The 55,734-nt window shown below is 71.1% G+C and carries 51 protein-coding genes, 1 tRNA gene and 1 pseudogene (1 of these 53 only partly in view); 31 read left to right on the top strand and 22 right to left on the bottom strand.

Annotated features, from left to right (window positions below; genetic code table 11):
• Window positions 1-40 precede the first annotated feature (40 nt).
• The 3 genes from QWI33_RS01015 to QWI33_RS01005 all read right to left on the bottom strand — a co-directional run bounded on the left by QWI33_RS01015 (window position 41) and on the right by QWI33_RS01005 (window position 3,389).
• The gene (locus QWI33_RS01015; protein ID WP_289954003.1) at window positions 41-640 is read right to left on the bottom strand and encodes a hypothetical protein; all 600 of its coding nucleotides are present in this window, start codon (window positions 638-640) and stop codon (window positions 41-43) included.
• Window positions 641-814: 174 nt separating this feature from the next.
• Window positions 815-1,612: a metallophosphoesterase family protein gene (locus tag QWI33_RS01010; RefSeq protein ID WP_289954000.1), complete on the bottom strand. Its 798-nt coding sequence runs from the start codon at window positions 1,610-1,612 to the stop codon at window positions 815-817.
• 148 nt (window positions 1,613-1,760) lie between these two features.
• Window positions 1,761-3,389 carry a helix-turn-helix transcriptional regulator gene (locus tag QWI33_RS01005; RefSeq protein ID WP_289953998.1) on the bottom strand — a complete coding sequence of 543 codons (1,629 nt, stop codon included), beginning with the start codon at window positions 3,387-3,389 and terminating at the stop codon, window positions 1,761-1,763.
• 130 nt (window positions 3,390-3,519) lie between these two features.
• Between QWI33_RS01005 and aceA the strand changes: the two genes are divergently transcribed.
• Entirely contained in the window at window positions 3,520-4,836 is a 1,317-nt protein-coding gene (aceA, locus tag QWI33_RS01000) for an isocitrate lyase (RefSeq protein ID WP_289953996.1), read from the top strand.
• Between the two features lie 108 nt (window positions 4,837-4,944).
• Complete coding sequence (aceB, locus tag QWI33_RS00995) at window positions 4,945-6,534, top strand: malate synthase A (RefSeq protein ID WP_435367552.1); 1,590 nt, start codon at window positions 4,945-4,947, stop codon at window positions 6,532-6,534.
• Between the two features lie 175 nt (window positions 6,535-6,709).
• Here the strand turns inward: aceB and QWI33_RS00990 are convergent, their stop codons facing one another.
• From QWI33_RS00990 to QWI33_RS00975, 4 genes and pseudogenes are all read right to left on the bottom strand, one after another.
• Entirely contained in the window at window positions 6,710-8,344 is a 1,635-nt protein-coding gene (locus QWI33_RS00990; RefSeq protein ID WP_289953993.1) for a LuxR family transcriptional regulator, read from the bottom strand.
• Window positions 8,345-8,486: 142 nt separating this feature from the next.
• Window positions 8,487-9,377: a poly(ethylene terephthalate) hydrolase family protein gene (locus QWI33_RS00985; protein ID WP_289953991.1), complete on the bottom strand. Its 891-nt coding sequence runs from the start codon at window positions 9,375-9,377 to the stop codon at window positions 8,487-8,489.
• Window positions 9,378-9,455: 78 nt separating this feature from the next.
• Entirely contained in the window at window positions 9,456-10,529 is a 1,074-nt protein-coding gene (locus tag QWI33_RS00980; RefSeq protein ID WP_289953989.1) for a hypothetical protein, read from the bottom strand.
• A 406-nt stretch (window positions 10,530-10,935) separates the two neighbouring features.
• Window positions 10,936-11,637: pseudogene (locus tag QWI33_RS00975) on the bottom strand (FadR/GntR family transcriptional regulator); the annotation flags it as partial.
• 142 nt (window positions 11,638-11,779) lie between these two features.
• On the opposite strand from QWI33_RS00975, the gene QWI33_RS00970 reads away from it, so the two are divergent.
• Together QWI33_RS00970 and QWI33_RS00965 are read left to right on the top strand one after the other, a co-directional pair.
• Entirely contained in the window at window positions 11,780-12,283 is a 504-nt protein-coding gene (locus QWI33_RS00970) for a gluconokinase (protein ID WP_289953984.1), read from the top strand.
• Window positions 12,284-12,399: 116 nt separating this feature from the next.
• Window positions 12,400-13,254, top strand: a complete 855-nt coding sequence (locus QWI33_RS00965) for a Vgb family protein (RefSeq protein WP_289953982.1) — start codon at window positions 12,400-12,402, stop codon at window positions 13,252-13,254.
• 53 nt (window positions 13,255-13,307) lie between these two features.
• Here the strand turns inward: QWI33_RS00965 and QWI33_RS00960 are convergent, their stop codons facing one another.
• Together QWI33_RS00960 and QWI33_RS00955 are read right to left on the bottom strand one after the other, a co-directional pair.
• Window positions 13,308-14,498 (bottom strand): M20 metallopeptidase family protein, encoded by a 1,191-nt coding sequence (locus QWI33_RS00960; RefSeq protein WP_289953980.1) that lies wholly within the window; start codon window positions 14,496-14,498, stop codon window positions 13,308-13,310.
• A gap of 163 nt (window positions 14,499-14,661) precedes the next feature.
• Window positions 14,662-16,458 carry a bifunctional metallophosphatase/5'-nucleotidase gene (locus QWI33_RS00955; RefSeq protein WP_289953978.1) on the bottom strand — a complete coding sequence of 599 codons (1,797 nt, stop codon included), beginning with the start codon at window positions 16,456-16,458 and terminating at the stop codon, window positions 14,662-14,664.
• A gap of 184 nt (window positions 16,459-16,642) precedes the next feature.
• Here QWI33_RS00955 and QWI33_RS00950 point away from each other — a divergent pair, with 184 nt between their 5' ends.
• From QWI33_RS00950 to QWI33_RS00935, 4 genes are all read left to right on the top strand, one after another.
• Window positions 16,643-17,641 carry a 2-dehydropantoate 2-reductase gene (locus QWI33_RS00950; RefSeq protein WP_289953976.1) on the top strand — a complete coding sequence of 333 codons (999 nt, stop codon included), beginning with the start codon at window positions 16,643-16,645 and terminating at the stop codon, window positions 17,639-17,641.
• A gap of 98 nt (window positions 17,642-17,739) precedes the next feature.
• Window positions 17,740-18,093, top strand: a complete 354-nt coding sequence (locus tag QWI33_RS00945) for a YbaB/EbfC family nucleoid-associated protein (protein ID WP_289953974.1) — start codon at window positions 17,740-17,742, stop codon at window positions 18,091-18,093.
• Window positions 18,094-18,414, top strand: coding sequence for a type VII secretion target (locus tag QWI33_RS00940; protein ID WP_289953973.1), 321 nt, complete (start codon window positions 18,094-18,096; stop codon window positions 18,412-18,414).
• Window positions 18,411-19,433, top strand: coding sequence for a WXG100-like domain-containing protein (locus QWI33_RS00935; RefSeq protein WP_289953972.1), 1,023 nt, complete (start codon window positions 18,411-18,413; stop codon window positions 19,431-19,433). Before QWI33_RS00940 ends, QWI33_RS00935 begins: the two co-directional genes overlap by 4 nt.
• 53 nt (window positions 19,434-19,486) lie before the next feature.
• Here the strand turns inward: QWI33_RS00935 and QWI33_RS00930 are convergent, their stop codons facing one another.
• The 3 genes from QWI33_RS00930 to QWI33_RS00920 are packed head-to-tail and all read right to left on the bottom strand — an operon-like array spanning window position 19,487 to window position 22,889.
• On the bottom strand, window positions 19,487-20,545 hold the full coding sequence (locus tag QWI33_RS00930; RefSeq protein WP_289953969.1) for a HAMP domain-containing sensor histidine kinase: 1,059 nt from the start codon (window positions 20,543-20,545) through the stop codon (window positions 19,487-19,489).
• Entirely contained in the window at window positions 20,542-21,213 is a 672-nt protein-coding gene (locus QWI33_RS00925) for a winged helix-turn-helix domain-containing protein (protein ID WP_289953968.1), read from the bottom strand. Before QWI33_RS00925 ends, QWI33_RS00930 begins: the two co-directional genes overlap by 4 nt.
• A 14-nt stretch (window positions 21,214-21,227) precedes the next feature.
• Window positions 21,228-22,889: a serine hydrolase domain-containing protein gene (locus tag QWI33_RS00920; RefSeq protein ID WP_289953967.1), complete on the bottom strand. Its 1,662-nt coding sequence runs from the start codon at window positions 22,887-22,889 to the stop codon at window positions 21,228-21,230.
• A 105-nt stretch (window positions 22,890-22,994) separates the two neighbouring features.
• Here QWI33_RS00920 and QWI33_RS00915 point away from each other — a divergent pair, with 105 nt between their 5' ends.
• Together QWI33_RS00915 and QWI33_RS00910 are read left to right on the top strand one after the other, a co-directional pair.
• On the top strand, window positions 22,995-23,858 hold the full coding sequence (locus tag QWI33_RS00915; protein WP_353895362.1) for an alpha/beta fold hydrolase: 864 nt from the start codon (window positions 22,995-22,997) through the stop codon (window positions 23,856-23,858).
• A 157-nt stretch (window positions 23,859-24,015) separates the two neighbouring features.
• Complete coding sequence (locus tag QWI33_RS00910; RefSeq protein ID WP_289953962.1) at window positions 24,016-24,768, top strand: GAP family protein; 753 nt, start codon at window positions 24,016-24,018, stop codon at window positions 24,766-24,768.
• 39 nt (window positions 24,769-24,807) lie between these two features.
• Here the strand turns inward: QWI33_RS00910 and QWI33_RS00905 are convergent, their stop codons facing one another.
• Window positions 24,808-25,977 carry a cellulose binding domain-containing protein gene (locus QWI33_RS00905; protein WP_289953959.1) on the bottom strand — a complete coding sequence of 390 codons (1,170 nt, stop codon included), beginning with the start codon at window positions 25,975-25,977 and terminating at the stop codon, window positions 24,808-24,810.
• A gap of 206 nt (window positions 25,978-26,183) precedes the next feature.
• Between QWI33_RS00905 and QWI33_RS00900 the strand changes: the two genes are divergently transcribed.
• The 4 genes from QWI33_RS00900 (at window position 26,184) to argG (ending at window position 29,526) form a co-directional block, all read left to right on the top strand.
• Complete coding sequence (locus QWI33_RS00900; RefSeq protein WP_353895361.1) at window positions 26,184-26,798, top strand: glyoxalase; 615 nt, start codon at window positions 26,184-26,186, stop codon at window positions 26,796-26,798.
• A gap of 150 nt (window positions 26,799-26,948) precedes the next feature.
• Window positions 26,949-27,311 (top strand): hypothetical protein, encoded by a 363-nt coding sequence (locus QWI33_RS00895; RefSeq protein ID WP_289953955.1) that lies wholly within the window; start codon window positions 26,949-26,951, stop codon window positions 27,309-27,311.
• Window positions 27,312-27,456: 145 nt separating this feature from the next.
• Complete coding sequence (locus QWI33_RS00890; protein WP_289953953.1) at window positions 27,457-27,912, top strand: hypothetical protein; 456 nt, start codon at window positions 27,457-27,459, stop codon at window positions 27,910-27,912.
• Window positions 27,913-28,080: 168 nt separating this feature from the next.
• Complete coding sequence (gene argG, locus QWI33_RS00885) at window positions 28,081-29,526, top strand: argininosuccinate synthase (RefSeq protein ID WP_289953951.1); 1,446 nt, start codon at window positions 28,081-28,083, stop codon at window positions 29,524-29,526.
• A gap of 147 nt (window positions 29,527-29,673) precedes the next feature.
• Here the strand turns inward: argG and QWI33_RS00880 are convergent, their stop codons facing one another.
• Window positions 29,674-30,528: an alpha/beta fold hydrolase gene (locus QWI33_RS00880; RefSeq protein WP_289953949.1), complete on the bottom strand. Its 855-nt coding sequence runs from the start codon at window positions 30,526-30,528 to the stop codon at window positions 29,674-29,676.
• A 135-nt stretch (window positions 30,529-30,663) separates the two neighbouring features.
• Here QWI33_RS00880 and QWI33_RS00875 point away from each other — a divergent pair, with 135 nt between their 5' ends.
• The 4 genes from QWI33_RS00875 (at window position 30,664) to QWI33_RS00860 (ending at window position 34,841) form a co-directional block, all read left to right on the top strand.
• On the top strand, window positions 30,664-31,725 hold the full coding sequence (locus QWI33_RS00875) for a LacI family DNA-binding transcriptional regulator (RefSeq protein ID WP_289953947.1): 1,062 nt from the start codon (window positions 30,664-30,666) through the stop codon (window positions 31,723-31,725).
• A 68-nt stretch (window positions 31,726-31,793) separates the two neighbouring features.
• Window positions 31,794-32,564, top strand: coding sequence for a ThuA domain-containing protein (locus QWI33_RS00870; RefSeq protein ID WP_289953945.1), 771 nt, complete (start codon window positions 31,794-31,796; stop codon window positions 32,562-32,564).
• Window positions 32,561-33,682 (top strand): Gfo/Idh/MocA family protein, encoded by a 1,122-nt coding sequence (locus QWI33_RS00865; protein WP_289953943.1) that lies wholly within the window; start codon window positions 32,561-32,563, stop codon window positions 33,680-33,682. Before QWI33_RS00870 ends, QWI33_RS00865 begins: the two co-directional genes overlap by 4 nt.
• 16 nt (window positions 33,683-33,698) lie before the next feature.
• Window positions 33,699-34,841 (top strand): Gfo/Idh/MocA family protein, encoded by a 1,143-nt coding sequence (locus QWI33_RS00860; RefSeq protein ID WP_353895360.1) that lies wholly within the window; start codon window positions 33,699-33,701, stop codon window positions 34,839-34,841.
• Between the two features lie 58 nt (window positions 34,842-34,899).
• Here the strand turns inward: QWI33_RS00860 and QWI33_RS00855 are convergent, their stop codons facing one another.
• Window positions 34,900-36,174 carry a M20 metallopeptidase family protein gene (locus QWI33_RS00855; protein WP_289953939.1) on the bottom strand — a complete coding sequence of 425 codons (1,275 nt, stop codon included), beginning with the start codon at window positions 36,172-36,174 and terminating at the stop codon, window positions 34,900-34,902.
• A gap of 213 nt (window positions 36,175-36,387) precedes the next feature.
• Here QWI33_RS00855 and QWI33_RS00850 point away from each other — a divergent pair, with 213 nt between their 5' ends.
• Both QWI33_RS00850 and QWI33_RS00845 read left to right on the top strand, forming a co-directional pair.
• Entirely contained in the window at window positions 36,388-36,801 is a 414-nt protein-coding gene (locus QWI33_RS00850; RefSeq protein WP_289953937.1) for a YciI family protein, read from the top strand.
• Window positions 36,802-36,814: 13 nt separating this feature from the next.
• Window positions 36,815-37,981 (top strand): RNA polymerase sigma factor, encoded by a 1,167-nt coding sequence (locus QWI33_RS00845; RefSeq protein WP_353895359.1) that lies wholly within the window; start codon window positions 36,815-36,817, stop codon window positions 37,979-37,981.
• Window positions 37,982-38,031: 50 nt separating this feature from the next.
• On the opposite strand, the gene QWI33_RS00840 is transcribed toward QWI33_RS00845, so the two are convergent.
• Complete coding sequence (locus QWI33_RS00840; protein WP_289953934.1) at window positions 38,032-38,754, bottom strand: SDR family NAD(P)-dependent oxidoreductase; 723 nt, start codon at window positions 38,752-38,754, stop codon at window positions 38,032-38,034.
• Window positions 38,755-38,852: 98 nt separating this feature from the next.
• Here QWI33_RS00840 and QWI33_RS00835 point away from each other — a divergent pair, with 98 nt between their 5' ends.
• The 5 genes from QWI33_RS00835 (at window position 38,853) to QWI33_RS00815 (ending at window position 44,524) form a co-directional block, all read left to right on the top strand.
• Window positions 38,853-39,719 carry a GNAT family N-acetyltransferase gene (locus QWI33_RS00835; RefSeq protein WP_289953931.1) on the top strand — a complete coding sequence of 289 codons (867 nt, stop codon included), beginning with the start codon at window positions 38,853-38,855 and terminating at the stop codon, window positions 39,717-39,719.
• A gap of 365 nt (window positions 39,720-40,084) precedes the next feature.
• Window positions 40,085-41,407 carry an NAD(P)/FAD-dependent oxidoreductase gene (locus tag QWI33_RS00830; protein WP_289953930.1) on the top strand — a complete coding sequence of 441 codons (1,323 nt, stop codon included), beginning with the start codon at window positions 40,085-40,087 and terminating at the stop codon, window positions 41,405-41,407.
• On the top strand, window positions 41,404-42,315 hold the full coding sequence (locus tag QWI33_RS00825) for a hypothetical protein (protein ID WP_289953927.1): 912 nt from the start codon (window positions 41,404-41,406) through the stop codon (window positions 42,313-42,315). Before QWI33_RS00830 ends, QWI33_RS00825 begins: the two co-directional genes overlap by 4 nt.
• 56 nt (window positions 42,316-42,371) lie before the next feature.
• Complete coding sequence (locus tag QWI33_RS00820) at window positions 42,372-42,926, top strand: GNAT family N-acetyltransferase (protein WP_353895339.1); 555 nt, start codon at window positions 42,372-42,374, stop codon at window positions 42,924-42,926.
• Window positions 42,927-43,060: 134 nt separating this feature from the next.
• The gene (locus tag QWI33_RS00815) at window positions 43,061-44,524 is read left to right on the top strand and encodes a family 43 glycosylhydrolase (RefSeq protein ID WP_289953924.1); all 1,464 of its coding nucleotides are present in this window, start codon (window positions 43,061-43,063) and stop codon (window positions 44,522-44,524) included.
• A 63-nt stretch (window positions 44,525-44,587) separates the two neighbouring features.
• Here QWI33_RS00815 and QWI33_RS00810 read toward each other — a convergent pair whose 3' ends face one another.
• Entirely contained in the window at window positions 44,588-45,859 is a 1,272-nt protein-coding gene (locus QWI33_RS00810) for a glycoside hydrolase family 27 protein (protein ID WP_289953923.1), read from the bottom strand.
• Between the two features lie 90 nt (window positions 45,860-45,949).
• On the opposite strand from QWI33_RS00810, the gene QWI33_RS00805 reads away from it, so the two are divergent.
• Window positions 45,950-46,765 (top strand): helix-turn-helix domain-containing protein, encoded by an 816-nt coding sequence (locus QWI33_RS00805; RefSeq protein ID WP_289953921.1) that lies wholly within the window; start codon window positions 45,950-45,952, stop codon window positions 46,763-46,765.
• A 50-nt stretch (window positions 46,766-46,815) separates the two neighbouring features.
• Here the strand turns inward: QWI33_RS00805 and QWI33_RS00800 are convergent, their stop codons facing one another.
• The 4 genes from QWI33_RS00800 to QWI33_RS00785 form a co-directional block, all read right to left on the bottom strand.
• Entirely contained in the window at window positions 46,816-47,421 is a 606-nt protein-coding gene (locus QWI33_RS00800; protein WP_289953920.1) for a DivIVA domain-containing protein, read from the bottom strand.
• Between the two features lie 16 nt (window positions 47,422-47,437).
• Window positions 47,438-48,544, bottom strand: a complete 1,107-nt coding sequence (locus QWI33_RS00795; RefSeq protein ID WP_289953919.1) for a globin domain-containing protein — start codon at window positions 48,542-48,544, stop codon at window positions 47,438-47,440.
• A 4-nt stretch (window positions 48,545-48,548) separates the two neighbouring features.
• Window positions 48,549-48,929, bottom strand: coding sequence for a group I truncated hemoglobin (locus QWI33_RS00790; protein ID WP_289953917.1), 381 nt, complete (start codon window positions 48,927-48,929; stop codon window positions 48,549-48,551).
• Between the two features lie 310 nt (window positions 48,930-49,239).
• Entirely contained in the window at window positions 49,240-49,671 is a 432-nt protein-coding gene (locus tag QWI33_RS00785) for a hypothetical protein (protein ID WP_289953915.1), read from the bottom strand.
• Window positions 49,672-50,105: 434 nt separating this feature from the next.
• Between QWI33_RS00785 and QWI33_RS00780 the strand changes: the two genes are divergently transcribed.
• Window positions 50,106-50,282 (top strand): hypothetical protein, encoded by a 177-nt coding sequence (locus tag QWI33_RS00780; protein ID WP_289953914.1) that lies wholly within the window; start codon window positions 50,106-50,108, stop codon window positions 50,280-50,282.
• Between the two features lie 2 nt (window positions 50,283-50,284).
• Window positions 50,285-50,869, top strand: coding sequence for an SMI1/KNR4 family protein (locus QWI33_RS00775; RefSeq protein WP_289953912.1), 585 nt, complete (start codon window positions 50,285-50,287; stop codon window positions 50,867-50,869).
• 423 nt (window positions 50,870-51,292) lie between these two features.
• Here the strand turns inward: QWI33_RS00775 and QWI33_RS00770 are convergent.
• Window positions 51,293-51,367 (bottom strand) — tRNA-Val (locus QWI33_RS00770).
• Between the two features lie 223 nt (window positions 51,368-51,590).
• Between QWI33_RS00770 and QWI33_RS00765 the strand changes: the two genes are divergently transcribed.
• From QWI33_RS00765 to QWI33_RS00755, 3 genes are all read left to right on the top strand, one after another.
• A complete protein-coding gene (locus QWI33_RS00765; RefSeq protein ID WP_289953911.1) occupies window positions 51,591-53,909 on the top strand; it encodes a rhamnogalacturonan lyase in 2,319 nt (772 codons plus the stop codon).
• A gap of 126 nt (window positions 53,910-54,035) precedes the next feature.
• On the top strand, window positions 54,036-55,223 hold the full coding sequence (locus tag QWI33_RS00760; RefSeq protein ID WP_289953910.1) for a PQQ-dependent sugar dehydrogenase: 1,188 nt from the start codon (window positions 54,036-54,038) through the stop codon (window positions 55,221-55,223).
• Between the two features lie 175 nt (window positions 55,224-55,398).
• Window positions 55,399-55,734: the 5' end (the start) of a hypothetical protein gene (locus tag QWI33_RS00755; RefSeq protein WP_289953909.1), read on the top strand. 1,902 nt of this gene lie beyond the right edge of the window; 336 of the gene's 2,238 nt are visible here — the first part of the coding sequence; the start codon lies at window positions 55,399-55,401; the stop codon falls past the right edge of the window.

Raw genomic sequence — 55,734 nt, 5'->3', positions numbered from 1 at the left:
CGGCGGCCGGGAACCGCGAGGGTCCCCGGCCGCGCATCGGTCAGTACTTCGACGCGGCGTTGAGCGCGGCGTCGAAGTGGGCCAGGGCGGCCTCGATGTTCGGTTCGGGCTGAGGGTCGCCCAAGGCCTTGTGGAATGCCTGGACGCCGGCGGCGAGCTCCTTGCCGAACGTGTCGAGGCGCTGCTGCGTCCCGGGGTCCTCGAAGAACTTGCCGGCCTTCGCGTCGAACCAGCCGACGTGGTCGAGCTCGGCCCGGTACTTGCCGGTCGCCTTCGCGGCGTCCCAGAAGTAGCCGACGGACGCCTCGCGCATCGCCTTGGCCGCCTTGGGGTCCTGCTCGAGGCGGGACTGGGCGAGCAGCGTGAAGCCCTTGCCGAAGGACTCGTTGAACTGCTCGAAGACGACCGGGTCGACGAAGTCGTCCCAGATGTCGATGGCCAGGAGGCACTCAGGGCAGCCGCCGGGAGGCCAGCCCTCGGGCTCGAGGATGGGGATCTCCCACGTGTAGCAGTCCTCCGGGAGCCCCATGTACGGGCAGATCGTGAAGACCGGGCCCGCCTGGGCCGGAGCGGGGACGAAGAGGACCGCGGACACGGCGAGCGCGACCGCGAGCAGGAGACGTTGGACGATGCGGCGCATGGGCACTCCTCGGGAAGGGTGGGTACCGCCCCAGTATGGGATCGCCCTCCGTCACCAGGGGTACGCGGCGCGAGACGGCAGTGTCCTAACGGGACGGCATCCCGGTTCGACGCCCTTTGCCGCACCGCACCGGCCCGAGATTGGCACACGATGTGCCACCGTTCGGCCGCCTGCTCAGGTGGTGCAGCCGCGGTGCCGGTGGTAGGCGGCCGGGCGTCCGTCGCGCTGGGCGGCCCGGTACAGGCCGGTGCGCAGCTCGCCCTCCCAGTACTCCGCCGAAGGCATCGCGAGCGCGCGGGTGACGGCCAGCTCGGCCTCGACGTCGTAGGGGACGCGCACGAACTGCACGGAGAACGGTGCCGGCGCCGTACCGCCGTAGACGCCTTCGAGGATCACGTATGAGGGCACCGGGTCGCCGAGGCAGTTGCCGACGCTCCCGACGTTGACGAGCGTGCGGCCGAGGTCGTTCTCCAGGTACGGGTCGTGGATGTCGCCGTAGGCCACCACCTCCGGCGCCGGTCCGTTCCCCGTGGCCTCGGTGTTGGCGAACATGCCGAGGAACTCGGCCTCGTCGTGGTCGCAGAACACGCGGTGGAAGACGCTCTTCGCCGACGCATGGAAGATCCGGATGTGCTTGCCGCTCATACGGAAGTCGTGGCTGAACGGCAGGTCCCACAGCCACTTGCGCCTTGATTCGCCGAGCCGGTCGTGCCACCAGTCGAACGGGTCGCCCTCGGGCACCCGGTCGGGGGCGCACATCATGGCCTCCCAGTTGCCCTGGACGTGGACCTCGCAGCGCTCGCGGGAGAGGTCGACGCATTCGGCGCCGCGCGGGCCCTTGCCGATCGTGTCGCCGAGGTTGAAGACCCTCGTGACGCCGCGCCAGGCGAGGTCGTCCAGGACCGCCTGGAACGCGGTCAGGTTGCCGTGGATGTCCGAGACCAGCGCGATGCGGTCGGGGGAGGAGGCCATGCCCGCAAGTCTGCCATCGCGCCCGGAATCGCAGGAAACCCTTTTCCAGTGGCAGGGTGCCGCGAAGGTGAACGGAGGGTCTGCGCAAATCGGACATCGATGGGCCCCCGGTAACAACCCTGGCACAGGGGTCCGACACGGTTCGCGGTCAATCCTTCGCATGGCGTTCCAGGAACTGGTAGACCTCGGTCTCGTCCACGCCGGGGAAGGAGCCGATGGGCATGGCGGCGAGCTGGGAGCTGGCGGCGCGGGCGGTGGGCCAAGCCTGGCCCGACCAGGCGTCGGCGAGGGCCCGGGGCGGGTTGCGGCAGCAGTCCGGGTCCGGGCACTTGGAGACCGAGCGGGCCTTGGTCTCCTTGCCGCGGAACCACTTCGCGGACTCGTACGGGACGCCGATGCTCAGCGAGAAGAGGCCGTCGGCGCTGCGCTCGGTGCGGGCGGTGCACCAGTAGGTGCCCGTCGCGGTGTCCGTGTACTGGTTGAAGGCGTTGAACTTGTCCGGCACGTCGAAGACCTGGCGGCTCGTCCAGTAGCGGCAGATCGGCTGCCCCTCGATGGCGCCGGTCGGGTCGGCCGGGAACGCCACGTCGTCGTTCTCGTAGGCCTTGAAGATGATCCCGGACTTGTGGACCTTCTGGAAGTGGGTCCGAATCCCCAGGTGGTGGGTGGCGAGATTGGTGAACCGGTGCGCCGCCGCCTCGTAGGACACCGCGAAGTTGTCGCGCAGGTCCTCGACCGCGATCTCCTTGCCCGTCATGGACTGGCGCAGGAACGCCACGGCGCTCGACTCGGGGATGAGCAGCGCCGCCGCCAGGTAGTTCGTGGCCACGCGCTGGCCCAGGAACTCCAGGTAGGTGCGCGGGACGTCGTGCTGCAGCACATGGCTCGCGAGGGCCTGGAGCAGCACGGTGCGCGGGTCGTGGGAGCCGGTGCCGACCTGGGTGAGGTAGATCCGGCGGTGCTTGAGGTCGGTGACCGAGCGGGTGGAGTGCGGCAGGTCGTCCACGTGGTGCAGCGTGAACCGCAGGTAGGCGGCGAGGTCGGCGATCTGGTGCTGCGAGAGCGGCCCGCCGGCGTAGTCGACCCCGGCGAGGAGGGTCCTGGCCTCGGCCTCGATGTCGCCGAAGTAGTTGTCCTTGTCCCGCATGCGCCGGCGCAGCTCCGTATTGGCCCTCCGGGCCTCTTCCGGTGTGGCAGTGTGGAGGTTGACCTGGCGCTCGACCTCCCTGTGGAGGCCCACGAGCGCTTCGAGGATCTCGGTGGGGGTGCGCCCTGAGGGCTTCACGTTCGGCAGTCCGAGCGCCTGGTACTGGGCGCTCCGCTGGGCGCGCTCGAGCGCGATCTCCAGCGCGACGCGGCGGTTGGGCGGCTCCGCGCCGAGCAGTTCGTCGGAGGAGACGCCGAGGGCCCGGGCCAGTGCCCGCAGCATCGAGAGCTTCGGCTCCTTCTTGCCGTTCTCGATGAGGGAGAGCTGCGAGGCGGCGGAACCGACGGCCGCGCCCAGGTCGTCGAGGCTCATCTCGCGCTGTTTGCGCAGGTGGCGGATCTGCTTGCCGAGGCTGATGAGATCGACTGTCGCGTCGTCCGCGGCCAGTTCGGCGGCCTCGCCCGCGCCCCAGGGGCGGCGGGCGGCGCCCGGATCGGCGGAAACGCCGTTCTTCGCGGCGGCGCGAGCGCCCTGGGGGCGCGGGGAGGGGGGCGGGTTACCGCTGCCACCGCCGCTGCTCTGGGCGGGGGCCCCGCCGGGGCCGGAGGCGTTCGGAGGCAGGTTCGTCATTTCCCCAGTATTGCGAAGAACTGACGATCTTTCCACCGCAAACCGCTACTCAGGCGTGGACACGAATGAAAGATTGTTGTTACCTGCAAGTAATGGCCGCTGCTGCGGCCCCGAATGCTCGGAGCCGACGATGAACGACACGAACCGCGACCGCGAAGCGAACTTCGACCTCGCCGCCGAACGGCTGGCCCAGGAGTGGGCCGCCGACCCGCGCTGGGCCCGCACCGTCCGCGACTACACCGCCGCCGACGTGGTCCGCCTCCGCGGCCGCGTCACCGAAGAGCACACCCTCGCCCGCCGCGGCGCCGAGAACCTCTGGTCCCGGCTCACCGAGGACGCCGCCACCGGCGGGTACACCCACGCGCTCGGCGCGATGACCGGCGGCCAGGCCGTCGAGCAGGTCAAGGCCGGCCTCCACGCGATCTACCTCTCCGGCTGGCAGGTCGCCGCCGACGCGAACCTCGCCGCCCAGACCTACCCCGACCAGTCGCTCTACCCGGCCAACTCCGTCCCGCAGGTGGTGCGCCGCATCAACAACGCGCTCATGCGCGCCGACCAGATCGAGGCCTCCGAAGGCATCCAGAGCGTCGAGGACTGGCTCGTGCCCATCGTGGCCGACGCCGAAGCCGGCTTCGGCGGCCCGCTCAACGCCTTCGAGCTCATGAAGTCCATGATCGGGGCGGGTGCGGCGGCCGTGCACTGGGAGGACCAGCTCGCCTCCGAGAAGAAGTGCGGCCACCTCGGCGGGAAGGTCCTCATCCCGACCTCGCAGCATGTGCGGACGCTCAACGCCGCCCGGCTCGCCGCCGACGTCGAGAACGTCCCGACGCTCATCATCGCCCGCACCGACGCCGAGGCCGCCACCCTCCTCACCTCCGACGTGGACGAGCGGGACCACCGGTTCCTCACCGGCGACCGCACTCCCGAGGGGTACTACCGGGTGCGCGGCGGCATCGAATCGTGCATCGCCCGCGCCGTCTCGTACGCGCCCTACGCGGACCTCCTGTGGATGGAGACCGGCACACCGGACCTCGACGCCGCCCGCACGTTCGCCGAAGCCGTCAAGGCCGAGCACCCCGAGCAGATGCTCGCCTACAACTGCTCGCCGTCCTTCAACTGGAAGCGCCACCTGGACGACGACACCATCGCCAAGTTCCAGCGCGAACTCGGCTCCATGGGCTTCACCTTCCAGTTCATCACGCTGGCGGGCTTCCACGCCCTCAACCACTCCATGTTCGACCTCGCCCACGGCTACGCCCGCGACGGCATGACCGCCTACGTGGACCTGCAGGAGCGCGAGTTCGACGCCGAGGCGCGCGGGTACACCGCCACCAAGCACCAGCGGGAGGTCGGCACCGGCTACTTCGACCGCGTGACCGCCGCCCTCAACCCCCAAAGTGAGACGCTCGCGCTCGCGGGCTCCACCGAGGCGGGACAATTCCACTAGCTGCCCTGCGACCAGTCCGCTGCGTCGAGCCGGCCCGCGCCGGCTCCCGCACTGCCACATGAGGAGGACCACGTGGTCACCACAACCGAGACTCGTGACGACACGGGCATCGCGGTCAACGGGCCCGCCGTCGACCGCCAGGACGAGATCCTGACCCCGGAGGCGCTGACGTTCATCGCCGCCCTCCACCGGGCCTTCGCGCCCCGCAGACAGGAGCTGCTGCAACTGCGCCAGCAGCGCCGCATCAAGATCGGCAACGGCGTCGACCCCGCCTTCCTGGCGGAGACCCGCGACGTGCGCGACGACTTCTCCTGGAGCGTCGCCACCCTCGCCCCGGGCCTGGAGGACCGCCGCGTCGAGATCACCGGCCCCTGCGACCGGAAGATGACGATCAACGCCCTCAACTCGGGCGCCAAATGCTGGATGGCCGACCTCGAGGACTCCTCGACGCCCAACTGGCACAACGTCATCGACTCCCAGGTGAACCTGCGTGACGCGATAGAACGGCGCATCGACTTCACCAGCCCGCAGGGCAAGGAGTACCGGCTCAAGGGCCAGGCGCTCACCGACCTGCCCACGATCATCGTGCGGCCGCGCGGCTGGCACCTCGCCGAACTGCACGTGCGGGTCGACGGCGTCCCCGTCGCCGGCTCCCTCGTGGACTTCGGCCTGTACTTCTTCCACAATGCGCACCGGCTCATCGAACTCGGCCGCGGCCCGTACTTCTACCTGCCGAAACTCGAATCGCACCTCGAGGCGCGGCTGTGGAACGACGTGTTCGTCATGGCCCAGGACCTCCTCGGCGTGCCGCAGGGGACCATCCGCGCCACGGTGCTCATCGAGACGATCACCGCCGCGTTCGAGATGGAGGAGATCCTGTACGAACTGCGCCACCACTCCTCCGGGCTCAACGCCGGGCGCTGGGACTACATCTTCTCGGTCATCAAGAACTTCCGCGAGCGCGGGCCGCGCTTCGTGCTGCCCGACCGGGACCAGGTGACCATGACCGCGCCGTTCATGCGCGCCTACACCGAGCTGCTCGTGCGCACCTGCCACCGGCGCAGCGCCTCCGCGATCGGCGGCATGGCCGCGTTCATCCCCAGCCGCAAGGACGCCGAGGCGAACGCGGTCGCGCTGGAGAAGGTGCGGGCCGACAAGAACCGCGAGGCCGACGACGGCTTCGACGGCTCCTGGGTGGCCCACCCCGACCTGGTGCCCGTGGCCATGGCGGTCTTCGACGAGACCCTCGGCGGCCTGCCGAACCAGATCGACAAGCAGCGCGAGGACGTGGTGCCGAACGCGGCGGCCCTGCTCGACGTGGCCGCCACGCCCGGCGAGATCACCGAGGCCGGCATCCGCAAGAACATCGAGGTCGGCGTCCGGTACATCGAGTCGTGGCTGCGCGGCATCGGCGCGGCGGCGATCAACAACCTCATGGAGGACGCCGCGACCGCCGAGATCTCGCGCTCGCAGATCTGGCAGTGGATCAACGCCGGGTCCGTGACGGGCGACGGCCGGACGGTGTCGCGCGGCTGGGTCGAGCGGATGCTCAAGGACGAGTTCGAGCGCATGGAGCGCTTCGAGGGCGACCGCTTCGACGACGCGCTCTCGGTCTTCACCGAATGCGCGCTGGGGGAGGCGTACCCGACGTTCCTGACCATTCCCGCCTACACGAGGTTCCTCGCCAACGGCGGCTGAGCACCGCACTGAGCGGCCCCCTCGCGGCGGAGCCGGCACCGTCCCCAGGCGGTCCGGCTCCGCCGCTCGTTTACCGCCGTGCCTATCAAAGATATATCGATGAAGAGGTATGGGCTCGTCGCTCCGATCGCCGAGGACGGCGGCAGCAGGCCGCACGCTTCGCGTGCGCAGACCGCTACGACCGAGGGACGAGCCTCGCCAGTTCGACTCGGGAGCGCACGCCCAAGGCGGCGAAGATGTTCCGCAGGTGGTGGTCGACGGTGCGGACGCTCAGCGAGAGCGCCTGCGCCACTTCCCGGTTCGTCGCACCCGTCGCGACGAGTCCCGCGATGCGCCGCTGGTGCGGCGTGAGGGCCGCCAGGCCTTCGTCACCGGGAGCGGTGGGGCGTGCCGGCGCTTTCGGCTGTCCGCCCGTCGCCCGCAGCTCCTCGTTCGCCTGCACCGCCCAGCCCGCCGCGCCGCAGCGTTCGAAGCCGTGCAGGGCGCTGCGCAGCACCGTGCGGGCCCGGCCCGGTTGGCGGCGCCGGCGGAGCCACTTGCCGTAGAGCAGCAGTGTGCGGGCACGCTCGAAGTCGCCGCCGTCGGCCGGGTGCAGTTGGAGCGAGCGCCGGAACAGCGCGTCCGCACCGTCGCCGCCGTCCAGGAGCGCCTGGGACCGGGCCAGCGCCGCGAAGGCCCCGCGGTCGATGCCGAACCCGGCCCACAGGCGCAGTTCCTCGGCCACCGGGCGCGCCTCCTCCGGGCGGCCCGCGAGGACCGCGGCCTCGATGAAGCACGGCATGAGCAGCGGCCGGATCGCGAAGTGGCCGCCGCCGGGCCGGACGAGGGCCTGGAGGCGGGAGGCGGCGGCTTCTGGTCGGCCCCGGCTCAGGTCGGCCCTGGCGAGGGCCCATTCGGCGAGGGTGCCGGTCTGTGCGAGGCGGTGCTTCCGGGCGACCGCGAGTGTTTGCGCCGCTTGGGTTTCGACCTCGGCGACGTCGCCTTCGACCGAGGCGGTGAGGGCGAGGACCGCGCGGTGGTGGGCGGCGGTGTTGACGCGGCCGGTCCGGATCGCGGCGGTGAGGCCTTCGAGGGCGTGGGCCCGCGCGGGGGCGTGGCGGCCGGCGCGCATTTCGGCGTAGGCGAGGTATTCGAGGGCTTGGGGGAGCAGGTCGTCGCGGCCCCGGCTGCGCGCGGCGGCCAAGGCGCGCATGCCGATCCGGGCCGAGGCGGGGGCGTCGCCGAGCAGCAGCGCGGCGACGGCGGCGTAGTGGAGGGTGTCGGGGGCGTCGTCCTCGTCGGCGCGGGCGAGGACCCGGCCGAGCGGGGCGATGGCCGCGCCCGGGGACGCTTCGACGAGGCCGCGGAGTCCGGTGAGGTAGTCGAGGAGCGGGGTGGACGCGCTGTCCGCGTGGGGTTCGAGGAGGCGCCGGGCGGCGGCGAGCGCGCCGGCGCAGGCCCGCCGGTCGCCCGCCGACCAGGCGGCTCCGGTGGCGGCGGCGATGGCGGTGACCGCGAGTGCGGGGGCGGTCTCGGCGGCGAGTGCGGCGGCTTGGGCGAAGGTCGCGTACGCGTCGCCGAGGGGCCCTGCGGCGAGCGTGCGGGTGCCGGCGGCGAGCGCGCGCCGCGCGGCGTCCTCGATCGCGCCGCGGGCGACCCTGACGGTGAGCGTTGCGCCCGAGCGGTTCGCGTCCTGAAGCAGGTGCGCGTCGGCGGGGTCGACGACGAGGGCGAGGCTGCCGTCGTCGAGGCGGCGGACTGTGGCGGCCAGGTGGGAGTGCCGAGCGGGCGGTGCGGCCCGGTCGGGGTGCCGCAGTGCGCTCCGTCCCATCCGTTCATCGTACAAAACCGACCGGTCGGTTTAAAGGGGTCGGGTGGTGCCGATCGGACCGCGCCAACCGGACCGCGTCAACCGGTGCGCGCCGATCGGGCGGCGGCCCGTGAAGGCCGCCGCCCGATGCGTCCTGACGGGATCAGCCGAGCGGGCAGGTGCCGCGGGCCTCCTCGACGGCGGACTCGTTCGGCAGCGGGCACAGGAACTGGTCGAACCGCGTGTCGTCGTCCACGAAGCGCTTGAGCCAGGAGATCGAGTACTTCGCGATCGTGGTGTTGGAGGAGTTCGGGGCGAAGTGCGAGGCCCCGTTCAATTCGACGTACATCTTGTCGTTCCCGCTGCCGGGAATCGAGGTGTAGAACGGCTCGGCATGCGAGCCGACCGAGGCGACGGAGTCGTTCTCGGCCCCGAAGATCAGGGTCGGCGTCGACAGCGTGGACCAGTTCTTCGTGGTGTGCCACGGGGTCATCGGGATGCTGGCCTTGATGTCCGGGTTGTCGCGGGCGGCCTCCAGGGAGCCGCCGCCGCCCATCGAGTGGCCCATGACCGCGAGGCGGTCGGCGTCCACGCGGCCCCGCACGGTGCTGCTCTCGGTGAGGTAGTCGAGCGCCGCCTGGATCTGGTCGGCGCGCTGGCCCGGCTGGTCGAGCGTGGTGTTGGTGTCGATGGTGAAGACCACGAAGCCCTGCGAGGCGAGGCGGGGGCCGAGCCAGGCGATCGAGGATTCGTAGGCGGTGAAGCCGGGGGCGATGACGACCCCGCCGAAGGTGCCGTCCGAGGTGGTGGTCGGGTAGTAGATCGTGCCGCCGCCGAAGCCGATCACGAGCGAGGAGACGCTGGTGCTCGAGGTCGAGTAGGAGCCGCGGAGGGCTTCGATGCTCGATTCAGTCGGGTTCGGTCCGCGCTGGTACGGGTTCTGTGCGGCCGCCGGTTCGGGGAAGGCGGTGGCGCCGATGCCAATCATCGCGGCGAGCACGGCTGCGAGCAGGGCGGCGATCGAGGTGCGCCTGCGGGTGAGGGTTGAGTCCATGTTGCGTCCTCCTTGACGTGACTCATCAAGTGATGGACGTAAATATTCCCTGGTCCCGGCTTTAGCGCATCGGTGAAATCACCGGTCTTGCGAGCGGCGCCGCCGCTCGTGCCGGCCCTTGAGCGTTAAACGCCACCCGACCGCGGTCTCGACGGGCCGGATCGGGGTCTGGATCGCGGCGTAGGCGGTGTGGTACAGCCGGCGCATGGAGCGGATGGCCGAGCGGACCTCCTGGAGGTAGCCGCTCGCGGTGTGGTGCTTGCGGAAGTGCGGCTCGGGGAGGGTGGCGGGGTCGACGCCGACCGTGTCGACGATGCAGCCGTAGGGGAGTCCCATGTGGGTGATCGCGTCGCAGTGCTGGAAGGCGGTGTAAGGCGCGGAGGTGACGACGAGGACGCTGTCGCCGGGGGTGAGGTCGGCGACGCGGTCGGCCCAGAACCGGCAGGTGTCCACGGTGTCGGCGCGGCGGCGGCCCGGCTGCGAGGACGGTGCGGCCACGGCCCGGACGGTGGTGGCCGGGCCGTCGGTGTAGGTCGCGACCTTCCACGCCCGACCGGGGTCGCGGCGCGGGTCGCCGCCCTCGTCGACGAGCGGGTCGCCGGTGATCTTGAAGGCGCGCTTGAGGCTCGCCTCGATGGCGTCCACTTCGTAACCGCCGCAGTCGATGCCGCTGAGGACCGCGGATTCGAGGTCGGGCTCGCCGAGCGGCCGGAAGCCGCCGACGCCCGTCACGTGGTCGGCGCCGATGCCGCTCTCCAGGAGCTCGGCGGCGAAGCGGGTGCGGAAGAGGCAGGAGGCGACGAGGCCGCCGAGGACCAGGACGTGCGTGTAGTGCGGGAGGCGCGGCGTCGCCACGGCGCCGAGGCCGAGGGCCAGGGCCGCCTGGGTCGCGGAGTGCTCGTGCTCGGGGGTGAGCGGCTGCGGCGCGGTCTCGTGGCGCTCGCGGCCGGCGCGGAAGTCCCAGTGGTCGGCGGAGAAGGCCTCGAGGTAGGCGAGGTCCTCGGCGGTGCCGGTGCCGGGGAGGCTGCCGCCGAAGAGGGCGAGGAGCCGGTGCATCGGCTCGGAGCCGGTCCAGGCGGCGACATCGGCGAGGAGCGAATGCGGCCCTTGGCCGTCGTAGTGCGGCAATCGCACTGGTGCGAACTCGGGCATGGCTGGTCCGATCTGCGGTGGTGTCGCGACCTTGTGGGCCGGGGTGGTGTTGTGGCACATGCTATGCGGTTACTGACCGTGCCTCACTGGTCAGACCAGGAGAAACGCCGTGTCGCCGCCCAAATACGGTCTGGTCGGACGGTCGAGACTGCGCTGGGGGTGCATGCCGCACAAGGGATCGCGGTGGGTTTCGGTCTGCTGCTTGCCGTTCGGGTGTCGTGCTTTCCTGTCTGGGTATGTGACGCGTGATGTACTACAGCAAGTTGCAAGGGGTCGGGTGTGGCGGTGCGCACGAAGGGGATCGTCGCGCGCAGCAACGGGGTACCCGAAGCGGCGTGTCACATGGCGCAGATCGGACGGAGAATCGTCGGGGAGGGTCGCGCGGCGACCAGGGCGGTACTAAGCCCGGGAGCATTGCGGTGCGGACCTCGACCAGGAGCGCCCGCATGGCGGCCTCGGCCTCGGCGGACCGGCCGTCCGCGATCGCCGAAGCGACCGCGTCGTGCAGGTCCATGGCCTCGGGGACCGGCTTGTGGGGCATGAGCCCGAGTTGGGTGCGGCCGCGCAGGACCGCGGCGACCACCTCCGCGAGCGCGGCGAACATCTCGTTCCCGCTGGCCTGCAGGAGGAGTTCGTGGAACTCGACGTCGCGTTCCATGAACTCGGTCAGGTCGGCCGCTTCGCCGAGGGTGCGCAGGAGGGTGGCGAGCTCGACCACGCGCGCCCGCTGGGCGGCGGTGGCGGAGCGGGCGGCGGCGCCGGCGGCGAGGGGTTCGACGGCGATGCGGAGCTCGGTCAGCGAGCGCAGCTGGTCGCCGCGGGCGGGGCCGGAGAGGCGCCACCAGATGACCCTGGGGTCGAAGACGTTCCAGTCGGCGATGGGGCGGACGGTGATGCCGACGCGGCGGCGGGACTGGACGAGGCCCATGGACTCGAGGATGCGCATGGCCTCGCGGGCGACGGTGCGGGAGACGCCGAAGCGATCCTGGAGCCCGTCGAGGGTGAGGACGTGCCCGGTCGGGAGTTCGCCCGCGGCGATCTCCATGCCCAGCTTCTCGACGATGGGATCGTGGAGGCCGGTGCCGGACGGGTGGCGCCGCTCGATCATGCCGCCGTCCACTGCCGGTGGCGCGGTGTATCCCCGTGAATGTCGCCCATGTGCGAATCCTATACGGTCCGTGTTGGCATGGTAGTGCAATTGGTGTTACCTTTCCGGTCACTACGTTCAGCCTTTCGATGAGGAGGGGTCCATGGCGACCACCTGCCTAGTGGTCATGGGGGTCTCGGGCTCGGGCAAGAGCACCGTGGCGCGGCTCCTGGCCGACCGGCTCGGCTGGCCCATGGCCGAGGCCGACGAGTTCCACCCGGAGGCGAACATCGCCAAGATGAGCGCCGGAATCCCGCTCACCGACGCCGACCGGGGGCCGTGGCTGCGGACGCTCCGGGACTGGATCAGCATGCAGGACAAGGCGGGCCAGGGCACCGTCGTCACCTGCTCGGCGCTCAAGCGCGAGTACCGGGACGTGCTGCGCGGCGCGAGCGCCCGCGTCCACTTCGTGCACCTCCACGGCACGCGGGAGGTCATCGCCGCGCGCCTGGCCTCGCGCAGCGGGCACTTCATGCCGCCCAGCCTGCTCGCCTCCCAGTTCGCCGCCCTCGAGGAGCTCGGCGACGACGAGGACGGCATCACCGTCGACGTCGCCGCCTCGCCCGATCAGATCGTCGACCGCGTGGTCGCCGACCTCCAGCAGTAGGGCCTGAAACCCACGGCCTCATGCATTCGGGGGCCGCGGTGGGCCGCTCGGCCCTCTTGATCACCCGCACTAATGTTGCGCAACGTACGGAGTCATGCGGCGAAGGGAGATCGGCAATGGAGGCCATCGCAGTGGCCAAGGGCGCGTACGGGATCGCGTTCGCGGCGGACGGGACGACCTGGTTCACCGTGGCCGAAGGCGGCCGGGTCGGCCGCATCGGCCCCGAGGGCGGCGAGCCGGCCTACTGGGACCTGGACGAGGGCTCGCAGCCGACGGTCATCGCCGTCGCGCCCGACGGCGCGGCCTGGTTCACCGAGTACAAGGCCGACAGGATCGGCCGCATCGGCGCGGACGGCCAACTGAGCGAAGTGCCGCTGGCCGAAGGCGCAGGGCCGTACGGCATCGCGGTCGACCGCGCGGGCGCGGCGTGGTTCACCGAGAGCGCCGCCGACCACATCGGACGCATCGGCCCGGACGGGGCGCTGACGCGGTTCGCGATCCCGCACCAGGGCGGCTTCCCCTCGGCCATCGCGCTCGCCCCCGGCGGCGACCTGTGGTTCACGCTCAACGCCGCGGCCTCGGTCGGGCGCGTGGGCGAGGACGGCGCGGTGACGGTGATACCCCTTGCGCTGCAAGGGGCCGCGCCGGTCGGCATCGCGGCCGGGGCGAGCGGGGTGTGGTTCGCCGACATCATGGGCGACCGCGTCGGGCACATCGACGCGGACGGCACCGTCACGGCCGTCGCTCTGCGCGAAGGCGCGAAGCCGCACGCGGTGGTCGCCGACGCCGATGGCGGCTGCTGGTTCACCGAATGGGGCGGCAACCGGATCGGCCACGTGGACGCGGAAGGGAACGTCACCGGCCACGACCTGCCGGTCGAAGCCAGTGAGCCGCACGGCATCGCGATCGCCCCCGACGGCGCGGTCTGGTCGGCCCTGGAGATCGGCGAGCTGGTGCGCATCGAGCACTGAAGGCAACGGGCAGGGGCGGCTCGCAATGCGGGCCGCCCCTGCACCTGTCTCCGCTAACCGCGGGCCATGCGCCTCACGGCGAGTTCCGCCAGGAGCGCGGCGCCGTCGGCGAGGACGCTGTCGTCGAAGGCCGCCCTCGGCGAGTGGTTGGAGGCCGCCTCGTTCGGGTCGTCCAGGATCGTCGCGCCGTAGAACATGTAGCTGCCCGGCACGCCCTCGAGCACCCGCGAGAAGTCCTCCGAACCCATGACCGGGAACGGCATCTCCGTGTACCGCTCCTCGCCGAACACGTCCTTCACCGTCGCCTCCACGAACGCCGCCTCGTCCGCGTCGTTCACCGTCGCCGGGTACTCGCGCTCGAACCGCACATCGGCCGTGAGACCGTGCGCGGTCGCGATGTCCTCGGCGAGCTTCACCGACTCCTTCTCGACCTGGTCCAGGGCCTCGGCCGAGAACGTGCGCACCGTCGCCTCGAACGTCGCGTTGTCCGGGATGATGTTGTGCCGCGTGCCCGCGTGGAACGTCCCCACGGTGATGACGATCGGCTCGAACGTCGAGAACCGCCGCGTCACCAGCGACTGCAGCGCCGTGACGATCTCCGCGGCCACCGGGATCGGGTCGAGCGTCGCGTGCGGGCGCGAGCCGTGCCCGCCCTTGCCGCGCACGTCCACGAACAGCCCCGACGAAGCGGCCATCATCGGCCCCGGCCTCGTCGTGAACACCCCGCGCGGCACCATGTCCGAGATGACGTGCAGCCCGTAGGCCGCATCGGCCCTGCGGCCGGCCGCCTCCAGCACGCCCTCGGCGATCATGTGGCCGGCGCCGTCATGGCCCTCTTCGCCCGGCTGGAACATGAACACCACGTCCCCGGCCAGCTCGGCCCGGTGCGCCGACAGCAGCTTCGCCGCGCCCACGAGACCGGCGGTGTGCAGGTCGTGGCCGCACGCGTGCATCGTGCCCACGTGCTCGGACGTGTACTCGACGCCCGTCTCCTCGGTCACCGGCAGCGCGTCCATGTCGCCGCGCAGCAGCACCACCGGACCGGGGCTGCCGCCGCGCAGGACCGCCGTGACCGCCGTCGAGGTGCGGCCGAGCGTGATCTCCAGCGGCAGGCCCTCCAGGGCCGCGAGCACGGCCGCCTGCGTCTTCGGAAGGTCGAGCCCGATCTCGGGGATCCGGTGCAGTTCGCGGCGCAGCGCGATCAGCTCGGGCGCGATCGCGGCGGCCTCTTCCCGAAAGTCCATGTGCACTCCTGGGGCGTATTGGGATTCATCAACTAGCCGGACGGCAAGCCGCCCGGTGCCGCAATACTGCCACGTCCCGCCCGTGCGGCGACAGGCATTTGCGGGGGTGAAGCGAGAGCGGCGCCGCGGCCGCTCAGGGCCGCGGCGCCGCAATGCGTTCGCCTTAGAAGACCGGCGTGCCCTCACGGGTCAGGATCCACTCGGCCGCGGCGAAGTCGGCCGGGTCGAGGCGGCCCTTCGCGGTCACCCACTCGATGATCCGGGTGCGGATCTCGATCGACTCGCTCCACAGCTCCTGGGCCGCCGCCACGTGCGGGAAGTTCCCGCCGCCGTTGGCCCGGTAGTTGTTGACCGCCATCACGAACCGCTGGTCGTCGGCCAGGTCCGCGCCCTGGTACTTGAGGTTCGCGATGCGCGAGCCGACCGGCGCGGCGATGTCGATCTCGTAGGACAGGCCCGAGACGTAGTCGTAGTTGTAGTCCGGGCGGCCCTCGGCACCGGTGATGTTGTCCGTCTTCGCGGCAGTGTCCACGACGACCTCGGCGCCCACCGGGGTCTGGATGAAGTACTGCGCCGAGTACTCCAGGTACGCCCGGACCTCTGCGCCCGTCATGAGCTTCGCGACCAGCGTGTTGTCGAAGATGTACAGGCCCGACAGGTCCTTGATCTTCACGTTCGCGGCCGGGAGCTCCGCGGTGCGCGAGAACGGCGAGGCCTGCGCGATCACCGGCAGGTCCGCGTACTCGGTGCCCGCGAGCGCGGACTTGACCGTGTCCTCCTGGACCTTCGCGATGAGGTCGATGATCGGCTCGTCCTTGTAGCGGGCCTCGGCGGTGGTCAGCTTGACCACGGCCTCCTCGGCGACCACTTGGTTGACGTAGGCGACGACCTCGTTGTGCTCATCGGAGAGGATCTGGGCGATGCGCTCGTCCTCCTCGACCTCGTTGGAGTTGAGGATCGAGGCCTTCACGGACTCGACGGTCCACTTCCCCTTCTCGAAGACCAGTTCGAAGTCGAAGAGGGTGAGGCGCTGGCCGTAGCAGAGCGGGTTGGAGAGGACGACCTCGTGGCCGTCGGGGTCGGCGACGCGCAGCTCCTCGATCTCGACGTGGGCGTGGCCCACGAGGATCGCGTCGATGCCGCTGACCTGCTGGGCGACGAGGACGGAGGCGTTCTCGACGCCGAGGCCCGTGGAGGTGTCGTAGGCGGACTTGCCGGAGGTGCCCGAGTGCGCCGAGATGACGACGACGTCGGCGCCCATCTCCTTGAGCTTGGGCACCCAGTGGGCGGCCTCGGACTCCAGGCTCGGGAACTCCAGGACGCCGTCCACATAGGCCTTGTCCCAGATGGTCACGCCGGGGGTGCAGAGGCCGAGGATGGCGACCTTGACGTCCTTGCCGCAGTCGGTGCGCATGCGGGCCATGTGGTACGGCGGGAACGCGGGCTTGCCGGTCTCGACGTCGATCGTGTTGGCGCCCAGGAGGGGGAACTCGAGCTGCGACTCGAACTTGCGGAGGGTGTCGAGCCCGTAATTGAACTCGTGGTTGCCGAGGGCGGCGGCGTCGTAGCCGATCTCGTTCATGGACTGCGCCATCGGGTGGACCGGCCCGGCCTCGGCGACGATGGGGTCGACGCGCGCGTAGTAGTACGCCAGGGGCGTGCCCTGGATGGTGTCGCCGGAGTCGATGAGGAGGGTGTTCTTGCGGCCCTTGGCTTTGCGGATCTGCTTGACGAGGGTGGCGATGCGGGCGATGCCGCGGGTGTTGCCGGCGGCGTCGGCGTACTCCTTGTCGGCGAAGTAGTCCCAGTTGAAGACGTTGCCGTGGAGGTCGGTCGTGCCCATCACGGTGAAGGAGTAGCGCTTGGCGCGCCCGGCCTCGGCGGGCGAGGCGGCGGCGACGGCAGCGGCCGCCCCCGCGGCGGCCGATGCTCCCAGAAGGGTTCTGCGGTTGACGGTCATGTGCGGCTCTCCAGTTTCTGCGCCGAGGGATTCGAGCGATATGCGAGGAGTATTGCACCTGGCCAGGGGGGTCATCCCATGACCCCATATTGAACGAGTGATGTCGATCCCGAAACGATTCCGATGGAAAAAGCGGCATCGGCCGCCCCTCGCCCACTGCCTTGAACGGCAGTAGCATCCGGGGATGATCTGCGTCTTCGGGGCCGGGAGCATCGGCTGCTACGTCGGCGGGAGGCTCGCCGCGGCCGGGGCCGACGTCGTCTTCGTCGGACGGCGGCGGCTCGCCGATGAACTCGCCGCCCACGGGCTCACCCTGACCGCCCTGCACGGCACCGCCGCGCGCGTTCCGGCGCCGAAGTACGCGACCGAGCCGGAGGCCGCCGCCGGGGCCGGCCTCGTGCTCGTCACCGTGAAGTCCGCCGCCACCGCCGAGGCCGCCGCCGCGCTCGCCCCGCACCTGGCGCCAGGCGCCGTCGTCGTGAGCCTCCAGAACGGGCTGCGGAACGCGGCCGTCCTGCGCGAGCACCTGCCGGAGGCGACCGTGCTCGCCGGGAGCGTCGCGTTCAACGTCGTCCACACCGGTGAGGGCCGCTTCCACCAGGGCACCGACGGGGGCCTGGCCGTCCAGGACCACGCCGCGCTCGACGCCTTCGCGCCCGCGTTCGCGCAGGCAGGGCTCGACCTCGTCCGCGCGGCCGACCTCCGCGGCGTCCAGGCCGCGAAGCTCCTGCTCAACCTCAACAACGCGATCAACGCCCTCTCGGGCCTGCCGCTCAAGACCGAGCTCTCGCAGCGCGCCTACCGCCGCTGCCTCGCCCTCGCCCAGCGCGAAGCCCTCGCCGCCTACAGGGCGGCCGGGATCCGGCCCGCGACGACCGCCGGGCTCGACCCGCGCCTGCTCCCGTCCCTCCTGGGCCTGCCCGACGCGCTGTTCACCCGCGCCGCCGCCCGGATGCTCGCCGTGGACCCGCACGCCCGATCCTCCACTTGGGAGGATCTCGAGGCCGGTCGTGTGACCGAAGTGGACTACCTCAACGGCGAGATCGCAGCCCTGGCCGCCGAACACGGCCTCGCCGCGCCCGCCAACCGGCGCCTCACCGAGCTCGTACACGCCGCCGAGAGCGGCGGGCGCCGCGATTGGACCGGCCCCGAACTCCTCGCCGAACTGCACCGCGCCCGCTGACCCCGCGCCTCCTGTTCAGAAACGCGACATCAGAGGTTCATTCTCGTTGACTAGCTTGACAACTGCACCATGAGGCTCAGCAACGGCGAAGGAAGACGATGCGCACCCCTGAAGAGATCATGAAGGAGCTGGACGCCCGAGTGGCCCAGATCCAGGAGCAGGCCGGGCGGGCCGAGGAGGCCTTGGCCGAATCCGCGACGACGCTCGCGAGCGAGGACGAGGTCGTCACGGTCACCGTGAACGCCGGAGGCACCCTGACCGGCCTGCGCTTCTCGCCGCAGGCCCGCGGCATGTCCGGCACCGGCCTCGCCGAGCTCGTGCTCGACACCTACAACCGGGCCGTCGAGGAGTCCGGCCGGAAGACCGCCCAGATCATGTCGGGGCTCCTCGGCGCCGACTCCGAGGCCATGGGCGTCCTGAACTCCTTCACCCGGCCCCCCAAGGAGTCCTGAATGCCCAAGGTCGACCCCCAGGAACTGCGCGATCACGCGTCGCGAATCGTCAACGGGCCCATGCCGATGGTGGTGCAGGCCGCCGATGCCGCCAAGCAGGTCCGCCTCGGCGACGAGAACGCCTTCGGCATCATCTTCGCCCAGCTCATCCCGCCGGCCCTGGACCTCTTCCTCGACGACGGGTCCGAGACCCTCGACTCGATCGACAACCTCGGCAACGGCTTCGCGACCGCGCTCACCCAGACCGCGATCCGGTACCAGACGGAGGACGAAGAGGTCGCGGCCGTGTTCGACGCGCTGCTCAAGGAGTTGAACAAGTGAACGCCAACCCGCTCATCGCCCCCGAGACCCCCACGGCGATGCCCCAGAGCTCCAAGATCTTCTACGGCGTCTACAAGGCCGGCCAGGCCTACGGCAACGTCATCACCCAGGGCAAGGTCGACGTCGGGGACATCGCCGCCTCCACCTTCTCCCTCGGGCTCGACGCGCTCTCGTTCATCTCGAACCCCTTCAAGCACCTCGTGCAGGCCGGCGTCTCCTGGCTGTTCGAGCACATCTCGTTCCTGCGCGAACCCCTCGACTGGCTCGCCGGCAACCCCAACGCCATCGAAGGCCTGGCGACGACCTGGAACAACATCGCCATGGCGCTCCAGGACGCGTCCGCCGAATGGTTCACCGAACTCGAGTCGGTCGTCGACTGGGACGGCCTCGACGCCGATGCGTACCGCCAGAGCGCCGGCGCGTTCGGCGAGGTCATCAACGGCGCCGCCGAAGGCGCGAAGTGGACCGCCAACCTGATCACGGGCGCCGGGGTCCTGATCGGCATCACCCGCACCATGTTCCTGGAGATCATCTCCAACTTCATCGCCGAGGCCGTCCTGTGGCTCCTCAGCGCGCTCGCCACCGCAGGGTTCACCTTCGGCGCGACGGCCGCGGCCGCGGTCGCCCGGGTCGTCTCCCGGGCCGTCGAGGTGTTCGCGAACCTGGTCGGCAAGCTCGGCCAGCTCATGACGAAGCTCGGCCGCTGGGTCGTCAGCCTCCGCAAGTTCGGCACCGGCTCAACCGGCCTCAAGCAGTCCCTCGACGGCGCCACCGACGGCCTGCTCAAGAGCACTTCGAAGGGGCTCATGAACAGCGGCGACACATTCGCGAGCGGCGCGGACAAGCTGCGGAACCTCTCCGACGGCGCGCTCATGAAATCGTGGGACCCGCTCAAGAACAGCTGGAAGAACCCGATCGACAAGATGAAGACCATTAAGTACACGGGCAACTCCTTGGCGGCCGGGGAGAACAACTACAGCCAGATGGAGGCGGACCGCAAAGCCAACGGCGGTCCCTGACACGGCGCTCCACCGCGGCGGCCGCGGCGTTCGCGCTCCTGGAGCGCGGGCCGCTAGGCCTCCCTGACCGGCAGCGTCAGCCGGAACCGGCAGCCTCGCGCCGATTCGAGGAGTGCGATCTCGCCGCCGTGGGCCTGCGCGATCTGGCGGGCGATCGGGAGCCCCAGCCCGGTGCCGGGGGCCCGGTCGCCCCGCCAGAACCGCTCGAAGACCTGGTCGCGCTCAGGTGCGGGGATGCCCGGGCCCTCGTCGGCCACCGTGACGGTGATGCCCGTGGCCGAACGCTCGACCGCCACGGTGACGGCGGTGCCCGCGGGTGCGTGCTTGACGGCGTTGTGGACGAGGTTCGCGACCGCGCGGTGCACGCTCGGCCCGTCGACCGGGGCCTCCGCGGTGGCCTCGCCGCGCAGTTCCAATCGGACGGTGCGCGATGCGGCGAAGGCCGCGGTCTCGGCGAAGACCTCGCGGACCAGGGCCGGGAGGTCGGTGGGGCGGCGATCGATCACGCGGGCCCTGCCGCGCGCGTCGACCAGCAGCTCGCCCACCGCGTCCCGCAGCCGCTCGGCCGCGTTCCGGCTGCGCTCCAGGCCCTCCCGGTAGAGGGCGAGGTCCGGTTCGGGATGGCGCAGGAGCACCTCCGCGCCGGTGATCAGGACGGCGAGCGGGGTCCGCAGCTCGTGGCTGGTCTCCTCGATGAGGCGCCGCTGCACCTGCGCCGACCGCTCCAGGCGGTCGAGCATCGCGTCGAACGCGGCGGCCAGCCCGATCGCCTCGGTCGTGCCCTCCGCGCCGCCCACGCGCATGCTCAGGTCGGAGGCCTCGATCCGTTCGGCCGCTTCGCGAATGCGCTCGAACGGCCGCACCGCCCGGCCCGACCACCACCACGCGAGCGCCGCCGTGACCGGCAGCAGCGCGAGCACCGTGAACCACGCCCACCCGGTGGGGTCGACGCCGGTGGCCGAGACCAGGCGGGTCGTGCCGTCAGGGGCGGTCTCGGTGACCTCGTGCCGGTCGATCGAGGTGACCGCGAAGACGAGCACCACCGGCAGGTAGATCGCGAGCGCGCCGGTGAGCGCGAGCCGGGCGCGCAGCGAGCGCAGCGCGCCGATCACGGCGCGGCCCGCAGGACGTAGCCGACGCCGTTCACCGTGGCGATCGGGCCGGGCTCGCCGAGCTTGCGCCGCAGGCGGCTGAGGATCACCCGCACGGAGGCGGTGAACGGGTCGGCGTTGGCGTCCCACACGTGCTCGAGCAGCTCCTCGGCGCTCACCGTGCGCCCGGGGTGATGCATGAGGTAGCGGAGCATCGAGAACTCCCTCGGGGTCAGGTCGAGTTCGCCGCCGCCGCGCCAGGCCCGGTGCGCGGCGGCGTCGAGCCGCAGGTCGCCCACGGCGAGGACCGCGTCGCTGACGTCGGCCCGCCGGGAGAGCGCGCGCAGCCGCGCCGCCAGCTCCTGGAAGCTGAACGGTTTGACGAGGTAGTCGTCGGCACCCGCGTCGAGCCCGGCGACCCGGTCGTCCACGGCGTCGCGGGCCGTGAGCACGAGCAGGCGGCGGGGGCGGCGCAGCGCGGGGTCTGCGCCGAGCCGCCGCAGCAGCTCGAGGCCGTCCCCGTCCGGCAGGCCGAGGTCGAGGCAGGCCACGTCGAAGTCGTTGCTGCACAGCAGGTCTTCGGCTTCGGCGTAGTTCTGGGCGAGGTCCACGGCGTAGGCCTCGTTGCGCAGGCCCAGCGCGAGGACCGGGCCCAGGTCGCGGTCGTCCTCGACCAGCAGGATGCGCACGGCGCGGTCTCCCCTCAGTCGGTGCGGGCGGCGTCGACCGCGCCGGCCGGGCCGTCCACAGTCATCACCTCGTCCTGGAAGGACACGGCGACCGCCGCTTCCGCGGCGATCGGCTCGTCCGGGCGGTACTGGCCTTCGCCGGTGGGGATCAGCGTAAACGCGGGCGGCCCGGCGTCGTACTCGACGGCCGCGATCTGGTCCTGCTCGTCCAGGGCGTACCAGGCGAGCATGTCGCCGTCCTCGCCGCTGACGCGCAGGTAGGTGTGCAGTTCCCCGCCCGCGTCGACCGTCCCGGCGAGGTCGATGCCGGTGACGGGGCCGATGTCGGCCCCGATCGCCTCGCGCTCGGCCCGGCCGACAGCGGACTCGCCGTCCAGGAGGGCCAGGACGGCGTCCTCGTGGGCGGCGGCGTCCTCGGCCGCGAAGTCGTCCGAGCCGAACATCGCCGCCACGGCGTCGGCGCCGTCGGCGGTGACGGTGAGGGCCTCGTCCTCGGCGGAGACGGTGAGCGTCGAGCCCGAGTCGAGCCCGTAGACCCCTTCGCGCGCCTGGAGTTCGGCCGGGTCGACCTCGGCGCGCTCATCGGGGACCTCCATCGGCTCGCCCGTGACCAGGGCCGGCAGGAGCACCTCGAGCAACTCGTCGGGCAGGACGTCGTCGGTGTTGCCGACGACCGCGACGGACGTGCCGGTCTCGGGCAGCCAGGTGGCGACCGCGTTGTGCCCGGTGTCGCCCCCGCCGCCGGAGGCGCCGATGATCGGAACGCCGAGCAGGTCCGGGCCGATCGACACCCAGCCGGGGATCTCGGCGGTGCCTTCGCCGTGGTCGAAGACGGTGCCCAGCAGCAGGTCCACCGCGTCGGGGGCGATGATCTCGCCGTCGAACAGGGCCCGGGTCCAATCGCTCAGTTCGGCGGCGGTCATCGCCAGGTCGCCGTTGCCCGCCATCGCCCAGTGCGGCCCGGCGAAGCCGCCGGTCTCCGGCGCGGGCGCCCCGTCCGTGTAGCCGATCGCGCGCGGCCCGGACGGGGCCGGTTCGCCGTCCCAGAACCCGCCGGCGTGCCCTCCCGGGATCGCGAGGATCGCCTCGTCCAGGTACTCCCGGTAGGACGATCCGGACTGCTCGTCGACGATGAGCGCGAGCAGCGAGTACCCGGCGTTGGAGTACAGGTAGTCCGTGCCCGGTTCGAACGCCGACTCCAGGGCGCTGATGGCCGCGATCGCCTCGTCGCGGTCCAGCGGCCGGTGGTCGGTGCCGTGGCCGCCTTCGATGCCGCTCGTGTGCAGCAGCAGCTGCTCCACGGTGGCCTCGGCGGCGGGCCCGCCCAGGCCGGGCAGGAGCTCGCCCGCCGCCGCGTCGAGCGCGAACACGCCCGCGTCCACGAGGTCGAGGACCGCGGCGGCGGCGAACGCCTTGCTGACCGAGCCGATCCCGAAGACGGTCTCCGCGGTGTTCGCGGTGCCGGCCTCGGCGTCGGCCATGCCGAACGCGGCCTGGCAGTCGAGGCCGCCGCCGTCGATGGCGACCGTGCCGCTGAACCCGGCCTCGGCCCACGCGCCCAAGGCGTCCTCGAGAGCGGGGTCGCAGGCGCGGTCCGGTTCCGGATCAACGTCCGCGTTCGAGCTGCAGGCGGCCGCGAGCATCGCGGCCGCCAAGATGATGGCAATGCGTTTCATGGGCCGGACGTTACGAGCGGCGGTGTGAACCGGATGTAAACGCGGGCATGGACCGGCCGCGCCCGGGTATCCGGCCGCGGACGACGAGGAGGGCACCGCATGACCATGTTCCCGGGGTTCGACGAATGGGACGTCCCGGTCGCCCCAGGGGTCGCCCTGCACGGGCGGTCCGGCGGGTCCGGGCCCGCGATCGTGCTGCTGCACGGCCACCCGCGCACCCACACCACCTGGCACCGCGTCGCCCCCGCACTGGCCGCGACCGGCCACACGGTCGTCTGCCCCGACCTGCGCGGCTACGGGGCCTCGTCCAAACCCGAGCCCGACCCCGAGCACGTCGTCTACTGCGACCGCACCATGGCCGCCGACATCACGGCGCTCATGACGGCACTCGGCCACGACACCTTCGCGATCGCCGGCCACGACCGCGGCTGCTACGTCGCCTACCGGACCGCGCTCGACGCCCCCGACCGCGTCACGCGGCTCGCCGTGTGCGACGGCGTGCCGATCCTCGAAGCCCTCGAGCGGGCCGACGCGCGCTTCGCCGAACGCTGGTGGCACTGGTTCTTTCTCGGCGCCTCACCCCACGCGCAGCGGGTGATCACGGACGACCCGCTCGCCTGGTACCGACTGGACGAGGCGGGCATGGGCACCGCCAACTACCGCAACACCGTTGCGGCCGTGACCAACCCGCTCACCGTGCGGGCCATGCTCGAGGACTACCGCGCCGGCCTCTCCGTCGACCGCGCCAACGACGCCGCCGACCGCGAGGCCGGGCGGCGCATCGCCGCGCCCACGACCGCGGTGTGGTCCCGCCACGACGACACGGGGCGCCTCTACGACCCGGTGTCGGTCTGGCAGCCCTGGTGCGAGCGGGAAGTGCGCGCCGCGGTGATCGAATCGGGCCACCACATGGCCGAAGAGGCGCCGCAGCAACTGGTCGAGGTGCTCGCCGCGTCCCTCGGCACGTGACCAGGGGGAGAAGGACCTCGCAGGGGTAGGGAGGCGGGCCGGGCGGCGATCGAGCCCCGCCCGCACCCAACGGCGTGCCACCAAAGGTGCAGGCCCCCACGCGAACCTCGATCCCCAGACCGACGCATCCGGCCCCGCGCCTCCATAGGCTCGGACCATGGACCTCGCACTCGGCGCCTCCCTAGCGGCCCTCGCGCTCATCGACTCGACCAGCTTCGGCACGCTCCTCATCCCGATCTGGCTGCTCCTCGCCCCCGGCCGCGTCAGGGCCGGCCGCATGCTCGCCTACCTCGCCACCATCGCCGTCTTCTACTTCGGCGTCGGCATGCTCATCGCCGTGGGCGCCGCCGCCTTCATCGACGACATCGGCGCCCTCCTCGACACCCGGCCCGCACTGTGGACGCAGCTCGTCCTCGGCGTCGGCCTGCTCGTCCTCAGCTTCCGCTTCGACTCCAAGAAGCAGCAGGGCGAGAGCGGGCGCACCGCGCGCTGGCGCGAACGGGCCCTCGGCATCGAGGCCGGCGGCGGTGAAGGCGACGGCACGACCCGCACCCGGGCCTCGGTGCTGCCGCTCATGGGCCTCGCGCTGGCCGCGGCCACGATCGAGGTCGCCACGATGCTGCCGTACCTGGCCGCGATCGGCCTGGTCACCTCCTCGGGGATCGGGGCCGCCGGGATCACGCTCACCATGGCCGGGTACTGCCTGGTGATGGTGCTGCCCGCGCTGCTGCTGCTCGCGGCCCGCCTGGTCGCGCGCAACGCCGTCGAGCCGCTGCTGCAGCGGATCAACGACTGGATGGTCAAGAACGCCGCGTCCACGACCGGCTGGGTGCTCGGCATCGTGGGCTTCCTCGTCGCCCGGGACGCGGCCTGGCGGCTCGACCTGTTCGAGCTGCTGCTCAACCGCTGAGCGGATGCCCCGGCGGTCGCCCGCCGGGGCACGCGCGTGTCAGCAGCCGATCCGCTCGGGGCCGAAGGCCACGTCGTCGTACCAGAGGGTGTCCGCGTCGTTGCCGTAGCTCTCCCAGCCGAGCCGCAGGTCGGCGAGGTCGGGATTCCAGTTCGGCTTCGCGAGCCACTGCGCGTCCACGTCATGGGTCGGCACGCCGTCCACATTGAGGCCCTCGACCGCGTCGCCGTCGACCCAGGTGGCGAGCCGGCCGCCGCTGATCTGGAACTCCACGCACGTCCACTCGGCCACCGGCAGCGGCTGGCTGAGCGCGACGCCGGCCGGGCTCTGGGCGGGGAGGGTCGCGTCGTCGGACTCGCGGTTCCACTGCAGGGCACCGTTCTGGCCGCCCAGGCGCAGATCGGTGTCGGCGTCGTGGCGGTCCTGCATGGCGATCATCGTGGTGTGGTTCTGCGGCTGCGCGGTGGTGTGGCGCATGTAGACGCGGAACCACTCGGCGTCCGCGGGCAGGTCGCGCCCGATGAACACGTGGTTGCAGTAGGTCGCGCCGCCTTCGATGCGGATCGAGGTGCCGCCGCTGTTGGCGACCGATCTGTCGACGGCGGCCTTGCCCGTGCCGGTGCAGTCGGACGCGCCGACGGTCCAGGCCCCGCCGGGGACCGTGCCGGCCTGGTTCTCGAAGTCGTCGCACACGGCGCCGTCCGGGCAGTCGACCGGTCCGGGCGGATCGGTCGTCGGGTCCTCGCTGGGGGTCTCGGTCGGGGTGTCGGTCGGGGTGTCGGTCGGCTCCACGACGGCGCCGCACTCGACTCCGTTGAGGGTGAACGAGGGCGGCTGCACCGGGGCGCCGGAGACCACGAGCCCGAACAGCTCCCGGGTCTGGCCCGCGGCCACGGAAGCGTTCCAGCCGACGTCCGAGCCGGTGAACCGGGTGCCCGACTGGGTCCAGCCGACGTTCCAGGCGCTCTGGACCGCGGCCCCGCCCGCCAGGTCGAACGCGATCGTCCAGTCGCTCACCGGCTCGCTCCCGGCCGTGAGCGCGACGGCGGCCTGGTGGCCGCCGTTCCAGGAGCTCACCACGGTGTAGTCGATCCGCTCGCAGGCGTCGGCGTGCGCCGGGCTCGCCGCCACCACTGCCGCGGTCCCCGCGGCGAGCGCGCCGCAGGCGGCGGCCACCGCGATGAGCCGCCGAGTTCGCATGACAGGCATGCGCAGTCCTCCTCTGGTCGGGTGGTCCGCTCCACCCCAACCCGACGGCGGACTTGCACCTGTATATAGACATTGATGAATATAGATCCATTTCGGGCCATAGAGAAGGCCCCTGGAGTGATCAGGAATCGAGAAGCGGCGGGACCCCTCCTCGAAATATCGTTGTGGACATGAGCAAGACCAGCGCAAACATTGAGGAGCACACCATGAACGCCATCGAGACCGTCACCCTCGAAGTCGACGACGCCGCCGCCGCCGAAGCCTTCTACGCCGCCGCGTTCGACCTCGGCGAGGACTCCTGGCTGCGCGTGCGGCCCGCCAAGGACGCCAGCAGCGGCTTCCGCGGCTTCGCGATCTCCCTCGTGGTCGCCCAGCCCGGCACCGTCGACAGCTTCGCCGAGACCGCCATCGCCGCCGGCGCCACCGCGATCAAGGCCCCCGAGAAGAGCCTGTGGGGCTACGGCGCGGTCCTGCGCGACCCGTACGGCAACATCTGGAAGCTCGCCACCTCCCAGAAGAAGCAGACCGGGCCCGTGACCCGCGAGGTCGAGTCGGTCAACGTCGGCATCGGCGTCGCGGACGTCGCCGCCACCAAGCAGTACTACATCGACAAGGGACTCAAGGTCGCGAAGGCCTTCGGGCGCAAGTACGTCGAGTTCGAGGCCCCCGGCGACGCGGTGTCGCTCTCGCTCTACAGCCGCAAGTTCGCGGCCAAGACCTCGTTCGTCCCGCAGGAGGGCAGCGGCTCGCACCGCATCGTCTTCGGCAGCGGCGCCGGGACCTTCACCGACGCGGACGGCTTCGAGTGGGAAGCGGCGTAGGGGTTCGAAGCCCAGGGCCGCAAGCGGAACGGTGCGGGCGTCCGGCCCGTGCCGAGCGGCGGTGACGTATGCGTCAGCCAGGTGCAGTTCGGGCAATTCGGCAGGCTCCGCCTGTTAGCGTGGCCCCACATCACGAGATCGGAGAACCCCATGACGGCACGACGAACCCTCGCCGCACTCGCCATCGGTGCGCTCCTGGCGCTCAGCGCCTGCAGTGAGGACGGCGGCCTCGAGATCCCCAGCGACGCGCCCACCCTCCCGGACTGGGAGTCGTCCCTCGACGACCTCGCGTCCGAGCTCCCCACCGACCTGGCCACCGACCTGTGGGCGGTCGTCCCGGACGCCTCGCCCGAGGAGATCCTCGACAACGCGAAGGACATCTGCGGCGACATCGCGGCCAACGCCGACGAGGAGCGGCTCGCCCGCGACGCCGCCGAGCTCTTCGGCGTCGAGGAGGCCGAGGGCCCGACCATCGTCGAGACCGTCAAGCCCTACTGCGACGTGATCGGCTAGGCCCGGACCAGGGCGGACAATTATGGCTTCATGAGCCATAATGTCCGGTTTCTGGGTCTCTGGTGAGGAAGCACCCACCCTCGCCGCCGAAAACGAGCGGTCCGGGCTTTGCGGGAACCCGCCCCCGGGCGGCTACCGTTGAAGAATGACCTACAGCTATCTCTCGAGCGACGCTGCCACAGCCGTCATCGAGTCCAAGTATCCCAAGGCGCAGCGTCTGCCCGCGCTCTCGGACATGCTCGATGCCGAGCTGCTGTGGGACCACGATGCCCGTACATTCGTGTACGCCGTCGACTGCTGGATCGAGGGCACCGGTTACGGGACGCGCCTGCACACCTGCGCGGTCTGGAACGTCACCGCGGACAAGGACCTGGCCTTCGGCTTCTCGCGCGCGTCCAAGACCGCCGACGCCGAGCTCGTCTCCGCCGCCGCGAACGAGATCCTCGACATGGTGGCCGCCGGGGTGGCCGCCGCCGACGACGCCGCGGCCTCGGTCGCCATCACCGCGGTCCTCCACAGCGGCCTGGCCGAGTCGCCGTCCCGCAAGCCCATGTTCGCCGCGCTCCGCAAGCAGCAGGCCGCCCGCACCACGGCGGTCTGAACCATCGCGAAAACGGGCCGTCCTCCTCGGAGGGCGGCCCGCTTTCGCGTGCCCGGGGCGTGAGGCTCGCCATGGCGGCGGGGCACCGCGCCTGGTCGCGGTCCCGGCAAGTGGACACGTCCCGACCCCGGGTTGCATGAAAATTCAGCATCATGCATACTCATAACCATGTCTAAAGTTCTCTCCTCGCTCCCCGTCGGCGAACGCGTCGGCATCGCCTTCTCCGGTGGCCTGGACACCTCGGTGGCGGTCGCCTGGATGCGCGAGAAGGGCGCGGTGCCCTGCACGTACACCGCCGACATCGGCCAGTACGACGAGCCGGAGATCCACACGGTCCCCGGCCGGGCCGAGGCCTACGGCGCCGAGGTCGCGCGCCTGGTCGACTGCAAGGCCGCGCTCGTCGAGGAGGGCCTGGCGGCCCTCGCCTGCGGCGCGTTCCACATCAAGTCGGGCGGGCGCACCTACTTCAACACCACCCCGCTCGGGCGGGCGGTGACCGGCACGCTGCTGGTGCGGGCGATGCTCGAGGACGACGTGCAGATCTGGGGCGACGGCTCCACCTACAAGGGCAACGACATCGAGCGGTTCTACCGCTACGGCCTGCTCGCCAACCCCTCGCTGCGGATCTACAAGCCGTGGCTCGACGCGGGCTTCGTGAGCGAGCTCGGCGGCCGGACCGAGATGTCCGAATGGCTCGCCGACCGGCGGCTGCCCTACCGGGACAGCACCGAGAAGGCCTACTCCACGGACGCCAACATCTGGGGCGCCACGCACGAGGCGAAGACCCTCGAGCACCTCGACACCGGCATGGAGACCGTCGAGCCCATCATGGGCGTCAAGCACTGGGACCCGTCCGTCGAGATCGAGACCGAGGACGTCGAGATCGGCTTCGAGCAGGGCCGGCCGGTCACGATCAACGGCAAGGAGTTCGGCTCCGCCGTGGACCTCGTGCTCGAGGCCAACGCGATCGGCGGCCGGCACGGCCTGGGCATGTCCGACCAGATCGAGAACCGGATCATCGAGGCCAAGAGCCGGGGCATCTACGAGGCCCCGGGCATGGCGCTCCTGCACGCCGCCTACGAGCGGCTCGTGAACGCCATCCACAACGAGGACACCATCGCGATCTACCACGCCGAGGGCCGGCGGCTCGGCCGGCTGCTGTACGAGGGCCGGTGGCTCGACCCGCAGGCGCTCATGATCCGCGAGTCGCTGCAGCGGTGGGTCGGCACGGCCGTCACCGGCACGGTGACCCTGCGGCTGCGGCGCGGCGAGGACTACTCGATCGTCGACACCGCCGGGCCCGCGTTCAGCTACCACCCGGACAAGCTCTCGATGGAGCGGACCGAGGACTCGGCGTTCGGCCCGAACGACCGGATCGGCCAGCTGACCATGCGGAACCTCGACATCGCCGACTCGCGGTCGAAGCTCGAGCAGTACGCCGGCATCGGGATGGTCGGCAGCGCCCACCCGACGATGATCGGCGCGGCGCAGGCCGCCTCGACCGGCCTGATCGGCGCGATGCCCTCGGGCGGCGCGGTCGCCATCGCCTCGCGCGGTGAGGCCCCGGACGAGGAGCTGCTGGACCACGCCGCGATCGAGTTCGGCACCGACTAAGACGCGCATGGAGCGCCCCGGGGTCCGCGGACCCCGGGGCGCTCGCGCGTGTTCAGGCATTCGCCGCCGGCGGCGCCATGCCCGGCTCCTCGAGTTCGGCGAGGTTCGCGTGCCGCCCGCCGGCTCCCGGTAATTCGTTGCGGGCGTTCAGGATTCGAGCACTTCAAGGAGCTTGGCCGCGAACTCGTCGGGCTTGCCGGTCTGGCCGTACTCGCCGCCGAGGAAGCCGCCGTGGTCGCCGGGGAAGGCGACGGTGGCGGTCCCCAGCTCCTGGGCCACGCCCTCCGCGGTCCGCGCGGCGAACGTCTCGCCCGAGTCGGCGCCCACGCCGAGGACGATGCGGGTCGAGGCCGCACGCAGTGCGTCGAAGTCGTGCCGGTAGCCGGTGCAGGTGACCATGTTCAGCCCCAGCAGCGCGTCGTCGCGGGCGCCGTCGTCCTCGGTCGGCAGCCCGAAGGCGGCCGGGTCGGGTGCGGGCTGCGCCAGGTACGCCTCCGTGATGGGGCCCTGGTGGGAGACGAGCGCGATGAACTTCGCCATGCCCGCGCCGAAGCCGGAGGCCAGGTACGTCTCGTGGATGTCCTTGCAGGCCTTGAGGGCCGTCTCGCTCTCGGGCAGCGCGGTGGCGGACGGCGGCTCGTGGGCGACGAGGGTGCGGACCAGCTCGGGGTGGCGGGCCACCAGTGCGAGGGCGTTCACCGCGCCGCCGCTGCTGGCGAACACGTCGACCGGTCCGCCGACCGCTTCGATGACGCGGCGGAGGTCGTCGGCGTGCTCTTCCACGGTGTTCTCGGCGGCGCCGTCGGTGCGGAGGCTGCGCTCGGAGCCGCGGGGGTCGTAGGTGACCACGCGTTGCGCGGCGAAGTGGCTCGCGAGGGTGGCGAAACCGGGCGCGGCCATCGGCGAGCCGATGAGCAGCAGGGTCGGCTCGTCGCCGTCGCGCACGTCGTAGTGCAGGACGGCGCCGGGGGCCTCGATGGTGTGGCTCTGCGGCTCGGTCATGAGATCTCCTTGAGGTTCAGCGGGTGTCAACGGTATGACGACAAGCGTCCGCCGAATTCATCGCCGGGTTTGACCGTCGCTTGTTTTTATGCTTAAAATTTGCGGGACCCGGTGGCATCAGAGAGGAGGCGGCGGATGAGCGGCAAAGCGCCCGGCACCCGCAAGGCGAGCATGTCCGACGTCGCCGACCTCGCCGGCGTCTCCGCCATGACCGTCTCGAACGTCATCAACCGGCCCGAGATCGTCTCCGAGGCCACCCGCGTGAAGGTGCACGCCGCCATGCGCGAGCTGCGCTACCGCAACAACCTCGTCGCCCGCAGCCTCAGGCTCGCGCAGCCGCGCCAGATCGCCTACGTGCTGCCCGCCCAGGACTCGGTCGGCAACCAGTACATGGACGCCTTCGTCCACGACCTCGCCGCCGGTTGCCAGGCCGTCGACCGCAACCTGACCCTCGTCGCCGAGCAGGGCGCCGAGGCGCTCATGCGCGCCTGCGAGGACCTGTACTTCGGCCAGTCCGCGGCCGGGTTCGTCATCTCCAACCTCGGCCCGGACGACCCGCGCCCGGCCGGCCTGCGCAAGCGGGGCATCCCGTTCGCCGCCTACGGGCGCACGGCCGAAGCGTTCGCGAGCCCGTGGAGCTGGGTCGAAGCGGATGCGGCCCAAGGCATCGCGATGGCCGTCGACCACGTCGCCGACCGGGGCCACCGCGAACTGGCGTTCGTGGGCGCCGACCCCGGGACGGTCACCATGGCCCAGCGCGAGATCGGCTACCGGGAGGCCTGCGAGCGCCGCGGGCTCACCGGCTCGCTCGCGCGGATCGTCGAGTGCGGCCGCGACCTGGAGACCGGCGTCCGCGTCGCCGCGGACCTCCTCGACGGTGCTTTCAACGACAGCGCCTCGAACACCGGCACCGCGCCGCCGACCGCGATCATCTGCGTCTCCGACCCCCTCGCGGCCGGCGCCGTCATCACCCTCCAGAGCCGCGGGCTCGTACCGGGCCGGGACGTGGCCGTCACCGGCTACGACGACACGACCCTCACCTCCTTCGGCACCGTCGGCATCTCCTCGATCCGCCAGCCGTCGGCCGCCATCGCCGCCGAACTGGTGCGCCTGGTCATCGAGCGGCCCGAGACCCCCGAGCACCTCCTGCTGCCGCCGTCGCTCGTCGAACGCTCCAGCACCGACCCGAGGATCTGATGAATCCCGATGGCGGCCAACGATTTTTAAGCTCACAATGTGCGAAACCACCAAAGGAGAACCACCACATGTCCAATGAACCGATCCGAGTGGTCGTCTGGGGCGAGAACCGCCACGAGCAGGTCGAGGCCTCCGTGGCCGAGCGCTACCCCGACGGCATGCACGGCGCCATCGCCAAGGGCGTCGGCGAATGGCTCGGCGACAAGGCCACGATCACGACCCACACCCTCGACGAGCCCGAGCACGGCCTGACCTCCGACGTCCTGGACGCCACCGACGTCCTCATCTGGTGGGGCCACGCCGCCCACGGCGACGTCGAGGACGAGATCGTCGAGCGCGTGCACCGCCACGTCCTCGCCGGCATGGGCCTCATCGTGCTCCACTCCGGCCACTGGTCCAAGATCTTCACCAAGCTCATGGGCACCACCTGCACGCTGCGCTGGCGCAGCGAGCACGACCGCGAACTGGTGTGGACCGTGAACCCGCAGCACCCGATCGCCCGCGGCATCCCGAACCCGATCGTCATCCCCGAGCAGGAGATGTACGGCGAGTACTTCGACGTGCCGACCCCGGACGAGCTCATCTTCATCTCGGGCTTCACCGGCGGCGAGGTCTTCCGCTCCGGCATGACCTACCGCCGCGGCTTCGGCCGGATCTTCTACTTCAGCCCCGGCGACCAGGACTTCCCGGTGTACCACCACCCGGACGTGAACCACGTGATCGCCAACGGCATCGAATGGGCCCGCCCGGACCGCGAGCGCGAGACGCCGACCCTGCTGCGCTACGACACCGACGACTTCTTCAACGGCCAGGGCTACCGAGGGGCGTTCGAGCGATGAGCTTCAGCACCATCGAATCCGAAGGGCCGCTGCGGCTCATCGTGGTCGGCGCGGGCGGCATGGGAGGGGCCTGGGCCCGGAACATCATCGCGAATCCGGACGCCGAGCTGGTGGGCATCGCCGACCTCTTCCCGGAGGCCGCCGCGAGGCTCGCCGCCGCGACCGGCATCGAAGGTCTGGCAACGGGCGCCGAAGCGGTCGAGCTGGCACGGCGCACGGGCGCCGACGCCATCGTGAACGCGACCATTCCCGAAGCGCACCACCCGGTCACGATCGCCGCGCTCAACGCGGGCTTCCCCGTGCTGGGGGAGAAGCCGGTCGCCGCCACCGTGGCCGAGGGCCTCTCGCTCGCGGCCGCCGCCCAGCACACCGGGCAGCTGTTCATGGTCAGCCAGAACCGCCGCTACCACCCGGCGCTCCACCAGGCCAAGCAGCGGCTCGCCGGGCTCGGCGCGGTCGGGATCGTCGCGGTCGACTTCTTCAAGGCGCCGCACTTCGGCGGCTTCCGCGACGAGATGGCCAGCCCGCTCCTGCTCGACATGGCCATCCACCAGTTCGACATGGCCCGCTACCTGCTCGACGCCGACCCCGTATCGGTCTCGTGCGAGGAGTACAACCCGGCCTGGAGCTGGTACAAGGGCGACGCGGCCGCGAACGCGGTCTTCGCCATGGAAGGCGGCGCCCGGTTCACGTTCAACGGGTCCTGGTGCAGCCCCGGCCATGAGACCTCCTGGAACGGCTCCTGGCGGATCTCGGCCGAGCGCGGCTCGGTCCTGTGGGACGGCGAGCACGACCCGACGGCCGACCCCGACGAGTCCTTCGAGTCCGGTGAGGACCTCGGCCAGGACATCGCGGGCTCCTTGCGGCAGTTCGTCGCCGCGCTGCGCCGCGGCGAGGAACCGATGGGGCGTGTGCACGCGAACATCATGAGCCTCGCTATGGTCGAGGCCGCGACGCAGAGTGCGGCACAGGGCGGGCGGGTCGCGATCGACGACGTGCTCGACCGGTCCTACGACGCTGCGCTCGCGACCGAGCGCGACCCGGAGGTGCTCGCCGTACTGAAATCGTGGCCTTCCGTCCGGGAGGCCCTGAGCTCTAAGAGGAGCGACAGTGAGTGAATCCCTCAACGTCGGCATGATCGGCTACGCCTTCATGGGCGCGGCCCACTCGCACGCGTGGCGCACCGCGCCGCGCTTCTTCGACCTGCCGCTCGCGCCGCGCATGACCGCGCTCGCCGGGCGCGACCCCGAGCGGGTGGCCGCGGCGGCGACGAAGCTGGGCTGGGACTCCAGTGAGACCGACTGGCGCCGGCTCATCGAGCGCGACGACGTCGACCTCATCGACATCTGCGTCCCCGGGAACCTGCACGCCGAGATCGCGATCGCCGCGCTCGAGGCGGGCAAGCACGTCCTGTGCGAGAAGCCCTTGGCGAACTCGGTCGAAGAAGCCGAGCAGATGACGGCCGCCGCCGAGGCCGCGAAGGCCAAGGGCGTGTACGCGATGTGCGGGTTCTCCTACCGCCGCACGCCGGCGCTGTCCCTGGCGAAGCAGCTGGTCGAGTCCGGTGCGCTGGGACCGATCCGGCACGTGCGCGCGCAGTACCTCCAGGACTGGCTCACCGACGAGAACGCGCCGCTGACCTGGCGCCTCGACAAGTCGCTGTCCGGTTCCGGCTCGCTGGGCGACATCGGCGCGCACATCATCGACGCCGCGCAGTGGGTCGCCGGGTCGAGCATCACGGGCGTCTCGGCGATCATGGAGACCTTCGTGAAGGAACGCCCCGTAGGGGGCGACTTCGTGGGCCTGGGCGGCGTCGGCGGTTCCGACGGCCCGAAGGGCCCGGTCACGGTGGACGACGCCGCGCTGTTCACCGCCCGCTTCGACGACGGCGCCGTGGGCGTGTTCGAGGCGACCCGGTTCGCGCTGGGCCGCAAGAACGCGATGCGCCTGGAGATCAACGGCGCCAAGGCGTCCCTCGCGTTCGACTTCGAGGACATGAACTCGCTGTGGTTCTACGACTCGGCAGACGGGCCGAACTCGGGCTTCCGGAAGATCCAGGCCACCGAGCCCGAGCACCCGTACACGGGCAACTGGTGGCCGGTCGGGCACGGGCTCGGCTACGAGCACGCGTTCACCCACCAGGTCGTGGACCTCGTGGGCGCCATCGCGAACGGCGAGCAGCCGACGCCGTCGTTCGCGGACGCGCTGCGCGTGCAGCGGGTCCTGGCCGCGGTCGAGGCGAGCGCCGGCGACGAGAGCCGCTGGACGACCGTCTGATCCCCGGGCGCACAGCATGAAGGCCCGGCCGCTTGAAGCGGCCGGGCCTTTCGCCGTGTCAGCAGCGGGCGCGGCTCGCGAGCCATCCGGCCATGGCCCGCACGCCGTGGCCGATCGCGGCCTCGTCGGGCTCGAACGGCGGGAAGTGCGGGGCGGCTGTTGCGATGTCGGTGCCCGGGGCTCGCACGCCGAGCCAGGTGAAGGTGCCGGGCACTTGCGCGATGAACAGCGCGAAGTCCTCGCCGTTGAAGGGCACCACGGCGTGCATCTCCGCAGCCGTGTCGCGGCCGAGGCTGCGGCGCAGGTGCCGCTGCAACTCGTGCGCGTCCTCCTCGGGGCAGACCAGGGCCGGGAACGGGTCGTTCGGGAATGCCAGGGTGCCGACGGATGCGGCGAGCCCCGCGATGTCGGCGCGGACCTCCGTGTACCGCTCCTCGGGCCAGCAGCGGTAGGAGAGCCGCACCTCGGCCCGGTCAGCGGTCGCGCCCCCGGCCACATTGGCGCGCATGTTCACGAACTCGGCGAGCGGCCCGTCCTCGGTCTGGAGGTGGGCCACCAGCTCCTCAAGGTCCGCCGAGTCGGCCGGAACAGCCACAGTAGACAGATCGGCGATCTCGGCCGCCAGCGCCGCAGCGCGGGCCGGTGCATCCGCGCCGGTGACCACGACCGAGCCGTGGTCCTGGCCGGGTAGGCCGAGCCCCGGGTTGACACCGAACGTGCCGACCGGGAACGGCCCGCAGTGGAGCGCGTGGATCTCCGTGAAGCCGTAGGTCTCCAGCACGCCGTCGGCGAGCATCGCCCGGGCCCCGGCCAGGCTCTCCTCGGCGGGCTGGAAGACGAATACGACGGTGCCGTGCAGGCGCGAGCGCAGCGCGGCCAGGGTCAGCGCGGTCCCGACGCCGACCGCGGTGTGGAGGTCGTGCCCGCACAAGTGCTCAGGGCCCGTGGTCCCGTTCCCCGGTACGGCGTCCATGTCCGCCCGGAAGGCCACGGTGCGGCCGGGGCGGCGGCCCTTGAGGACGCCGACGACCCCGTGGCCGCCCACGCCCGTGGTCACGGCGAGCCCGGCGGCGGTGAGGTGCTCGGCGACGAGCGCGGCCGTCCTGACCTCCTCGCCGGGGCCTTCGGGGTGGGCGTGGAGGTCGCGCCGGAGCTCGATGAGCGCCTGCTCGAAGCGCGCGGCGGCCGCGTCGATCGCGTCCTGGTTGAGCGGGGCGCTCGTGGTCTCGGCGTTCGCGACCGCCGGCGCGGCGGCCGTGGCGGCGACCGCGGCGGCCCCGCCGATCATGGCGCGACGGGTCAGGGCGGGGCTGTCGATCATGAAGCGGGACATGATGTTTCCTTCGATGCGGCGGGGCTTTTGACTCCTCTCATTCTTCGGGTCCGGGCCGTCCGGCGCGATCACGTGAGCCCCCGCAAGCATGGTGGGGCGGACCCCCGGAGAAAACTTCGGGGAAAGCGGTGCCGGGATGTCGAGAACCGCGAACCGGCTGCGTCCTAGTGTTGTCAGCGGCGAGCGAGCCGCCCGAAACGAAGGAGAGCCGTCATGGCCAAGTACCTGCTGCTCAAGCACTACCGCGGCGGACCGAAGCAGCACCTGAACGCCGAGGCGCCGATGGAGGACTGGGCCCCGGACGAGATCACCGCGCACATGCAGTTCATGTTCGACATGATGGACGACCTGCGCGAACGCGGCGAGTTCGTGGACGCCCAGGCGCTCGCCCCGCAGGGCGAGTTCGTGCGCTACGGCGGCGAGGGGAAGCCGCCGGTCACCGACGGCCCGTTCGCCGAGACCAAGGACCTCATCGCCGGGTGGATCGTCATCGACGTCGACTCGCAGGAGCGCGCCTACGAGGCCGCCGCCCACCTGTCCTCGGCCCCGGGCAAGGACGGCCTCCCGCTCCACGAGTGGATCGAAGTGCGGCCGTTCCACAGCGGCGCGCCGGTCGTCGAGGACTAGCCCGGTCCCGATGATCGACGACCACCTGCTGCGGGACCTCACCCCGCAGGTACTGGGTGCCCTCGTCCGCCGCGGAGCCGACTTCGCGGCGGCCGAGGACGCCGTCCAGGACGCGCTCGCCGAGGCGGTGCGCAGCTGGGAGCGCGGGGCCCCCGACGAGCCCAAGGCCTGGCTCGTCACCGTGGCCTGGCGCAAGTTCCTGGACGCGCGCCGCTCGGCCTCGGCCCGGGCCCTGCGCGAGATCGCGGTGCACCGCGAGCCGGCCGCCGGCCCCGCCGGGCAGGCGGACGACACGCTCCTGCTGCTGAGCCGCTGCTGCCACCCGGCGCTCTCGCCCGCGTCCGCCATCGCCCTCACGCTCCGCGCGGTCGGCGGCCTCACCACGGCCCAGATCGCCCGCGCGTTCCTCGTCCCCGAATCGACCATGGCGCAACGCATCTCACGAGCGAAGCGGACCCTCGCGGGGGAGCGGTTCGAGCAGCCCGGCGACGTGCGGGCCGTGCTGCGCGTGCTCTACCTGATGTTTGACCAGGGCTTCTCCGATCGCGGCTACGCGGGCGACAAATCCACAGAGGACCTATCGGGGGAGGCGATCCGCCTCGCCCGCCAACTGGTCGCCTCAGTGCCCCGCGACCCCGAAGCGGCGGGCCTGCTCGCGCTCCTCCTGCTCCACCACGCGCGCCGCCCGGCCCGCACCGACGCCGCCGGCCAGCTCGTCCCGCTCGCCGAGCAGGACCGCACCCGCTGGGACACCGGCATGATCGCCGAAGGCGTCGACCTCCTCCAGCACGCGCTGGCCATGGACCGGGTCGGCGAATACCAGGCGCAGGCCGCGATCGCCGCGCTCCACGACGACGCGGCCTCGGCCGACGAGACCGACTGGTCGCAGATCCTCGAGTGGTACGACGAACTCGCGCGCATCAGCCCGGACAGCCCGGTCGTGGCCCTCAACCGGGCCGTGGCCGTCGGGCACGTGGACGGCCCGCTCGCGGGTCTGCGCCTGGTCGAAGCCCTCGACCCCGGCCTGCCCCGCCGCGACGCCGTCGCCGCGTACCTCCACGAACGTGCCGGCAACCGCAAGGAGGCCGCCCGTCTCTACAAGGCCGCGGCCGATGCCACGGCGATCCTGGCCGAGCACGCGCACCTGCTCAAGCAGGCCGCCCGCCTCAACCGCGGCTAAGGGGTGCGGACTCGCCGGCCCGGCCCGCAGCGCTGCCGGGGGCGGAGCGCTCAGCCGAGCTTCACACCCGTGTGGGCCTCGAGCCGCCCGATCAGCTCGTACTGGAAGTCCGGGTCCGAGGCCGCCGGATGCGAGCGGGCGATGCGCCGGTGGTGCCAGTAGCCGCCGGTACGCGGCACGATCGCCTCGTCCGGCGCCGTGGCCAGCCACTCCTGCGTCCGGTGCCCCTCCTCGAGGTCGCCGGGCGCGCCGGGACCGCCCATGCGGGTGGGGACCCAGCCCGGGTCGACCACGTGCGCGACGGTGTCGGCCCAGCGGCGCGCGACCGCGAACGCCAGCGCCGTCTCGTACAGCTTCGAGTCCTCGTACGCGCCGGGCCGCACCCGCGTCTCGCCGAAGTCGACCGCGTCCAGGTCCGTCGACCCGTCGAGGTGGTAGCCGCTGCTCAGGTAGATCAGCCTGCGCGGCTTGGACATCAGGGCCGTGAGGAGATACGGCGCGACCGTGTTCACCTGCAGCGCACCGGGTTCGCGGTAGACCCCGGCGTTGTGGATCACCGCGTCGAACCGCCCGAACGCGTCGGCCTGCTCGGCCGCCACCGCCGTCTCGTCCATCCGGGACAGGTCCCCGTGGACGGAGCCGCGCAGCTCCAGGTCGGGGAGCCCGTCGATGCTGCGCGTGTGCACGACGACCTCGTGGCCCGCTTCGGCGAGCGTCCGCGCGGCGGCGAGGCCGAGCCCGGTCGAGGCCCCGGTGATGAGGACGAGCGCCATGGGCGTTCCTTTCGTCGAATGCCTGCGGGCCCGAACATACCCCCGCCCGCGCCCGATAACCGGTTGCGGGGACCGGCGCGGCGGTGTGTGATCGGGGCATGGACTTCGAGTTGAACACCCCGCGAACCGACGAGCTCGGCGATGCCGTCGCGGCACTGCGGTCATGGCAGTCCGACGACGCCCCGCTGCAGCTCCACCCCGGTGACCTGGGCTGGTACTGGCAGCTCGGAGTCGAGAAGACCGCCGCGTCGGTGCGGATCTGGAGGCGTGACGGCGAGATCGCGGCGGTCGGGTTCCTCGACGGCCCCGACGTGCTGCGGTTGACCACCGCCCCGGACCTCCTCCACGACGAGGCCCTCGCACGGCGCATCGCCGCCGACCTCGACGATCCCGAGCGCGGCGTCCTGCCCGCGGGCAAGGTGAACGCCGAGGTGCCGAACGGCGCGGCGCTCCATGAACAGCTGGCCGAGACCGGTTGGGACACCGACGAAGCCTGGACGCCGCTGCGCCGCGACCTGACCGCGCCCGTCGAGGACTCGGGCCTGCGCATCGCAGTGGTCGGACCGGAGCAGGCGGAGCTGCGCGCCGCACTGCAGCGGTCCGCGTTCGAAGGCTCGACCTTCTCCGTGGAGCGCTGGCAGGCGATGGCCTCCGGGCCGGCGTACGCCGACGCGCGCTGCCTCATCGGATTCGACGAGAACGGCGACGCCGTCGCCACGGCGACCGTGTGGTCCGCCGGGCCCGGCAGGCCCGGCCTCATCGAACCGATGGGCGTCCACGCGGACCACCGGGGCCGCGGCCACGGCAAGGCGATCTGCGTCGCGGCGGCCGCCGTGCTCCAGGAGCTCGGCTCCTCCAGCGTGATGGTCTGCACGCCGAGCTCGCTCACCGGCGCCGTCGCCACCTACCGCTCGGCCGGTTTCGCGCCGCTCCCCGAGCGATTCGACCGCCACCGCGCCGCCTGACCGCGAACCCGGTCGCGCGGCGATCGCGTCGCCGATGAAGCCGTCCGCTCCCACTCTGATGTATCGGGTGGCCGTGACCGACCGCGTTCGCCCCCTGAGCGATCGTGGCGTAGACGAAGCCCCTGCGGCGGCCGCCGCAGGGGCTTCACGCACCCGTTCCCGTACGGTGTCGCGGGGCGCCGCATCGGCGACCCGCTCGCCGCTCCCCGGTTCCCCTCGCGCAGGGGAGGGCGCTCCCCCTCGCGGGGGACCCGCAAGCCGTTGCGTCGCATGCAAGATGAACCTATAGCGAGAACCACCTGGTCGCGGTCAATGACGACAGTCCATTGCGATCGAGCTTCCCGCCTCGCCATAGGAGTCAAGCCATGCGCCAACCCCGCATCGTGATCGTCGGAGCCGGATTCGCCGGATTCCACGCCGCCCGCAAGCTCTCGCGGCACCTCAAGGGCCGCGCCGAGGTCGTGCTCGTCAACCCGACCGACTACTCGCTCTACCTCCCGCTGCTGCCCGAGGTCGCCGCCGGCGTGCTCGACCCGCGCCGGATCGCCGTCTCGCTCACCGACACCCTGCCCGGCGTCCGCCTGGTGCTCGGCACCGTCGACCACGTCGACGTCGCCGCCAAGCGCGTCCACTTCCGCGACCCCGAGGAGACCCGCGGCGAACTCGGCTACGACCGCCTCGTGCTCGCGGTCGGCAGCGTCAACAAGGTCCTGCCCATCCCGGGCGTTCCCGAGCACAGCCACGGCTTCCGCGGCATCCCCGAAGCGATCTACCTGCGCGACCACCTCATCCGCCAGATCGAACTGGCCGCCACCGCCGAGGACCCGGTCGAGCGCGCCGCCCGCTGCACCTTCGTCGTCGTGGGCGCCGGGTACACCGGCACCGAGGTCGCCGCCGCCGGGCAGCTGCTCACCAAGGCCCTCACCCGCAAGCACCCGCAGCTGCGCGACCAGACGGTCCGCTGGCTGCTCCTCGACCGGGCCGAGCGGGTCCTGCCCGAACTCTCGCCCCGCCTGGGCGCCACCGCGACACGCGTGCTGCGCCGCCGCGGCGTCGAAGTGCGGCCCGGCACCTCGGTGGAGGAGGCCACCGCCGCGGGCGTCGCGCTCACCGACGGCGAGTTCGTCCCCACCCGCACCATCGTGTGGAGCGCGGGCGTGCGCCCCGACCCCGTCGCCGCCGACATCGGGCTCGCCCACCTCCAAGGCCGCATCGAGGTCGACGAGTTCCTCGCCGTCCCCGGGCACCCGGAGATCTACGCGTGCGGCGACGCCGCCGCCGTGCCCGACCTGACCCGGCCCGGCGAGATCTGCGCGATGACCGGCCAGCACGCCGAACGCCAGGGCAACGCCGTCGCCCGCAACATCGCCGCGTCGCTCGGCCGCGGCACCGCCCGCCCCTACAAGCACCACGACCTCGGCTTCGTCGTCGACCTCGGCGGCATGCAGGCCGCCGCCAAACCCCTCGGCATCCCCCTCTCGGGCCTGCCCGCGAAGGTCGTCACCCGCGGCTACCACCTGATGGCCATGCCCGCCAACCGCATCCGGACCGCCGTCGACTGGGCCCTCGACGCGCTGCTGCGGCGCCAGAGCGTCCAGTTCGGGCTCGTCCGCTCGCCCGCGGTGCCGCTCGACACCGCCGACCCCGAGCTGCCCGCCCCGCCGCCGCGCGTCCCGGCGGCGAAATGACCACCAAGCGGCTCCTCCAGGTCGCCGCCGCCTGGAACACGGGTTACGCGCTCATCCACATCTACTGGGCCGCAGCGGGTGCGCCGCGCTTCACGTCGTTCGGCGAGTCCTTCGTCCCGGGCCGCTGGACCCCGGTGGCCATCGCCGCCGCCGCGGTCCTGGCGTGCCTGCCGCTCACTCGGCCGCGCATCGCCATCGTCCTGGGATGGGCCGCGGGCGCGGCGATGACCGGGTACTCGTTCATGTTCGCCCTCGACCTCGTCAGCGCGCTCTTCGGCGAGTTCACCGCCGCGAACTGGCCGGGGTTCCTGATCCGCGGCGCCGGAGTCGCCGGCGGCGTACTGACCATGCGCTGCGCCGCGGCGATACAGCGCCGCGAACAGCACGCCTGCCCGCAGTGCGCCCGCCGGCACGGCCGCTCACCGGAGCGCCGCACCGACCCCAGCCCGTGGTGGGCCTATGCGGCGGCATACCTGGCGTTGGCCGGCGCCTCGTCGCGGTTCATCGCCGAACTGGCCGGAGGACTGCCCTGGTCGCCGACCGACCCGGCCGCCCTGGTCTTCCTCGTCATGTACGGCCTGGCGGGCGCGCTGCTGCCGCCGGCCCTCGCCCACCGCTGGGGAAGGATCTGGCCGCGCTGGGTCGTGCCGCTGGCAGGCCGGGACGTGCCGCGCTGGCTGGTCCTGGTCCCGGCCTTCATGGTCGGCGGCGGCCTCACCGGGTACTTCGGGCTCGTCGGCACCACGTACACGGCCAGAGGCGACTTCTCTCCTGAGTATCCACTGTGGTGGACTCTGGTGGTCATCCCGGGGTACACGCTGTGGGGGGTCGGCATCCTCATCGCGGCCGCCTCCTACCTGAGGCTGACCAGACCGGAGTGCACCCTCGTCGCGTCCGGGCAGGCCTGACCCGCCCCGCATGTGAGAGCATGTCGTCTGTCGGCGCGGTCAGATCCGGAGGACGCATGTTCAAGACTTCCCTAGGCGAAGGCGTGGAACTGCGCCCCCTGCTGCCGGACATGGCAGAGGAGCTCGCGGCCCACGTCGACCGCGGCCGCGAGTTCATCGGACGGTACGTCGCCTTCGCCGACGCGATCGCCGACGCCGACGCCGCCCGGCGCATCCTGACGACCTTCGAGGAGAAGGCCGCCGCGGACACCGGGCGGATGTGGGGGATCTGGGTCGACGACGTCCTCGTCGGCGGCGTCCTCTTCCGCACCATGGACTTCCGCATGGAGACCGCCGAAGCCGGCTGCTGGCTCGAGCCCGCCGCCGTGGGCAGGGGACTGGTCACGAAGGCGGTCACCGCGATCATCGACTGGGCCGTCGAAGTGCGCGGCATCCACCGCGTCGACTGGTGGACCTCGACCGCGAACACCGCCAGCATCGCCGTCGCCCAGCGGCTCGGCATGACCAAGGAGGGCGTCGCCCGCGAGGCCTACCTCCACCGAGGCGTGCGGCACGACATGGAGATCTGGTCGGTCCTCGCCCCGGAATGGCGCGCCGCCCGCGACGGCTGAGGCCGCAGTATTTATTTCCGTCGATTGATTGACTTCGGCACGGCCTCGTTGTTACCGTGAACATCTCATGGTGGCCACCATGCTCTCGCCACCGCCCGTGCAGGGGCAGCGGCACACCCTCACAAGGAGCAGCCATGTCGACCCCCCGTCCGCGCAGCATGCTGCGAAGCGCCGCCGCGCTCTTCGCCGCGGCGATCCTCGCAGCAGCCGCCCACGTCCTCACCAGCGCCGAACCCGCCGAAGCCGCACCCGGCCCCGCCTTCACCAACCCCGTCGTGGACGTGCCCAACAGCGCCGACCCGACCCTCGTCCAGCACAACGGCTTCTACTACTACGTCGCGACCACCTGGTCCTCCCAAGTGGTCATGCGCAAGTCCGCCACCATCGCCGGGCTCGTCAGCGCCCCCGAGACCGTCGTGGTCAGCACCGGCGGCAGCACCATGTGGGCCCCGCACCTCGAGCTCATCGACGGACGCTGGTACCTCTACTACTCCGTCGAGCAGTCGGGCGGCGCCCGCCGCACCCACGTCGCCCAGAGCTCCGGCTCAGACCCCATGGGGCCCTACACCGTCCGCGGCATCCTCGGCCTCATGCCGAACAACGGCTGGGCCATCGACGCCGCCCCCCTGCGCCTCAACGGGAACCTCTACATGACCTTCTCGGCGTTCGCCGGGGACGGCCTGCAGTCGCTCTACATCGCGCCGATGTCCAATCCCTGGACGGCCTCCGCGTACGGCACCCGGATCTCCGCGCCCACCCTCTCCTGGGAGACCCAGAACGGGGCCGTCAATGAAGGCTCGTTTGCCCTCCAGCGCAACGGGCGCACCTTCCTCACCTACTCGGCCAGCCACTGCAACGGGCCCAACTACAAGCTCGGGATGCTCGAGTACACCGGGAGCGACCCGCTCCAGATGAGCTCCTGGACCAAGTACGCGAACCCGATCTTCCAGCGCAATGACGCCGCCGGCGTCTACGCGCCCGGACACCACTCGTTCTTCACCTCGCCCGACGGCACCGAGACGTGGATCGCCTACCACGCCAACGACTCGGCCACCGAAGGCTGCGGCACCACCCGCACCACCCGGGTGCAGAAGATCTCCTGGAACGCGAACGGCACCCCGAATCTCGGCGTGCCCGTCTCCACCGCGACGGCGCTCGCGGGGCCCTCGGGCGAACCGGACCTCGGACCGGTGCAGATCCGCAACCGCCACAGCGGCCTCTGCCTGGACGACTACAACTTCGGCACCGCACCGGGCGCCGAAGTGCGGCAGTGGACCTGCAACGGCGAGACCGTCCAGGACTGGTTCCTCAACGACCTCGGCAACGGCTACCACGCGATCAGCAACACCTACAGCAACATGTGCCTGGACGACTACAACTTCGGCACCGCACCCGGTGCCGAAGTGCGGCAGTGGACCTGCAACAACCTCAACGTGCAGCAGTGGCGGGTCGTCGACGCCGGCGGCGGCTACGTCAACCTCGTCAACCGCCACAACGGCCTCTGCCTCGACAACTACAACTTCGGCACCGCGGCCGGATCCGAGATCAGGCAGTGGACCTGCCTGAACAACGCCGCCCAGCAGTGGCAGCTCGTCTGAGCGTGAAACGAAGCGGCCCCGGCGGAACTCCGCCGGGGCCGCCCGAGACCGCAGCCGCGCGCGTCACTCCAGGCGCAGCAGGCGGGCGCCGTGCGCCGGAACGCGCACGCGGAACGAGCCGTCCTTCACCGGGACCTCGGCGCCCTCCCACAGGTCGCGGGCCCGGGTCCGGTCCCCGCTGCCGACGTCCGCGAGGTGGACTTCGAGGTCCGCGTCCTCGTCGCCGAGCCAGAACACCGCGCACGCCTCGGCGTCGCCGAGTTCGGCGCGCCAGATGACCAGCGAGTGGTCGCGGACGATCTCGCGGCTGCCTTGGCTCTCCAGCAGCGCCAGGACCTCGGGGTTCTGCAGCAGCGCCAGCGTCTCGGGCGGCGTGTCCGGGAGGTGCCCGCCGAACATCAGCGGCGACCGCATCATGCACCACAGCGTGAGCATGGTGCGCTGCTCCTCGAACGTCAACCGCGACAAGCGGTCCTCGCCCACGTGCGCCTTGATGCCGATGCGCCCCAGCGGCAGCATGTCGGCGTCGCCCCACGCGCCCGGCACTTGGTGCGGCGCCCAGCGGGCCGCGCGCTGGAACATCTCCTTCAGCGCGCCCCAGTCGTCCCACAGGTCGTCGGAGATCCGCCACATCTCAGCGTGCGCCCGAAGCTCCTCGAGGTGCGAGAAGGACAGGGCCTTCCCCGGCGAGAGGCTCAGCACGATCGGCCGCCCGCACTTGTCGATCGCGCGCGAGTACGCGGCGATCTCGGTGCGCTGCACCGGCGGGTGCAGGACGTCGTCGAGCTTCACGAAGTCCACGCCCCACTCGGCGAACAGCGCGAGCTGCGAGTCGTAGAACGCCTGCGCGCCCGGCTTGGAGTGGTCGATGCCGTAGTTGTCGGGGTTCCAGGTGCACGCGTTCTCGCGGTCGGCGATCCGCGCCGCGGTGGTGTCGCCGCCCAGGACCGGGAGGTCCAGGTCGACCGCCTTCTTCGGGATGCCCCGCATCATGTGCACGCCGAACTTCAGGCCCAGCGCGTGGACGCGGTCGGCCAGGGCCTTGAACGAGCCGTCCGCGGCCGACGGGAACCGGTTCGGGGCCGGGAGCTGCCGCCCCCACGCGTCGAGCACCGGGTCGGCGACGTCGTTGTAGCGGTGCAGGCCCGGGTCCGGCTCGTACCACTGGATGTCGACCACGACCGTGTCCCAACCGAACTGCTTCAGCTCGGCGGCCATGAACTCGGCGTTCGCGACGACCTGGTCCTCGGTCACCGAACCGCCGAAGCAGTCCCAGCTGTTCCAGCCCATGGGCGGGCGCTTCGCGGCGTGCTTCCTCGCAGATGTCGACGTCATGGGGTCAAACCTAGCCGCGACCGGGCGAACGTGAATCCTGTCCGCTTGGCCGTTCTTCCGGGATCCTTTGTTCGGCTAGCATCGCCCCTCGTGAAGCACGAAACGGTGGCGGCCCCCGCCCACGCCGGGATCTGGGTCGCCCACGGGGCGGCCCCGGCGATGGACGGCGCCCACAGCCACGACGACATCGAGTTGAACGTCGTCACCAGCGGCGCCATCGAGTACCTGTTCGGGGAGCGGAGCCTCCGCGTCGAGGCGGGGCAGTCGGCCGTGTTCTGGGCGAGCCTGCCGCACCGGCTGCTCGCGCCCGAAGGCGAGCCCGCCGAGGTCTGCTGGGCGCACGTCCCGCTCTCCACGGTCCTGACCTGGGACCTGCCGGCGGCCGAGCTGCGGGTCCTCCTCGAGGGCCGTCCGGCGCTCGCGGCCCTGCCCGATGATGTCGCGGCGCCGAGCGTCTGGCGGCGCTGGGAGGCGGACTTCGCGGGCCGCGACGCGGACGCCGCACTCCTGGAGGTGCACGCGTTCCTGCGCCGCACCCTGCGCGCCGCGGCCGTGCCCAGCGGCACCGGGCCGGCCTCGCGGCCCCTCGGCATGGCGGCGTACATCATGGAGCGCTTCCGGGACCCGATCACCGCGGCGGACGTCGCGGCCGTGGTGCACCTGAACACCGAGTACGCCATGACCCTGTTCCGCAAGGCCTGGCACATGACCATGGGGGACTTCCTGCTCCGCCGCCGGGTCGCCGAGGCCCAGCGCCTCCTCGCCACCACCGACCTGGACTGCTCCGCCGTCGGCTACGCCGCCGGCTTCGGCTCGGGCAGCAACTTCTACGCCCAGTTCGCGAAACTCGTCGGCACCAGCCCGGGCCAGTACCGCGCCGCCCTGCGCACGCCCGGCACCGACTGACGCGAACGCGGTGCCCGCTCCGGTGGAGCGGACACCGCGGCATCACCGGTTCAGGCCTCCCGCTGGAGCTTCGCGACCTCCTGCTCGAGCCCTTCGCGGGTCATGCGCAGCTGCTCCTCGGCGACCTCCACGGCCTCCAGGAAGCTCCGGGCCCGCACCAGCTGCCTGATGCGGTCCTCCGCTTCGGCGTCGCGCCGGCCCTCGTTGTCGCGGCGGTACTCCGCGACGGCCCGGTCGGCCTCGTCCTTGGCGCGCGCCTGCGTCTGGCGCATGAGCTCGGAGGCCTGCGACCGCGCCTGCGCGATGATCTGCCGCGAGTAGTGCTGCGCCTGGTTGACGTAGCTCTCGGCCTGCTGCTGCGCCTGCGAGACCAGGTTGACGGCCGTCGAGGTCGGCGTCGCGGGGATCGGCGCCTGGAGCCGGAGGGAGCTCTGCTGCGACTGCCAGGACCGCAGCGCCTCCTTCAGCTTTTCGGCGTCGATCCGCAGTGCGGCTTCGCGCTGGTCGCGGCTGGCCAGCTCGTCGGCCACGAGCTCCAGGAAGCGGTGGACCTCGTCGGGCTGGTAGCCGCGCCGGGTCAGGCTCGTCATCGAGAACCTGGCGTTGTTGACCTCCCCGACGGTGACCTTCACATCGCGCGAACGATAGTTGTACATGCTGGAACGTCCTCTCTCACGCGCCCGAGGGCTCGAAGTGGATGGCCTCGGCCGGGACGCCGGCGCCGGCCAGGTGCTTCCTGCTGGCCTCCACCATCCCGGCCGGCCCGCACAGGTACACGTCGGCGCCCGCGCAGCGCCCGTGCGCGGCGGCCAGGTCGGCCGGGGCGCCCACGCGGACGCCGGAGCCGAAGAGGTCCTCGTCGACGCACGGCACCAGCTCGAGCCAGTCGTACCGGGCTGCAAGGGCCCGCATCTGGTCGAGGCAGTACAGGCCCGCCGGGCTGCGCGCGCCCCAGTACAGGCTGGTCGGCCGGGGTGCGGCGGCCAGCTGCTCGACGAGCGCCTTCATCGGGGCGATGCCGGTGCCGCCCGCGATCATCGCGATCCGGCCCGAGCCCGGGCGCAGGGTGAGCGCCGAGCCGGTGGCCGGTCCGACCCGGAGGGTGTCGCCGGGGCGGAGCAGGGAGACCAGCGCGGTCGAGACCTCGCCGCCGTCGACGGCGCGGACGTGCAGTTCGATGGTGCCGTCCGTGCGGGGCGCGTTCGCCGGGGAGTACTGGCGCCAGGCCCGGGGGCGCAGGCTGGTGCACAGCGAGACCGACTGGCCCGCAAGGTAGTCGAGCCGGGTGCCGGGGTCGATGGTGATGACGGCGGTCTCGAGGTCGCGGCGGTCGTGGGCGACGACCTCGGCGTCCCACCAGGACGGGGTGTAGTGGGCGGCCGCGTCGGCGGCGTCGGCCATGGTCGCGGCGACGAGCTCGTAGGCCGCCGTCCAGTCCGCGGCGATCGCCGGGGTCCAGTGCGGGCCGCTGAAGTGCTCGAGCGTGGCCAGCAGGGCGTCGCCGACGGCGGGGTAGTGGCCGCGGAGCGCCCCGAACTTGCGGTGGTCGCGGCCGAGCGCCTGGAGGGTGGGGACGACCGCGTCGATGGTGTCGACATTGCTGACCACGGCGCCGAGCGCGGTCACGAGCTTGTCGCGCTGCGCGGCCATGTTCATGGGGAACAGGTCGCGCGTCTCGGGGTGGGTGAGGAACAGGGTCGAGTAGAAGTACAGCGGGACCTGACTGCCGTGGGCGGCGACCAGGCTCCAGTTCTTCTTCAACCGGTCGGCGTCGATCATGCGCCTAGTCGGCCCCGATGACGTCGGGCGCGACCGATTCGAGGACCTGGCCGACGTGGTCGATGATGTCGCGGGGGACGTCGAGCTCCTCGAGGACCGCGGTGAGGTGCGCGCCGACGGCCTTGTACTGGCCGACGGAGATGTCCATGGCCTTGTGGGCCTCGGCGAGTTCGCGGCCGGCGTAGGTCTTGGGGCCGTCGAGGACCTGCGAGATCAGGGCGACCTGGTGGCGCTTGAGGACGGCGAGGTCGGTGCCGGTGAAGAACCCGGACAGCTCGTCGTCGGCGAGCAGGCGCTGGTAGAAGCGCTCCACCGCTTCGGTGACCGCGGGCGCTCCGCCTATGCGGTCATATGCGGACATCGGCTGCTCATCGGCTTCATTCATGGTCACTCATCCTTAAACGTGATACCGGATACGCGACCAGAGCCTACCCACGATCGTCTCCAAGATCCATAGTGCTGCTCAGGTTTTACGAGTTCCCTTGTTGCGATAGTAAATCGTAAGTGGACGGTTACCGTTCGCGTTGTGCGCGACTCATCACTCGCACGACTCCGGCCCGGCGCATCGATCCCACCGACCACTGTCGGCACGGGCGTACCAGCGTCCACGGGTGCAATGAAAGGTCTGCGACGACTGCCGAAGCGTCTCCCGAGGCCATTCGACACTTACTCCGGCACTGACAACAAATGCGCCGTCAGTACGACGCAACGTCGCACACCTTCCACTCGCCGTCTTCGTCGACGACGGTCATGACCGTGATGATGTCGCCGGGCCTCGCCTCCTTCTCCCAGACGTAGTCGTACGTCGGCTCGTCGGCGAGCATGAAGATCGCCACCTCGACGTCGCCGTCGTGCTCGCGCGAGGTCAAGTAGAGGTTCGGGACGGTGTAGTCCCCGTTCTCCGGCTCGCGCGCTTCGGTGTACAGCAGCCGTTCGGTGACGATGGGCGCCGGATACGCGCACGTGAGGGGCTCGAGCCCTGCGAAGTCGACGTTGACGTGCGCTTCGTGCCACAGGGCCGCAACGCCTTCCGGGGTCTCCAGGTCGACCGCTGCCGTAGTCGTGTACTCAAGCGCCGGTTCTGGTGCGTCGCTTCCGGCATCCGCCGAGCCGACGGCCGACGGCACGGGCGCCGGTTCGGGTGGCCTCGGCCGTTTCCTCGGGGAGCGCCATGGCGCCGAGGAGCACCATGGAACCGAGGATCGCACCGACGCTGATGGTGACCACGAGTATTGCGGCCTGATCTCGGGTCATGCGCCGAGTGGTCTGACGGGAGGGGCTGGGGTGATCGGTCATGAGTGGTTCGGTCTTCGACGTTCCGGACATTGACCGGCGAGGCTATGGCACCCGATCACCTCGCTTTCGATGTCCATCGTGTACTAGAAAATTGCGGATCGCGGCCATCACGACTGGTCGTGAGCGATACGAAGTCCCACTGCCATCGGCACGATGGGAAAGCGCCGGCAGGTGAGTCGCCGGTATCCCGCCGGTGATTCGCCGCCGGCTCGCCGCATGGCGACCGTGCCGCGGTCGATCTCCCTCCTTCCTTGAGGCGATCGCCGTGGCGTCCTGCACGCTGGCGGCCACCGCGCTGCTCCACGCGAACCTGTTGAGCGTCCCGGTGCCGTACGCGGCGATGTACAGCCCGCCGGGGAGGACCGGTGCCGAACCTTCCATCGACGTTCGCCACGACGCGACCCGTCATACCGGCGGCTCCTCGATCTGGGGTAAGAAGTGACCATGAACTTCTCATTCGAGGAGGGGATGGACCACTACACCGCTCCCTCCCTTCAGGCGGGGATGGTCGAATCAGCAGAACGCCGGCTGGGAGTGAAGCTGCCGCGGGCGTACCTGGAAATACTGCGTGCTCAGAACGGCGGTGTTCCATATAGGAGATGCTTTTTCACCGACTTCCCGACATCGTGGAACGAGGATCATTTTGCGATCTCCGCAATTCGAGGAATCGGTGGATCGTGGGGGATCGACGCGCAAGTCGGGGGAAGCCGGTATCTCATCGAAGAGTGGGGCTACCCGGACATAGGGGTGGTTGCCTTTCGCACTCCCTCTGGTGGTCATGATGCGGTGATGCTTGATTATGCATCGGCGGTTCGACCGGATTCTCCAAGAATCGTATACGTGGACGAAGATAGGGTGGTTCGGCCCGTCGCGGATAGCTTCGAAGCTTTCATCGGCCAGCTCGTGCGGTGCGAGGACTGTCTTGATGTCGCGCGATTAGCGTTGGGGCAGAAGGTCGAGGCGCGGATCGGATCCTGGCGGGCGGCCACCGGTCGCCCCAAGGCCCTCGAGCTGTGGCCCTTCGGCTGAAAGGTGGGCTGGTTCGGGGCGGGGACCTCGTCGTTAGGAACGATGCCGGCCTCTACCTGCACGCCGCCGCGAGCAGCACTGAGACGCGCGACGCGTATTGCGAGGAGACGGCGCTGGACTGGCAGCGCTTGGAGCACTGAGAGCGAGCAGGGCCCCTAAGCATGTGTTCAGGTGTGCCAGGGTGCGTTCGAACCGGACGGGGTCGCCAGGCACTTGCCGAGCGCGCGGAGCTCCTGGGCCGAGGTGTGAACTGCTGGTTCGAGCACTTTCGTTGTCAGCACCGCCGACCGGGCTGTCCAAGGTTAGGGGAGTTCGGCAAGGACTCAAGCCGCTGATCGCGTACCTCGGCGAAGCGGGCCATGAACGCGGAAACGCGGGGTGCAAGGCACCCCGCGTACATCGCGCCTTGTATTAGGCGCGGCATGGTGGTCGATACTGGGATCGAACCAGTGACCCCTCGCGTGTGAAGCGAGTGCTCTCCCGCTGAGCTAATCGACCGGGACGAGGCATAACTGTACCGGAGTCTGTTGCGGGGGAGCTTTGTGGGGGGCCCGGCGTACCGGCGGTCACAGGGCGGTCGGTTTGGGAAGCGCTTGACAGGCGCGGGTGAGGTCGATAGTCTTCGATGCGTTAAATCGTTTCAATTGAGGTCTGGGCGCGTCCCCTCCACGACTTCGACGCGTCTTCGCAGGCCTCCGCGCTTTCGAGGAGCCCCCCTTCCATGAGTCCTCCCACGATGTTCCGCAAAGTCCTCGCCGCGTCCCTGGTCGGCGTGCTCGCCGGTGCCGGGGTCACCGCCTCGGCGCAGTCGCACGGCGGCGGCCGCCACGACGACATCCAGCTCGAACGCCTCGACCGCGGCCTCGTCGCGGCCGTGACCGGCGACGGCGTGTTCCTCAGCTGGCGCCTGCTCGCCGATGAAGTGACCGGTTATAACGATTCAGGTCTGACCGGCGCCAACTTCAAGGTCTTCCGGAACGGCAAGAAGATCGCCACCGTCACCGACTCGACGAACTTCCTCGACACCGGCGGCGACGCCGACGCCGAGTACCGGGTCGTCGCCGTCAAACGCGGCTGGCCCACCGACATCTCCGACGAGGTCACGCCCTGGTCCGAGGGGCACCTGGACATCCCGCTGCAGAAGCCCGCCGACGGCGTCACGCCCGCCGGCGAGGCGTACACCTACCGCGCCAACGACATCAGCCCCGGCGACCTCGACGGCGACGGCGACTACGAGTACGTCGTCAAATGGGACCCCTCCAACTCCAAGGACGTCTCGCAGGTCGGCTACACCGGCCCCGTCATGATCGACGCCTACACCCAGGAGGGCGAGCTCCTCTGGCGCATCGAGCCCGGCGTGAACATCCGCGCCGGCGCCCACTACACCCAGTTCCAGGTGTACGACTACGACGGCGACGGCATCGCCGAGGTCATGCTCAAGACCGCCCCGGGCAGCAAGTCGACCTCGTATGTGCGCGACAAGGAACGCTTCATCACCCTGCCCGAGGACGACGTGGCGGCCGGTGTCACCCACCAGGACGACTACCGCCTCTCCGCCGCCGGCTACTACGACCACCTCGTGCAGGTCTTCATGGGCTGGCACGAGCACCCCGAGGTCGTCAAGGGCGACTGGCCCGCGACCATCGAGGCCGCGCTCGGGGCGGACGCCCAGTTCGACTTCGCGTACCCGCTCGCGCAGGAGGACGCCGAAGCGCTCGCCGACTACTTCATCGACGTCTACGCACCCTCCCGCTCCACGCGGAACCAGCTGCGGAACTTCGCCGGGTTCGTCCTCTCCGGACCGGAGTACCTCACGGTCTTCAACGGGCGCACCGGACTCGAGATGGACACCATCGACTTCCCGGTGCAGCGCGGCGACGACGGCCTCGAGTGGGGCGACTACGCGATGAGCCGCATCGAGCCGGGCAACCGGGTCGACCGCTTCCTCTCGGGCGTGGCCTACCTGGACGGCGAGCACCCGACGGCGATCTTCGCCCGCGGCTACTACACCCGGACGACCATCACCGCGATCGACTGGGACGGCAGGAACCTCGAGGAGCGCTGGCTGGCCGACTCCGGCCACGCCCCGATGTCCAACCCGTTCAACGACGGTCCGCACGGCGTCGAAGGGCCCGACCCGGAGTGGGGCACGCTGACCACGCAGGGCGACCACTCGCTGAGCGTGGCGGACGTGGACGGCGACGGCAAGCAGGAGATCGTCTACGGCGCCGCGACGCTCGACGACGACGGCTCGCTGCTGTACTCCTCGTACGCGACGATGCCGCCGAACGCCAACAACCCGGGCTCGCTCGCGAAGCTCGGCCACGGCGACGCCCTCCACGTGGGCGACTTCGACCCGGACCGCGAGGGCCTGGAGATCTTCTCGGTCTTCGAGGGCGGCGCATGGGCGCCGTACGGCTACGCGATGCGGGACGCGGAGACCGGCGAGGTCCTGTGGGGCGGCTACACCGGCCGCGACACGGGCCGCGGCATGGTCGGCGACATCGACCCTTCGATCCCGGGCTTCGAGGCGTGGGCCTCGCTTCCGCCAGGCGGCGCTTCCGAAGGCGTGTTCACCGCGACCGGTGAGCCGTTCGCGGGGCCGACGCCCGGCACCAACATGAGCATCCGCTGGGACGCCGACCTGACGACCCAGCTCGTGCACGGCGCCGACGCCGCCACGGTCGAGGAGACCACCATCCGCGACTACCAGGACGGGGTCGTGCTCGACGCCGCCGGGACCCTCACGAACAACTACACGAAGGGCAACCCGGGCCTGGTGGCCGACGTGCTCGGCGACTGGCGCGAGGAGCTGCTGGTGCGCACCGCCGACTCCAGTGCGATCCGCGTCTTCCTCTCCACCGAGGTGACCGACCACAAGCTGTTCACGCTCATGCACGACCCGCAGTACCGGGTCGGCGTGGCGAACCAGCAGACCACCTACAACCAGCCGCAGTACCCGAGCTTCTACCTGGGCGCGGGCATGGACTTCGGCGAAGTCGAAGTGCCCGACTACTACGCGCCCCGCTACTGGGGCTGACCCGGACGGATCGGGACAGGGGGCGGGCCGCTTTTCGCGGCCCGCCCCCTGCCGCGCATGGCACGATGGGCATCGGAGTGCATTGTGGAGCGCTCCCAAAACCCTTCGCCTCCACTGGAGTCCATCGTGCGACGCACCGTCCCCCTCGCCGCCGCGGCGGTCCTGCTCTGCCTGACCGCCTGCGCCCCCGCCGAGGAGCCCGACCCCGTGCCGGCCCTCGAGCTCGTCACCGACGCGCTGGCCGTCCCGAACGACATCGCCGACCTCGGCGACGGCCGCCTCCTCATCAGCGACCAGGTGGGCCGCATCAGCGTCCTGGAGGACGGCGAGGTCCTGGCCGTGCCCTTCCTCGACCTCACGGACGCGGTCAGCGGGCCCGACCGCAGCCCCGAGCTCGGCCTCTCGGGCTTCGCCCCGCACCCGGACTTCGCCGAGAACGGCCGGGTCCTCGTCTACTACACCAAGGACGCCGACGCCGACGCCCCGTCGGGCTCCGGCCGCACCGGCGTCCTCGCCGAGTTCACGCTCGACGCCGCGGGCACCGCGCTCGACCGCGCCTCCGAACGTGTCCTGCTGCGCCACCACGGGATCAACGACCACATCGGCGGCCACATGGCCTTCGACGACCAGGGCCTGCTGTACCTCGGGCTGGGCTCGCCCACGTTCGCCGACCTCGCACAGGACCCGTTCGACCTGCACGGCAAGGTGATCCGCATCGACGTCGACGGGGAGGCGCCCTACGCGATCCCCGCCGACAACCCCTTCGCGGACGGTGCGGCCGGAGCCCCCGAGGTCTTCACGTACGGCCACCGCAACCCGTGGCGGCTGCACTGGGACGCCGAGATCGGCCTGCTCATCCCCGAGCCGATGTGGTCGGACAAGGCCCAGGAGGTGAACCTCGCCGCGCCCGGCGCGAACTTCGGCTACCCGCAGGACACTGTGGAGGGCCGCTGCTACGACGGCGAGGCCGCCGCGCCCCTGCCGGTCTGCACGGAGCCGTTCACGCCGCCCGCGGTCGAGTACGGGCCCGGCACCGGCGCCATCTGCTCCGGGGCCGTGATCTACCGGGGGAGCGAGCTGCCGCAGTTCGAGGGCAAGGCGATCGTCGCCGACTGGGCCGGAACGGTCATCGTCGCCGAACCGGGCGAGGGCCGCTGGAGCCACGAGGTGCTCGACCTCCCGTTCCCCGACGAGGCGCCGCTCAAGGGTCGACTCTGGTCGATCGACGTGGACGCGAATGGCGAGGTCTACCTGATGACCTCGGAGCTCACGCCGGGCGGAGCAGGTGCGGTCTACCGACTCACCGCCGCATAGGACCGGGACCGGCCGCCGCCGGAACCCTCCTCGGAAATAGACATGGGATGATACGAGGAATTCACTCTGAAGCCTTGCTTTCGACCCGCTGTTGCGGTTGAGTGAAGACCGCCCCCATCATCCGCCTCGGGCGCCTTCGCGCCGAGGTCCCGTTCGACAGCATTGGAGCATTCCTGTGCGTTCCCTCAGACGGCGAGCCCGGCTCGCGGCGGCGGCCGCAGGCGCGGTCCTCGTCGGCGCCTCCGGTTTCCTCTTCGCCTCCTCCGCCTCCGCGCAGATCGACATCGTGCACATCGGCGAGGTCCAGGGCTCGATCGCCGACGGCGACACCGACTTCACCTCGCCCCTGGCCGGCCAGACCGTGTACGTGCAGGGCGTGGTCACCCAGAAGACCCTGGAGACCACCGGCAACAAGGGCTTCTTCCTGCAGGAGAAGGCGGACGCGACCGACGGCGACCCGCTCTCCTCCGACGGGATCTTCGTCTTCAACAACAAGTTCGACACGGTCCGC

The organism is Glycomyces tritici, from assembly GCF_030403505.1.
The sequence above is the reverse complement of the archived record's forward strand: the minus strand, read 5'-3'. Positions and strand labels throughout refer to the sequence as shown.

Coding starts and splice junctions, on each gene's coding strand:
- QWI33_RS01015 (WP_289954003.1), bottom strand. CDS start 640: ATGCGCCGCATCGTCCAACGTCTCCTGCTCGCGGTCGCGCTCGCCGTG.
- QWI33_RS01010 (WP_289954000.1), bottom strand. CDS start 1,612: ATGGCCTCCTCCCCCGACCGCATCGCGCTGGTCTCGGACATCCACGGC.
- QWI33_RS01005 (WP_289953998.1), bottom strand. CDS start 3,389: ATGACGAACCTGCCTCCGAACGCCTCCGGCCCCGGCGGGGCCCCCGCC.
- aceA (WP_289953996.1), top strand. CDS start 3,520: ATGAACGACACGAACCGCGACCGCGAAGCGAACTTCGACCTCGCCGCC.
- QWI33_RS00990 (WP_289953993.1), bottom strand. CDS start 8,344: ATGGGACGGAGCGCACTGCGGCACCCCGACCGGGCCGCACCGCCCGCT.
- QWI33_RS00985 (WP_289953991.1), bottom strand. CDS start 9,377: ATGGACTCAACCCTCACCCGCAGGCGCACCTCGATCGCCGCCCTGCTC.
- QWI33_RS00980 (WP_289953989.1), bottom strand. CDS start 10,529: ATGCCCGAGTTCGCACCAGTGCGATTGCCGCACTACGACGGCCAAGGG.
- QWI33_RS00970 (WP_289953984.1), top strand. CDS start 11,780: ATGGCGACCACCTGCCTAGTGGTCATGGGGGTCTCGGGCTCGGGCAAG.
- QWI33_RS00965 (WP_289953982.1), top strand. CDS start 12,400: ATGGAGGCCATCGCAGTGGCCAAGGGCGCGTACGGGATCGCGTTCGCG.
- QWI33_RS00960 (WP_289953980.1), bottom strand. CDS start 14,498: ATGGACTTTCGGGAAGAGGCCGCCGCGATCGCGCCCGAGCTGATCGCG.
- QWI33_RS00955 (WP_289953978.1), bottom strand. CDS start 16,458: ATGACCGTCAACCGCAGAACCCTTCTGGGAGCATCGGCCGCCGCGGGG.
- QWI33_RS00950 (WP_289953976.1), top strand. CDS start 16,643: ATGATCTGCGTCTTCGGGGCCGGGAGCATCGGCTGCTACGTCGGCGGG.
- QWI33_RS00945 (WP_289953974.1), top strand. CDS start 17,740: ATGCGCACCCCTGAAGAGATCATGAAGGAGCTGGACGCCCGAGTGGCC.
- QWI33_RS00940 (WP_289953973.1), top strand. CDS start 18,094: ATGCCCAAGGTCGACCCCCAGGAACTGCGCGATCACGCGTCGCGAATC.
- QWI33_RS00920 (WP_289953967.1), bottom strand. CDS start 22,889: ATGAAACGCATTGCCATCATCTTGGCGGCCGCGATGCTCGCGGCCGCC.
- QWI33_RS00915 (WP_353895362.1), top strand. CDS start 22,995: ATGTTCCCGGGGTTCGACGAATGGGACGTCCCGGTCGCCCCAGGGGTC.
- QWI33_RS00910 (WP_289953962.1), top strand. CDS start 24,016: ATGGACCTCGCACTCGGCGCCTCCCTAGCGGCCCTCGCGCTCATCGAC.
- QWI33_RS00905 (WP_289953959.1), bottom strand. CDS start 25,977: ATGCCTGTCATGCGAACTCGGCGGCTCATCGCGGTGGCCGCCGCCTGC.
- QWI33_RS00900 (WP_353895361.1), top strand. CDS start 26,184: ATGAACGCCATCGAGACCGTCACCCTCGAAGTCGACGACGCCGCCGCC.
- QWI33_RS00895 (WP_289953955.1), top strand. CDS start 26,949: ATGACGGCACGACGAACCCTCGCCGCACTCGCCATCGGTGCGCTCCTG.
- QWI33_RS00890 (WP_289953953.1), top strand. CDS start 27,457: ATGACCTACAGCTATCTCTCGAGCGACGCTGCCACAGCCGTCATCGAG.
- argG (WP_289953951.1), top strand. CDS start 28,081: ATGTCTAAAGTTCTCTCCTCGCTCCCCGTCGGCGAACGCGTCGGCATC.
- QWI33_RS00880 (WP_289953949.1), bottom strand. CDS start 30,528: ATGACCGAGCCGCAGAGCCACACCATCGAGGCCCCCGGCGCCGTCCTG.
- QWI33_RS00875 (WP_289953947.1), top strand. CDS start 30,664: ATGAGCGGCAAAGCGCCCGGCACCCGCAAGGCGAGCATGTCCGACGTC.
- QWI33_RS00870 (WP_289953945.1), top strand. CDS start 31,794: ATGTCCAATGAACCGATCCGAGTGGTCGTCTGGGGCGAGAACCGCCAC.
- QWI33_RS00865 (WP_289953943.1), top strand. CDS start 32,561: ATGAGCTTCAGCACCATCGAATCCGAAGGGCCGCTGCGGCTCATCGTG.
- QWI33_RS00860 (WP_353895360.1), top strand. CDS start 33,699: ATGATCGGCTACGCCTTCATGGGCGCGGCCCACTCGCACGCGTGGCGC.
- QWI33_RS00855 (WP_289953939.1), bottom strand. CDS start 36,174: ATGTCCCGCTTCATGATCGACAGCCCCGCCCTGACCCGTCGCGCCATG.
- QWI33_RS00850 (WP_289953937.1), top strand. CDS start 36,388: ATGGCCAAGTACCTGCTGCTCAAGCACTACCGCGGCGGACCGAAGCAG.
- QWI33_RS00840 (WP_289953934.1), bottom strand. CDS start 38,754: ATGGCGCTCGTCCTCATCACCGGGGCCTCGACCGGGCTCGGCCTCGCC.
- QWI33_RS00835 (WP_289953931.1), top strand. CDS start 38,853: ATGGACTTCGAGTTGAACACCCCGCGAACCGACGAGCTCGGCGATGCC.
- QWI33_RS00830 (WP_289953930.1), top strand. CDS start 40,085: ATGCGCCAACCCCGCATCGTGATCGTCGGAGCCGGATTCGCCGGATTC.
- QWI33_RS00825 (WP_289953927.1), top strand. CDS start 41,404: ATGACCACCAAGCGGCTCCTCCAGGTCGCCGCCGCCTGGAACACGGGT.
- QWI33_RS00820 (WP_353895339.1), top strand. CDS start 42,372: ATGTTCAAGACTTCCCTAGGCGAAGGCGTGGAACTGCGCCCCCTGCTG.
- QWI33_RS00815 (WP_289953924.1), top strand. CDS start 43,061: ATGTCGACCCCCCGTCCGCGCAGCATGCTGCGAAGCGCCGCCGCGCTC.
- QWI33_RS00810 (WP_289953923.1), bottom strand. CDS start 45,859: ATGACGTCGACATCTGCGAGGAAGCACGCCGCGAAGCGCCCGCCCATG.
- QWI33_RS00800 (WP_289953920.1), bottom strand. CDS start 47,421: ATGTACAACTATCGTTCGCGCGATGTGAAGGTCACCGTCGGGGAGGTC.
- QWI33_RS00795 (WP_289953919.1), bottom strand. CDS start 48,544: ATGATCGACGCCGACCGGTTGAAGAAGAACTGGAGCCTGGTCGCCGCC.
- QWI33_RS00790 (WP_289953917.1), bottom strand. CDS start 48,929: ATGAATGAAGCCGATGAGCAGCCGATGTCCGCATATGACCGCATAGGC.
- QWI33_RS00775 (WP_289953912.1), top strand. CDS start 50,285: ATGAACTTCTCATTCGAGGAGGGGATGGACCACTACACCGCTCCCTCC.
- QWI33_RS00765 (WP_289953911.1), top strand. CDS start 51,591: ATGAGTCCTCCCACGATGTTCCGCAAAGTCCTCGCCGCGTCCCTGGTC.